General features: G+C 74.9%; 49 protein-coding genes (2 of these 49 only partly in view). 26 read left to right on the top strand and 23 right to left on the bottom strand.

Annotated features, from left to right (window positions below):
* Positions 1–162 carry the 3' portion of a DUF4031 domain-containing protein gene (locus AB0469_RS13700; RefSeq protein ID WP_366451530.1) on the top strand. It extends 114 nt beyond the left edge of the window, so only the last 162 of its 276 coding nucleotides appear in the window; the start codon falls outside the window, past its left edge; the stop codon is at positions 160–162.
* Positions 163–175: 13 nt separating this feature from the next.
* Here the strand turns inward: AB0469_RS13700 and AB0469_RS13705 are convergent, their stop codons facing one another.
* Both AB0469_RS13705 and AB0469_RS13710 read right to left on the bottom strand, forming a co-directional pair.
* On the bottom strand, positions 176–1,393 hold the full coding sequence (locus AB0469_RS13705; RefSeq protein WP_366451531.1) for a Cmx/CmrA family chloramphenicol efflux MFS transporter: 1,218 nt from the start codon (positions 1,391–1,393) through the stop codon (positions 176–178).
* An 88-nt stretch (positions 1,394–1,481) separates the two neighbouring features.
* Positions 1,482–2,198, bottom strand: a complete 717-nt coding sequence (locus AB0469_RS13710; RefSeq protein WP_366451532.1) for a hypothetical protein — start codon at positions 2,196–2,198, stop codon at positions 1,482–1,484.
* A 108-nt stretch (positions 2,199–2,306) separates the two neighbouring features.
* Here AB0469_RS13710 and AB0469_RS13715 point away from each other — a divergent pair, with 108 nt between their 5' ends.
* Positions 2,307–2,993, top strand: coding sequence for a copper homeostasis protein CutC (locus AB0469_RS13715; protein WP_366451533.1), 687 nt, complete (start codon positions 2,307–2,309; stop codon positions 2,991–2,993).
* Positions 2,994–3,158: 165 nt separating this feature from the next.
* Here AB0469_RS13715 and AB0469_RS13720 read toward each other — a convergent pair whose 3' ends face one another.
* Positions 3,159–5,267: an AAA family ATPase gene (locus tag AB0469_RS13720; RefSeq protein WP_366451534.1), complete on the bottom strand. Its 2,109-nt coding sequence runs from the start codon at positions 5,265–5,267 to the stop codon at positions 3,159–3,161.
* 311 nt (positions 5,268–5,578) lie between these two features.
* On the opposite strand from AB0469_RS13720, the gene AB0469_RS13725 reads away from it, so the two are divergent.
* Positions 5,579–5,764: a hypothetical protein gene (locus AB0469_RS13725; RefSeq protein ID WP_366451535.1), complete on the top strand. Its 186-nt coding sequence runs from the start codon at positions 5,579–5,581 to the stop codon at positions 5,762–5,764.
* 137 nt (positions 5,765–5,901) lie between these two features.
* Positions 5,902–6,762 carry a glycosyltransferase family 87 protein gene (locus tag AB0469_RS13730; RefSeq protein ID WP_366451536.1) on the top strand — a complete coding sequence of 287 codons (861 nt, stop codon included), beginning with the start codon at positions 5,902–5,904 and terminating at the stop codon, positions 6,760–6,762.
* Here the strand turns inward: AB0469_RS13730 and AB0469_RS13735 are convergent.
* From AB0469_RS13735 to AB0469_RS13745, 3 genes are all read right to left on the bottom strand, one after another.
* Positions 6,728–8,371 carry a DNA repair helicase XPB gene (locus AB0469_RS13735; protein ID WP_366451537.1) on the bottom strand — a complete coding sequence of 548 codons (1,644 nt, stop codon included), beginning with the start codon at positions 8,369–8,371 and terminating at the stop codon, positions 6,728–6,730. The genes AB0469_RS13730 and AB0469_RS13735 overlap by 35 nt on opposite strands.
* Positions 8,372–8,470: 99 nt before the next feature.
* Entirely contained in the window at positions 8,471–9,088 is a 618-nt protein-coding gene (locus AB0469_RS13740) for a DUF4291 domain-containing protein (RefSeq protein WP_366451538.1), read from the bottom strand.
* 72 nt (positions 9,089–9,160) lie between these two features.
* Positions 9,161–11,539, bottom strand: a complete 2,379-nt coding sequence (locus tag AB0469_RS13745; RefSeq protein ID WP_366451660.1) for a helicase C-terminal domain-containing protein — start codon at positions 11,537–11,539, stop codon at positions 9,161–9,163.
* A gap of 242 nt (positions 11,540–11,781) precedes the next feature.
* On the opposite strand from AB0469_RS13745, the gene AB0469_RS13750 reads away from it, so the two are divergent.
* Both AB0469_RS13750 and AB0469_RS13755 read left to right on the top strand, forming a co-directional pair.
* The gene (locus AB0469_RS13750; RefSeq protein ID WP_366451539.1) at positions 11,782–12,744 is read left to right on the top strand and encodes a hypothetical protein; all 963 of its coding nucleotides are present in this window, start codon (positions 11,782–11,784) and stop codon (positions 12,742–12,744) included.
* A gap of 208 nt (positions 12,745–12,952) precedes the next feature.
* Positions 12,953–13,585 (top strand): HAD family hydrolase, encoded by a 633-nt coding sequence (locus AB0469_RS13755; RefSeq protein WP_366451540.1) that lies wholly within the window; start codon positions 12,953–12,955, stop codon positions 13,583–13,585.
* A 34-nt stretch (positions 13,586–13,619) separates the two neighbouring features.
* On the opposite strand, the gene AB0469_RS13760 is transcribed toward AB0469_RS13755, so the two are convergent.
* Positions 13,620–13,889, bottom strand: a complete 270-nt coding sequence (locus tag AB0469_RS13760) for a hypothetical protein (RefSeq protein WP_366451541.1) — start codon at positions 13,887–13,889, stop codon at positions 13,620–13,622.
* Positions 13,890–14,066: 177 nt separating this feature from the next.
* Here AB0469_RS13760 and AB0469_RS13765 point away from each other — a divergent pair, with 177 nt between their 5' ends.
* Positions 14,067–14,450 (top strand): cold-shock protein, encoded by a 384-nt coding sequence (locus tag AB0469_RS13765; RefSeq protein ID WP_042811480.1) that lies wholly within the window; start codon positions 14,067–14,069, stop codon positions 14,448–14,450.
* Between the two features lie 73 nt (positions 14,451–14,523).
* Here AB0469_RS13765 and AB0469_RS13770 read toward each other — a convergent pair whose 3' ends face one another.
* From AB0469_RS13770 to AB0469_RS13785, 4 genes are all read right to left on the bottom strand, one after another.
* Complete coding sequence (locus AB0469_RS13770) at positions 14,524–15,393, bottom strand: 1,4-dihydroxy-6-naphthoate synthase (RefSeq protein WP_366451542.1); 870 nt, start codon at positions 15,391–15,393, stop codon at positions 14,524–14,526.
* Positions 15,377–16,105: a futalosine hydrolase gene (locus tag AB0469_RS13775; protein ID WP_366451543.1), complete on the bottom strand. Its 729-nt coding sequence runs from the start codon at positions 16,103–16,105 to the stop codon at positions 15,377–15,379. Before AB0469_RS13775 ends, AB0469_RS13770 begins: the two co-directional genes overlap by 17 nt.
* 13 nt (positions 16,106–16,118) lie before the next feature.
* Complete coding sequence (locus AB0469_RS13780) at positions 16,119–16,625, bottom strand: DUF2771 domain-containing protein (RefSeq protein WP_366451544.1); 507 nt, start codon at positions 16,623–16,625, stop codon at positions 16,119–16,121.
* 80 nt (positions 16,626–16,705) lie between these two features.
* Positions 16,706–18,085 (bottom strand): MFS transporter, encoded by a 1,380-nt coding sequence (locus AB0469_RS13785; RefSeq protein ID WP_366451662.1) that lies wholly within the window; start codon positions 18,083–18,085, stop codon positions 16,706–16,708.
* 336 nt (positions 18,086–18,421) lie between these two features.
* Between AB0469_RS13785 and AB0469_RS13790 the strand changes: the two genes are divergently transcribed.
* The 3 genes from AB0469_RS13790 to AB0469_RS13800 all read left to right on the top strand — a co-directional run bounded on the left by AB0469_RS13790 (position 18,422) and on the right by AB0469_RS13800 (position 21,289).
* Entirely contained in the window at positions 18,422–19,345 is a 924-nt protein-coding gene (locus AB0469_RS13790; RefSeq protein ID WP_366451545.1) for a DUF3027 domain-containing protein, read from the top strand.
* 85 nt (positions 19,346–19,430) lie between these two features.
* Entirely contained in the window at positions 19,431–19,643 is a 213-nt protein-coding gene (locus AB0469_RS13795; RefSeq protein WP_366451547.1) for a hypothetical protein, read from the top strand.
* 119 nt (positions 19,644–19,762) lie between these two features.
* Entirely contained in the window at positions 19,763–21,289 is a 1,527-nt protein-coding gene (locus AB0469_RS13800) for an SPFH domain-containing protein (RefSeq protein ID WP_366451548.1), read from the top strand.
* A 37-nt stretch (positions 21,290–21,326) separates the two neighbouring features.
* On the opposite strand, the gene AB0469_RS13805 is transcribed toward AB0469_RS13800, so the two are convergent.
* A complete protein-coding gene (locus tag AB0469_RS13805) occupies positions 21,327–22,121 on the bottom strand; it encodes a helix-turn-helix domain-containing protein (protein WP_366451549.1) in 795 nt (264 codons plus the stop codon).
* 108 nt (positions 22,122–22,229) lie between these two features.
* Positions 22,230–23,270: a WD40 repeat domain-containing protein gene (locus AB0469_RS13810; RefSeq protein WP_366451550.1), complete on the bottom strand. Its 1,041-nt coding sequence runs from the start codon at positions 23,268–23,270 to the stop codon at positions 22,230–22,232.
* 107 nt (positions 23,271–23,377) lie between these two features.
* On the opposite strand from AB0469_RS13810, the gene AB0469_RS13815 reads away from it, so the two are divergent.
* The 3 genes from AB0469_RS13815 (at position 23,378) to AB0469_RS13825 (ending at position 26,270) form a co-directional block, all read left to right on the top strand.
* Complete coding sequence (locus AB0469_RS13815; protein ID WP_366451551.1) at positions 23,378–24,073, top strand: GDSL-type esterase/lipase family protein; 696 nt, start codon at positions 23,378–23,380, stop codon at positions 24,071–24,073.
* Between the two features lie 59 nt (positions 24,074–24,132).
* Positions 24,133–25,131 carry an aldo/keto reductase gene (locus tag AB0469_RS13820; RefSeq protein WP_366451552.1) on the top strand — a complete coding sequence of 333 codons (999 nt, stop codon included), beginning with the start codon at positions 24,133–24,135 and terminating at the stop codon, positions 25,129–25,131.
* Between the two features lie 167 nt (positions 25,132–25,298).
* The gene (locus AB0469_RS13825; RefSeq protein WP_366451553.1) at positions 25,299–26,270 is read left to right on the top strand and encodes an MmcQ/YjbR family DNA-binding protein; all 972 of its coding nucleotides are present in this window, start codon (positions 25,299–25,301) and stop codon (positions 26,268–26,270) included.
* Positions 26,271–26,323: 53 nt separating this feature from the next.
* On the opposite strand, the gene AB0469_RS13830 is transcribed toward AB0469_RS13825, so the two are convergent.
* The 4 genes from AB0469_RS13830 to AB0469_RS13845 form a co-directional block, all read right to left on the bottom strand.
* Entirely contained in the window at positions 26,324–27,076 is a 753-nt protein-coding gene (locus AB0469_RS13830) for a hypothetical protein (RefSeq protein WP_366451555.1), read from the bottom strand.
* Positions 27,077–27,294: 218 nt separating this feature from the next.
* Positions 27,295–27,855 (bottom strand): RNA 2',3'-cyclic phosphodiesterase, encoded by a 561-nt coding sequence (gene thpR, locus AB0469_RS13835; protein WP_366451556.1) that lies wholly within the window; start codon positions 27,853–27,855, stop codon positions 27,295–27,297.
* A 40-nt stretch (positions 27,856–27,895) separates the two neighbouring features.
* Positions 27,896–30,349, bottom strand: coding sequence for an HAD-IC family P-type ATPase (locus AB0469_RS13840; RefSeq protein WP_366451557.1), 2,454 nt, complete (start codon positions 30,347–30,349; stop codon positions 27,896–27,898).
* A gap of 194 nt (positions 30,350–30,543) precedes the next feature.
* Entirely contained in the window at positions 30,544–30,828 is a 285-nt protein-coding gene (locus AB0469_RS13845) for a DUF2530 domain-containing protein (protein WP_366451558.1), read from the bottom strand.
* A gap of 139 nt (positions 30,829–30,967) precedes the next feature.
* On the opposite strand from AB0469_RS13845, the gene AB0469_RS13850 reads away from it, so the two are divergent.
* Positions 30,968–32,395, top strand: a complete 1,428-nt coding sequence (locus AB0469_RS13850; RefSeq protein WP_366451559.1) for an NCS2 family permease — start codon at positions 30,968–30,970, stop codon at positions 32,393–32,395.
* Here AB0469_RS13850 and AB0469_RS13855 read toward each other — a convergent pair.
* Positions 32,388–32,570: a hypothetical protein gene (locus AB0469_RS13855; protein ID WP_007265601.1), complete on the bottom strand. Its 183-nt coding sequence runs from the start codon at positions 32,568–32,570 to the stop codon at positions 32,388–32,390. The genes AB0469_RS13850 and AB0469_RS13855 overlap by 8 nt on opposite strands.
* 158 nt (positions 32,571–32,728) lie before the next feature.
* On the opposite strand from AB0469_RS13855, the gene AB0469_RS13860 reads away from it, so the two are divergent.
* Both AB0469_RS13860 and AB0469_RS13865 read left to right on the top strand, forming a co-directional pair.
* Positions 32,729–33,166, top strand: a complete 438-nt coding sequence (locus AB0469_RS13860) for a MarR family transcriptional regulator (RefSeq protein WP_042820695.1) — start codon at positions 32,729–32,731, stop codon at positions 33,164–33,166.
* Between the two features lie 64 nt (positions 33,167–33,230).
* A complete protein-coding gene (locus AB0469_RS13865) occupies positions 33,231–34,550 on the top strand; it encodes an MFS transporter (protein ID WP_366451663.1) in 1,320 nt (439 codons plus the stop codon).
* Positions 34,551–34,656: 106 nt separating this feature from the next.
* Here the strand turns inward: AB0469_RS13865 and AB0469_RS13870 are convergent, their stop codons facing one another.
* The 3 genes from AB0469_RS13870 to serC form a co-directional block, all read right to left on the bottom strand.
* Positions 34,657–37,752: a molecular chaperone Hsp90 gene (locus AB0469_RS13870; RefSeq protein ID WP_366451664.1), complete on the bottom strand. Its 3,096-nt coding sequence runs from the start codon at positions 37,750–37,752 to the stop codon at positions 34,657–34,659.
* 186 nt (positions 37,753–37,938) lie between these two features.
* Positions 37,939–38,370 carry a hypothetical protein gene (locus AB0469_RS13875; protein ID WP_366451560.1) on the bottom strand — a complete coding sequence of 144 codons (432 nt, stop codon included), beginning with the start codon at positions 38,368–38,370 and terminating at the stop codon, positions 37,939–37,941.
* A 299-nt stretch (positions 38,371–38,669) separates the two neighbouring features.
* Entirely contained in the window at positions 38,670–39,788 is a 1,119-nt protein-coding gene (serC, locus tag AB0469_RS13880) for a phosphoserine transaminase (protein WP_366451561.1), read from the bottom strand.
* A gap of 95 nt (positions 39,789–39,883) precedes the next feature.
* Between serC and AB0469_RS13885 the strand changes: the two genes are divergently transcribed.
* Both AB0469_RS13885 and AB0469_RS13890 read left to right on the top strand, forming a co-directional pair.
* Positions 39,884–42,847: an FAD-binding and (Fe-S)-binding domain-containing protein gene (locus AB0469_RS13885; protein WP_366451562.1), complete on the top strand. Its 2,964-nt coding sequence runs from the start codon at positions 39,884–39,886 to the stop codon at positions 42,845–42,847.
* 47 nt (positions 42,848–42,894) lie between these two features.
* Complete coding sequence (locus AB0469_RS13890) at positions 42,895–43,830, top strand: EamA family transporter (RefSeq protein WP_366451563.1); 936 nt, start codon at positions 42,895–42,897, stop codon at positions 43,828–43,830.
* An 87-nt stretch (positions 43,831–43,917) separates the two neighbouring features.
* Here AB0469_RS13890 and AB0469_RS13895 read toward each other — a convergent pair whose 3' ends face one another.
* The gene (locus tag AB0469_RS13895) at positions 43,918–45,534 is read right to left on the bottom strand and encodes a CocE/NonD family hydrolase (protein ID WP_366451564.1); all 1,617 of its coding nucleotides are present in this window, start codon (positions 45,532–45,534) and stop codon (positions 43,918–43,920) included.
* A 349-nt stretch (positions 45,535–45,883) separates the two neighbouring features.
* Between AB0469_RS13895 and AB0469_RS13900 the strand changes: the two genes are divergently transcribed.
* The 7 genes from AB0469_RS13900 to AB0469_RS13930 all read left to right on the top strand — a co-directional run bounded on the left by AB0469_RS13900 (position 45,884) and on the right by AB0469_RS13930 (position 55,218).
* Complete coding sequence (locus tag AB0469_RS13900) at positions 45,884–46,684, top strand: TIGR03084 family metal-binding protein (RefSeq protein WP_366451565.1); 801 nt, start codon at positions 45,884–45,886, stop codon at positions 46,682–46,684.
* A complete protein-coding gene (locus AB0469_RS13905; RefSeq protein ID WP_366451566.1) occupies positions 46,681–48,963 on the top strand; it encodes an acyclic terpene utilization AtuA family protein in 2,283 nt (760 codons plus the stop codon). The genes AB0469_RS13900 and AB0469_RS13905 overlap by 4 nt, the downstream gene beginning before the upstream one ends.
* On the top strand, positions 48,960–50,558 hold the full coding sequence (locus tag AB0469_RS13910) for a carboxyl transferase domain-containing protein (RefSeq protein ID WP_366451567.1): 1,599 nt from the start codon (positions 48,960–48,962) through the stop codon (positions 50,556–50,558). The genes AB0469_RS13905 and AB0469_RS13910 overlap by 4 nt, the downstream gene beginning before the upstream one ends.
* Before the next feature lie 7 nt (positions 50,559–50,565).
* A complete protein-coding gene (locus tag AB0469_RS13915; protein ID WP_366451568.1) occupies positions 50,566–52,500 on the top strand; it encodes a biotin carboxylase N-terminal domain-containing protein in 1,935 nt (644 codons plus the stop codon).
* Complete coding sequence (locus AB0469_RS13920) at positions 52,497–53,657, top strand: acyl-CoA dehydrogenase (protein ID WP_366451569.1); 1,161 nt, start codon at positions 52,497–52,499, stop codon at positions 53,655–53,657. Before AB0469_RS13915 ends, AB0469_RS13920 begins: the two co-directional genes overlap by 4 nt.
* A 206-nt stretch (positions 53,658–53,863) precedes the next feature.
* Entirely contained in the window at positions 53,864–54,604 is a 741-nt protein-coding gene (locus AB0469_RS13925; RefSeq protein ID WP_366451570.1) for an enoyl-CoA hydratase family protein, read from the top strand.
* Positions 54,592–55,218 carry a TetR/AcrR family transcriptional regulator gene (locus tag AB0469_RS13930; RefSeq protein WP_366451571.1) on the top strand — a complete coding sequence of 209 codons (627 nt, stop codon included), beginning with the start codon at positions 54,592–54,594 and terminating at the stop codon, positions 55,216–55,218. The genes AB0469_RS13925 and AB0469_RS13930 overlap by 13 nt, the downstream gene beginning before the upstream one ends.
* 56 nt (positions 55,219–55,274) lie before the next feature.
* Here AB0469_RS13930 and AB0469_RS13935 read toward each other — a convergent pair whose 3' ends face one another.
* Positions 55,275–56,390, bottom strand: coding sequence for a citrate synthase 2 (locus tag AB0469_RS13935; RefSeq protein WP_042819553.1), 1,116 nt, complete (start codon positions 56,388–56,390; stop codon positions 55,275–55,277).
* A gap of 239 nt (positions 56,391–56,629) precedes the next feature.
* Here AB0469_RS13935 and pdxH point away from each other — a divergent pair, with 239 nt between their 5' ends.
* On the top strand, positions 56,630–57,117 hold the 5' portion of the coding sequence (gene pdxH / locus AB0469_RS13940; protein WP_366451665.1) for a pyridoxamine 5'-phosphate oxidase. 136 nt of this gene lie beyond the right edge of the window; 488 of the gene's 624 nt are visible here — the first part of the coding sequence; the start codon lies at positions 56,630–56,632; the stop codon falls past the right edge of the window.

Consider the following 57,117-nt stretch of genomic DNA (forward strand, 5'->3'; position numbering starts at 1 on the left):
CCGCCGCGGGCCTTCGAGCGGGACCACTATGACGTGCCGTCGCACCGGTACGCGGACGCGGTGGCGGCGGGGGCGGTGGAGATCGGCAGCAAGGAGCTGGTCCGCCGGCTGACGCAGGCGGGCCTGCGCCGGCCGAAGGGCCGCCCGGCCCCGGCGGCATAGGCCCGGCGGCCTCCTACGCGGGGGCGGGGGTCCGCTGCGCCGGGGTGTCCGCCGACGCGGCGACCACGCGGGTCGCGCCCGCTCCCGTGCGGCGGTCGATGCGCAGGGCCAGGAGGGTCAGGGCGATCGCGGTGACGGTCATGGCGGCGCCGGCCCAGGCGGTGGCGGCGTAGCCGTGGCCGGCGTCGATGACGGCGCCGCCGAGCCAGGGGCCCCCGGTGTTGCCGAGGTTGAAGGCGGCGGTGGTCGTGGCTCCGGCGAGGGTGGGGGCGGCGCCGGCGACGTTGAAGGCGCGGGCGTTGAGGGCCGGGGCGGTGAAGAACGCGGAGACGCCGAGCAGGAAGGCGAGCGCGACGGCCGCCGCCTGGACGGAGGCCAGCAGGGCCAGGGCGGCGAGGAAGGCGGTGGAGGCGGTGATGCCGCCGGTCATCACCGCGAAGAGGCGGCCGTCGGCGATCCGGCCGCCCACGGTGGTGCCGACGAGCGCGCCGACGCCGAAGAGGGCGAGGACCCACGGGACCCAGGCCGAGTCCAGTCCGGCCACGTCCGTGAGCAGCGGTGACAGGTAGCTGAAGGCGCAGAACACGCCGCCCGCGGCGAGGGCGGTGACGGCGACGGCGAGCCACACCTGGCGGTCGCCGTAGATGGAGAGCTCACGGCGCAGGCGGGGCTTCTCGGCGGGCAGCGGGATCTTCGGGATGAGCGCCAGGATGCCGGCGAGGGCGACGGCCGAGGCCGCGCCGACCGACCAGAACGCCGAGCGCCAGCCGAACTGTTCGCCGAGGAAGGCGCCGGCGGGCACGCCGAGGACGTTGGCGATGGAGAGGCCGCCGATCATGACGGACATGGCGCGGGCGCGCTGGTCCTTGCCGACCATGGCGATGGCGACGGCCGCGCCGACGGCCCAGAAGCCGGCGCAGGCGAAGGCGGAGACCACGCGGGAGGCGAAGAGGAACCCGTACGAGGGCGCCAGCGCGCCCGCGACCTGGCCGAGCCCGAAGAGGCTGATGAGGGTGACGAGGGTGGTGCGGCGGGGCAGGCGCAGGGTGGCGACGGCCAGCAGCGGTGCTCCGACGACCATGCCGATCGCGAAGGCGGATATCAGCAGGCCCGCCCGCGGGATGGAGACGCCCATGTCCTCGGCGATGGGCGGCAGGAGCCCGGACAGCATGAATTCGCTGGTGCCGAGCGCGAAGACGGACAGGCCGAGGACGTAGACGGCGACGGGCATGCGGGAACGGGTGTTCGCTGAGGCTGGGGGCATGCCTCTCACGAACCGGACCGGAGGCGGCCGCATTCCCGGTGGTGCCGCGCGTGTGTCAGGTCAGGGCGGCCAGCTCGGCGGCGAGGTTGCGGCGGGCGGGGGCCTCCCAGTGGGCGGTGCCGTACGGGGTGCGGAAGAGGCGGGGCAGGCCGAGGAGCTGGCGCAGGACGGCGGCGCGGCCGGTGCGGAAGGCCTCGTCGGGGACGAAGGCGTACTCGGCGCGGACGGCTGCGGCGTAGGCGGCGTACGCGCCGGGGTCGTCGGGGTCGTCGGGGTGGCCGGCGAGGACGGCGAGGTCGGCGTCGCAGAGGGCCTCGCCGTTGGTGTCGCCGGGGGCGGGGTCGTGGGTGACGGTCAGCCGGACGAGGCGGGCGACCTCGGCGGTGCGGGCGGCGTCGATGCCGAGCTCGGGGAGGGCGCGCTCGGCGAGGGCGGCGCTGCGCTCCTCGTTCTCGGAGCGGTCGGGGCGGTAGACGGCGTCGTGGAACCAGGCGGCGAGCTCGACGGCGGCGGGGTCGGCGGCGTGCGCGGCGAGGACGTCGATGCGGGCGAGGACGTCGGCCAGGTGGGCGGTGGTGTGGTACCGGCGCTGGGGCTCGGCCCAGGCGGTGAGGAGGCGGTCGGCGTAGGGGGCGGGGTCGCGGCCGGCGCCCGCGGCCGCGGCGGTGGCCGCCCAGCGGCGGCGCAGCGCGGCGGCCGTGGCGGGGTCGGTGCCGGTGTCCGTGCGTGTTCCCGCGTCCGCGCCCGCGTCCGTGCCCTTGTCGGTGTCCATGCGGACATTGTGCGGGTGGCGTGATGGTGCTGGTGGAGCGCGGGCCGGGGCCCGTACCCTGATATTGGACTAGACCTATTTTCCCTATGTTCCGAAGGATGGGATCACATGAGCAACCGTGCGCTCCTGGAGGTGATCGCCCTCGACGTGGAGGACGCGGTCGCCGCCCAGGCGGGTGGGGCGGACCGACTCGAACTGGTCACCGACATGGCCGCCGACGGGCTCACCCCCTCGCGCGAGACCTTCGCGGCGATCCGGTCCTCGGTCGACATCCCGCTGCGCGTGATGCTCCGCGGGACGGACGGGTTCGCGGCGGGCGACGTCGCCGCGCTGGCCGGGGCGGCGCGGGAGCTTCGGGCGGAGGGGGCGCAGGAGTTCGTCCTCGGGTTCCTGCACCCGGACGGCAGCCCCGACCTGGCGGCCGTCGAGGCGGTCCTGGCGGAGCTGGACGGCTGCCGCTGGACCTTCCACCGCGCGATCGACCGCGCGGCCGACCGGGACGGGCTGCGCAAGGCGCTGGCCGACCTGCCCGGGCTGGACACGTACCTCACGGCGGGCTCCGCGGCCGGGGTCGCCGAGGGGCTCCCGGTCCTGCTGGCGGAGGCCGCGCGGACCGGCGAGCCGGGGTACGGGCCGCGGATCCTGGTCGGCGGCGGGCTCACGCTGACGCACGTGCCGGTGCTGAGGGAGGCCGGCATCGACGGCTTCCACATCGGCGGCGCGGCCCGACCCTCCGGGTGGGACCGCCCGGTGTCCGCGGCCGCGGTCGCGGAGTGGCGGGCGGCGCTGGGCTGACGGGGCCGGGTGCCGCTGCGCGGAGCCTCTCCCCGCCCGGCCTTCGTCCGTTTCCCCGGTCAAGCCCCGGACCCCGTACCGTGCGCTCCGCGCCCGGTGCGCCCACACGCCGCGCGGGCTGGACGTGCGCAGCACGTTCCAGCCCCGCGCAGCGGGCGGGCTCCGCTACGCCAGGGCCGCCGGCAGGGGCGCGGCGTGGTGGGCCGTGAGGCCCGAGACGGCCCGGGTGAGGCAGACGTACAGGCGGCGCAGCCCCGTCCGCTCGTCCGGCTCGCCGTCCACGATCGCGGCCGGTTCGTCCAGCACCACGTAGTCGTACTCCAGGCCCTTCGCGAGGGACGCCGGGACCAGCGTCAGCCGGGACTCGGCGGTCGTCTCCTCACCCGGCGACAGGTACGGCAGGCCCTGCGCCAGCAGCGCCTCCGCCAGCACCGGGATACGGGCGTCGGCGGCGATCAGCCCGACCGACCCCTCGTGCGCGAGGAAGGCGCGGCACGCGCCGACCACGTCCGCCACCAGCCCGTCCGGGGACGAGGGGGACACCGTCAGCGAGCCCGGCGTCTCACGCACCGACGACACCGCGGCCAGCCCCGGCGAGATCTCCGGCAGCAGCCGCGACGCGTACGCGATCACCTCGCGCGGCACGCGGAAGCCCGCCGTCAGCTCCTCCAGCACCGCCTCAGGCTTCCCCAGGTGCGCCAGCGCCTCGGCCCAGCTGCGCGTCGCCCACGGCGTGGTGCCCTGCGCGAGGTCGCCCAGGACCGTCGCCGAGCCCGTCGTGCAGCGCCGCCCCACCGCCCGGTACTGCATCGGGGACAGGTCCTGCGCCTCGTCGACGACGACGTGCCCGAGCGAGTGCGTCCGCTCCACCAGGTCCGCGGCCTCGTCGATCAGCACCAGGTCCGCCGCCGACCACTTCGCCGACTTCACGCTCCGGAACGGCTTCGGCCACAGCAGCAGCTTCTGCTCCTCCTCCGTGAGCACCCCCTCGGCGTGCAGCGCCAGGAACTCCGGGTCCGACAGCAGCCGCAGCACCAGCTTCGCCGGCTCCACCTGCGGCCAGATCGCCTTGACCGCCGCCTTCACCGCCGCGTTGCGGGCCACCGCGTCCTGCACCCGGTCGTCCGGCGCCTCGCCCGCCTGCTCCATGCGGACGAGGACGGCGTGGGCGATGCGCTGCGGCAGCGCGTCGCGCGCGGCGCCGTAGCGGATGTCGCGGTTCTGGAGCTCGCCGACGATCTCCTCCAGCTCGTACGCCGGAACCCGCCAGCGGCGCGAGCCGCGGACCACCATCAGCGGCTCGGCGGGCGCGGTGACGTGCGAGCGGACCGCGCGGCGCAGCACCTCCGCCATCCGGGCGTCGCCCTTGACCACGGCGGTCGCGGCGGCGTCGGCGCCGCGGACCTCCAGGCCCGGGCGGGCGACGAGGTCGTCGACGGTGGCCTGCTGGACCTCCAGCTCGCCCAGGGCCGGCAGGACCTGCTCGATGTAGTGGAGGAAGGAACGGTTCGGCCCGATGACGAGCGTGCCGGTGCGGGCGAGCCGCTCGCGGTGCGCGTACAGCAGGTACGCGACCCGGTGCAGGCCGACGGCCGTCTTCCCGGTGCCGGGGCCGCCCTGTACGCAGACCGAGCCGGACAGGCCGGAGCGGACGATCTCGTCCTGCTCGGGCTGGATCGTGGCGACGATGTCGCGCATCGGGCCGACGCGGGGGCGCTCGATCTCCTGCTGGAGCAGCTTGCTGACGGCCGCCGCCTCGGCGGGGTCGGAGAGGTGCTCGTCCTCGTACGCGGTGAGGTCGCCGCCGGTGTACCCGAAGCGGCGGCGCAGTCCGACGTCCTGCGGATCGGCCTTGGAGGCGCGGTAGAACGGCTGGGAGACGGGCGCGCGCCAGTCGATCACCATCGGGTCGCCGTCGGCGTCGTGGACGTGGCGGCGGCCGATGTAGAACTGCTCGCCGCCGGCACCCTCGGCGAGGTCGGCGCCCGGGGCGTGGAGGTAGTCGAGGCGGCCGAAGAACAGCGGGGTGTGGGCGAGGTCGGCCAGGGCCTTGATGCGGTCGTCGATCTGCGCCTGGAGGACGGCGGCGTTGACCCAGTTCGCGGTGACGTCGCGGATGTCGAGCGCCTCCACGTCCTCGCGCATCGCGCGCAGCGCGGCCCGGGAGGCGGCCAGGTGGGCCCGCTCGCGGCCGAGGAGGCCGGCGGAGTCGGATGCGGCGGCCGTGCCGGACGCGGTGTCTTCGGGCGTGGTGTCGGGGGCGTGCGCGGGCACGGGACTGCCTCCAGCGGCTCGGTGCGGAACAGAAACCCACCGGTTTCCGTCCGGCAGGAGGCTCTCCCCGGTACGGCGGCGGGAGGCGGCAAGAGCGGAGATTTTAGTCAGCGGAAGGGAGTTGCGCGAATGGATTTGCGGGACGCCGGTTCCCGGCGGCCCCTGCCTCCGGACGGGTGTCATACCAGGGAGTGTCAGACCTTCGGCAGAGCCCTGGGGGGAAGCCATGGGACGTGAGGAGGAGCCGCAGGCCCCTGAGGTTGGCTCTCCGGACCGATGTGCGGAGCGCGCGGGGCGCGCACCATGGAGACATGAGCACCGCAACCTTCACCCCGTCCCGGGGCGGCCGCCCCAGCGGCGCCACCGCCACCTCCTCCCACCACTCCCGCCACCGCGTCGGCGACGCCCTGCGCGCCGTCAAGGTCTACGTGACGGCCGCCGTACGGGTCGTCGTCCTCGGCGAGTACTCCTCGGACGCGGGCGTCATACGCCGCTGAGCGGCTCCCTTGCGCCGGCCCCGGCCCGCCGGGGACGGGTACCGCCGATCGGCGGACGCGCACCGCGCTGACCTGCGGACGCGGCAGGTGGCCTGATCCCGGCGGAGGCCCCCCGACGATCCACTAGGGTCACGCGCGTGACCCGCAGCCCCGATCCCGACCGCTCGCCGTCGCCCCTCGCCGGCCTGCTGGTCACCGGGGCGCTCCTCACCCTCGGCGTCCTCTGCGTCGCCCTGCGCGTCCCGACCGCCGACGCCCTGCTCAGCGGCTTCTGCGCCGCCGACTGGCACCCGCCCGCCGGCTACCCGCCGTTCGCCGCGATCCTGCTCACCCCCGCCGCCTGGCTGCCCGCCGGCGTGCTCAAGGCCGTCCTCGTCCTCGGCAACGGCGGCCTGCTCGCCCTGCTGGTCCTGCTCTCCTGCCGCCTCGCGGGCGTACGGGCCCGGCCGGGCCCCGTCCTGGCCGCCACCATCGCCGGGCTGTGGCTGGAACCGCTGTTCCAGAGCCCGCTGCCCGGACAGATCAACCTCGCCCTGGCCTGCCTGACCCTGTGGGACCTGGGCCGGCCGCGCGCCGCGCTCGGCCGGGGCTTCGCCCTGGGCACGGCCGCCGGGATCACCCTGACCCCGGCGGTGTTCATCCCGTACCTGCTGCTCACCGGGCAGGTCCGGGCCGGTCTGACCGCCCTGGCCGGCTTCGCCGGTACCGCCCTGCTCGGCGCCCTCGTCCTCCCCGAGGCCTCCGCCGACTTCTGGACCCACCACCCGCCGGCGGCCGGCGGGGCCCCGCTGCTGCACTGGCAGCACCTGTGGGTGTGGGCCGTCCCCCCGCTCACCCTCCTGGCGGCGAGAGCGGCGAGAGCGGCGAGCGCGGCGAGCGCGCTCCGCCGCCGCCCCCGCCGCCCGGCGGCGGCCCGCATCCCCGCCCCGAGGCCGCCCCTGGGACGGGAGGACGCCGCCCGGGTCAGTCGCCCGCCAGCAGCTCGTCGGCGTCCATGATCCGGTACGCGTAGCCCTGCTCCGCCAGGAAGCGCTGGCGGTGGGCTGCGAAGTCCTGGTCGATCGTGTCGCGCGCCACGACCGAGTAGAACCGCGCCTCGTGCCCGTCCGCCTTCGGCCGCAGCACCCGGCCCAGGCGCTGCGCCTCCTCCTGCCGCGAGCCGAAGGTGCCCGACACCTGGATCGCGACCGTGGCCTCGGGCAGGTCGATGGAGAAGTTCGCGACCTTCGACACGACCAGCACGCTGATCTCGCCCTCGCGGAAGGCGTCGAAGAGCTTCTCGCGCTGCGCGTTGGAGGTCTCGCCCTTGATGACGGGCGCGTCCAGGTGCTCGCCCAGTTCGTCCAGCTGGTCGATGTACTGCCCGATGACCAGCGTCTGCTCGCCCTGGTGCTTGCGCACCAGCGCCTCGGTGACCTTCCGCTTCGTCGCGGTCGTGGCGCAGAAGCGGTACTTCTCCTCCGTCTCGGCCGTCGCGTACGCCAGCCGCTCCGACTCGGTGAGGTTGACCCGGACCTCGACGCAGTCCGCGGGCGCGATGTAGCCCTGCGCCTCGATCTCCTTCCACGGGGCGTCGAACCGCTTCGGCCCGATCAGGGAGAACACGTCCGACTCCCGGCCGTCCTCGCGCACCAGAGTCGCCGTCAGACCCAGGCGGCGGCGGGCCTGGAGGTCCGCGGTGAACTTGAAGACGGGCGCCGGCAGCAGGTGCACCTCGTCGTAGAGGATCAGCCCCCAGTCACGCGAGTCGAACAGTTCCAGGTGCGGATAGACACCCTTCCGCTTGGTGGTGAGGACCTGGTAGGTGGCGATCGTGACGGGCCGGATCTCCTTGCGCGTGCCCGAGTACTCGCCGATCTCCTCCTCCGTCAGCGAGGTCCGCTTCACCAGCTCGTGCTTCCACTGCCGCGCGGAGACCGTGTTCGTCACCAGGATCAGCGTGGTCGCCTTGGCCTTCGCCATCGCCCCGGCGCCGACCAGCGTCTTGCCCGCGCCGCAGGGCAGCACGACCACGCCCGACCCGCCGTGCCAGAACCCCTCGACGGCCTGCGCCTGGTACGGCCGCAGCGCCCAGCCGTTCTCCTCCAGCTCGATCGGGTGCGCCTCGCCGTCCACGTACCCGGCGAGGTCCTCGGCCGGCCAGCCCAGCTTGAGCAGCGTCTGCTTGATCTGCCCCCGCTCCGAGGGGTGCACGGCCACCGTGTCGGCGTCGATCCGGGCCCCGACCAGCGGGGTGATCCGCTTCGACCGCAGGATCTCCTCCAGCACGGGCCGGTCCGTGCTGGTCAGCACCAGCCCGTGGACGGGGTGCTTGGAGAGGGTGAGCCGCCCGTAGCGGGCCATCGTCTCGGCCACGTCGACGAGCAGCGCGTGCGGGACGGGATAGCGGGAGAACTCCACGAGGGCGTCGACGACCTGCTCGGCGTCGTGCCCGGCGGCCCGCGCGTTCCACAGGCCCAGCGGGGTGATCCGGTACGTGTGGATGTGCTCGGGCGCCCGCTCCAGCTCGGCGAAGGGGGCGATGGCCCGGCGCGCGGCTCCGGCGAGCTCGTGGTCGACCTCCAGGAGGAGGGTTTTGTCGCTCTGGACGATGAGGGGCCCGTTCACGCATGTCCCTTTCCGGCGGGGTGGCGGCCGCCCGGGCGCGGGCGGCCAAACCTCCAGTCTGCCGTACCGCCGGGGATCCGCGGGTCCCGCGCGGGGCGTCTACGCGCCGAGGTGGGGCAGCGGGCCGGCCGGGTACGGGGTCTCCACCGGCAGGAGGGCGCGGGCCGCGGCGGTGTCGCCGGCGCGGAGCAGGCCGTGGATCTCGCGGGCCAGCGGGGTGACGTCGCGGATGGAGACCGTCCACTCGTCGGCGTAGGCCCGCGACGCCGGGCCCGACAGGCCCAGCTGGAGGGACCGGTGGGGCAGCGGGTTCAGGTGCGGGTCGCGCTCGGGGTCCCACTGGACGCGGACCGGGGAGCGGGACAGGGTCGCCTTCCAGGCCTCGCGGTCCGCGTGCACGCCCGGCACGTAGTGGGACAGGCAGGCCTGGGCGAGGGCCCCGTCGAAGCCCTCGCGGCTGATCTCGACGGCCAGCACGGTCTCCTGGTCGGCCTTCGCGGCCCAGCCGCAGCGGTACATCATCCACAGGAACGACGGCTTGATCCACGTCATCCGCTCCCGCTTCCACGCCGCCGGGAAGCGGCCGTCGCGGGCCGCCGGCAGGCCGAGGGCGGGGGAGTACGCCTGGTACACCGTCACCGTGGTGGCGGTGTGGGCGGCGCGGACCTGGCGTTCGGGGATCCGGTGCCGGGGGCTCTGCGGGGGTGTTTCGGACATGGGATCAGGGTGCGACCCCCGCACCCCTTCCCGCCAGCGGTTTTCCCTCCCCGTGCGGCCCCGGACCGGCCCTCAGACCTGGTCCTCCTCCAGCTCCGCCACCCCCGTGATCCGGTGCAGGGCGTAGGTGCGCACCTCGTCCGCCGTGTGGTCGTAGCCGGTGACGAAGCCGCCCTCCACCCGGACCGGGGCGATCACCCGCTGGCTCGCAGCCCCCTCGGCGTTGACGTACCCGATCCACACCGCCGAGCCGGTCAGCGCCGCCGCCTGCACCGTGGCCAGGGTCTCCGCGGCGCTGGTGCGCGGCAGCTCGCCCGGCTCCGGTGCGGCCGACGGCCCGGCCGGCTCCTTGCGGACGGCCGTCGCCGCCAGGTCGCCCGCGCGCACCGCCCGTACCGCCGCGCCCAGCAGCGTCGCGTCCGGCACCGGCGGCCCGTCCGGGACCGGGACCGGCGCCGAACGCTCCGGGGTGCGGTACGCGGCGGCCCGCGCCACCAGCACGTCCCCCGTACGGGACTCCGCGGCCGGGGCGTACCCCATCGCCCGCAGCCCGTCGAGCAGCGCGCCCGGCTCCGCCTGCGCCGCCAGCACCGTCGGCGCCAGCCTGCGCAGCCCCAGGCCCGCCGAGCGCTTGTCGGCCAGGATCTCGCCCAGCATGGCGTCGTCGTCGCACCGCACGTACGAGGAGGCCGCCCCGACCCGCAGGTGCCCGTGCCGCCGCGCCACGTCGTCGATCAGGTACGCCAGCGGCTGCGGCACCGGGGTGCGGCTGTGCTCGGCGAGGAAGGCGTGCAGGTCGGAGGCGGTCTGCCCGGAGTCCAGCGCCCGGCGCACCGAGCCCGGCGTGAACCGGTACACCGTCGCCCCGCCCTTGGACTCCACGTCCGCGAGCACGGCCAGCACGTCACCGAGCGGACGCCGCAGCGGCCCGGGGGCCACCGCCGTCAGGTCGGCCTGGAGCAGCACGTGGTCCACCGGCTCCGGCAGCAGCGGGGCCAGCGGCGCCGCCGGGTCGCGGCCCTCCAGCAGGGCCCGCCCGAAGGCGCTGAGCGCGCCCCGGCCGGTGACGCCCAGCACTTCGGCGTCGTGCAGGGTCCAGTGCGCGAGGCGGGCGCGCAGGTCGCTCGTACCGCGCTCCGGGCGCTCCCACGCGAGCCGTTCGAGAAGGGCGTCCGGGTCGGGCGAGCCGCCCTCGGGCAGGGCGGCGAGGAGTTCGAGGACCCGGCGGCGCACCTCCGGCGCGGGCGAGCGGTCCAGGTCGGGGCCGAGCGCCGCGAGGGTGCGGCCCTTGGCGTCCTGCTCGCCCACCATCCCGGCGGTGCGGGTCGCCGCCAGCCAGGCCGAGGCAAGCGCCGACCACCGCTCGGCGGGCGGCCGTTCGCACCAGTCGTCGAAGGCGGGGGTGGGCGCGTACCGCTCGTCGGCCTCGCCGTCGCTGGCCAGCAGCCCGGCGGCGTAGGCGAGTTCGATCCAGAACGCGGCCGCCTGCTCGGTGGTGTCCAGGGTGGACGCGGTCCGCTTCAGGTCGCGTACGGCGAGCCCGCCCGCCCGCAGCACCAGCGGCCCGGTGTGCTCCCAGGACTTCACCAGCTCCTCGACGGTGGACAGCGCGGCCAGCGCCTGCCCGGCCGCGTTGGCGTCCACAAGCTGTGGACGGTGCTCGCGGTGCGCGCCCACCGGCGGCGCGACCGGCGCCGTCGCCCGGTGCGCGAGTCCGCCGCGCAGGTGCAGGGCCACCTCGCGGGGCAGCACGACGGTGCGCGCCGAGGCCGGCAGCAGCAGCCCCCGGTCGCGCAGCCAGCGCACCGGCGGCGTCGGATCCGGCGTCACCTCCCCGTACGGCGGCCCCCACACGAGCCGCCCCAGCACCTGGTGCGCCTCCGCCGGGGCCTGGTCCAGCAGCGCCGACATCCGCTCCGGGTCGGTGAACAGCCCCGTCAGGGCGGCCACCGCCGACACCGGGTCGTGGGTGGCGGGCAGCCCGGCGGCCGCGACGATCTCCTGGACCCGGGTCGGCGACATCCCGGACGTGGCCTCGGCGACGGTGGGGCCGAGCCCGGTCGGGGAGGGCCGCTGCGCGGAGGGGGCGAGCAGTTCCCGCGCGGTGCGGACCAGGCGCAGCCGGTCGTCGTCCCCCCACACCAGGGCCTGGTCGCGCAGCGTCCCCAGGGCCCGGGGGAGGGCGTCGCGGGCCGCGGCGTCCCTCGCGTCCTCGCCGCCGCTGCCGGTGAGCAGCTCCTCCAGCACGGCGTACGGGCAGGGGTCCGGGGCCACCGCGAGGGCTTCGGCCGTCTGGAGCGCGAACCGGTCCAGACGGTCCAGGGCGCGCACCACCGAGGCGCGGGTGCCGGCGCGGGTGGCCAGCTGGGTGATGTCGGCGGGCACCGGGTTCAGCAGGTCGGGGCGGGCGTGCAGCAGTGCGGCGAGCGCCGCGTCGTCGCGGGCGCGCAGGGCTTCGGCGAGGGAGCGCGGGGCGGGTGCGCCGGCGCCCGCGGCGCTGCTCGCGGAGCCGCTCCCGCTGCCCCCGGCCGTAGGTCCTGCTGCGCTTCCCGGAGTGCTTCCCTTCGGACTTCCCTCGGGCACGGTGGTCGCCTCCTGGTCACGTCGGCCGGTCGTCGGCCGGTCCCCATCCGGGCAACGGTATCCGTTGCGCCGACGGCCGCCGCACGCCCGCACGCGCTACCTTCTGGGGCGTGGGGATCGAGAGCGACCATCTGGTCTACGAATACCTGAGCCGGGTCGGGGACTTGGCGCAGCAGCGGCAGTTGTCGTCGGGGGACCGGATGCGGCTCGTGTCGGGGCTGCGCGACGAGATCGACCGGCGGCGCGCGCGGTTCGAGCCGGAGACGCCGGAGGCGGTACGGGCCGTCCTGGAGCGGCTCGGCACGCCGGAGGAGGTCCTGGACGCGGTGGGGCGGCCGACGGCCGCGGACGCCGCGGCCGTGCCGCCGGTCTCGGTGCCGGAGCAGCGCGGCAACCGGCGCCGCGCGGGCGCGAAGCGGGCCCCGGCCCCGGAGCCGCGGAACGTGCCGCCGCACCTGGCCGGGCTGGACGAGCTCGGCGCGTCGTCCGCGGACGGCGGCGAGCCGGACTGGTGGCGGCTGCCCGCCGCCGGGCGCGGGCCGCAGGTCGAGGGGTTCGCGGGCGGCATCGAGATCCCCGAGCTGTTCGGGCCGCCGCAGGAGGAGCCCGCGGCCGCCGCGCCGGCCGCGCCGCCGCCGGCCGGCGGCGGGCTGCGGCGCTACCTCCGCAAGCGCCGCGAGCGGCGGGAGGAGGCGTCGGCGCAGGCCCCCGGGGAGGCGGGGGCCGCCAAGGCGCCGCGCCCCCGCCCGCACGGCTTCCTCCTGCTGGCGGCGGTGCTGCTGGCCGTCGGGGCCCTCACCGGGTACTGGCTGCTGCTCGGCGCGGGCGCGCTGGTGGCGTACGCCTCCCGGGTGCTGGGGCCGCTGGAGCGCAAGTGGGTGGTCCTGGGCGTGCCCGCCGGGGTGTTCACGGTGGCGGTGCTGTGGCTGTGGGGCCGGACCACGGGACGGTGGGGCGAGCCGCTGCCCGACGCGCAGCTGGGGCCGGCCTTCCAGTCGATGTGGCCCACCCTGGCCCGCGCGGCGGGCGCCGTCCTGGCGGCATACCTGGCCTGGCGCAGCCGCCGGAGGTAGGCGCGGCGGAGCGTCCCGGAGCCGGATTCCCGCCCCGCCCCCGCCCCGTCCCCCTCACCCGCCCGGAGTGAAATGGACATAAGGATAAAAAGGCATGGAGGTGCCCTGAATTGACTGAATCGCTGACATCTCGCCAAATACCGCTATCCGATAAGCCAACGTCCGCTTAGCTTCCCGCGGGCCGCTGGAGTCTCGGCACAATGGCGCTATGACCTCCACCCCCCCACAGCTCACCGTCGGATTCGACCTCGACATGACGCTCATCGACTCCCGCCCCGGCATCAGGGCCGCCTGGCAGGCGCTCTCGGCGAAGACCGGGGCCCACATCGACGCCGACCTGGCCGTCACCCGCCTCGGACCCCCACTCGAGGAGGAGCTCGCCTACTGGTTCCCGGAGGAGCAGATCCCCGCGATGCGGGACCTCTACCGGGAGATGTACCCGACCTACGCCATCGAGCCGACGCCGGCCATGCCCGGTGCACGCGAGGCCGTCAAGGCCGTCCAGGCGCTCGGCGGCCGGGCGATCGTGGTCACGGCGAAGAACGAGCCCAACGCCCGCCAGCACCTCGACCACCTCGGGATAGAGGCCGACGCCGTCATCGGCTGGCTCTGGGCCGAGGGCAAGGCCGAGGCGCTGCGCGAGTACGGGGCGCAGGTGTACGTCGGCGACCACATCGGCGACGTGCGCGGCGCCCGGAAGGCCGGCGCCCTGTCGGTGGCGGTGACGACCGGCCCGTGCGCCGCGTCCGAGCTGCGCGAGGCCGGCGCCGACGTGGTGCTGGACGACCTCACCGCCCTGCCGGCATGGCTGGAGGCCTTCGCCCGCACCCGCGCGGCCTGAGGAAGGGGCCGGCCGGAACGAACCGCTGCGCGCGTCAGGCGGCCTGGGACTCCCGGGCCGCCCTGCGCTGCGCGGCGGCCGAGCGGAACACGCCCGCCGCGGAGATCGCGAAGCCCACGCCCATCAGCATGCACACCGCCCACGCGTACGACGGGAACGGGTCGGTGCCCAGGAACAGCGGCGCCATCGTCACCAGCGTCGCCACCGCGCCGACGATGAACACGATGCCGCCGGCCTTGACCAGTCCGTCGCCGGGCCGTGCCTCGTCGGGCCGTGCTTCGTCGGGGTGAGGAGTAACAGTCACCCCACCAGGGTAGTTCCCTGGCCGAAGCGGTGGAGCGGGAAGGACCGGGGAACGTCTTGTCACCCGTATCAGGACCATTAGCCTGGAGGAGGCGGGTCGCTGGACCCGCTGTACTGCTATCCGGAGCCGTTCACCTCGGCAAACCGGACCCGACGAGCACAAGGACAGAGGACGGACGTGCCTACCGGCAAGGTCAAGTGGTTCAACAGCGAGAAGGGCTTCGGCTTTCTCTCCCGTGACGACGGCGGAGACGTCTTCGTGCACTCGTCGGTGCTCCCCGATGGGGTCGACGCGCTCAAGCCCGGGCAGCGCGTCGAGTTCGGCGTCGTCGCGGGGCAGCGCGGTGACCAGGCGCTTTCGGTAGTCGTGCTGGAGCCGACGCCGTCGGTGGCCGCCGCCCAGCGGCGCAAGCCCGACGAGCTCGCCTCGATCGTGCAGGACCTGACGACCCTGCTGGAGAACATCACCCCCATGCTCGAACGCGGCCGCTACCCCGACAAGGCGCACGGCGCGAAGATCGCCGGTCTGCTGCGCGCGGTGGCCGACCAGCTCGACGTCTGAGCGTTCCCCCGCGCGTACGCCGGTGCCCCGCCGCTCCTCCGAGCGGCGGGGCACCGGCGCGTGCGGGGTGCGGCTACGGGAAGGCCAGCGCGTCCGGCCCGATGGCCGGAACCAGGCCCTCGGCGGCGGCCCGCGTCAGCAGTCCGCGGACGGCCGCGTAGCCGGCGTCGCCCAGGTCGGCGGTGAACTCGTTGACGTACAGCCCGATGTGCTGGTCGGCGACCTTCGGGTCCAGCTCCTGCGCGTGCGCACGGACGTAGGGACGGGAGGCCTCGGGGTCGTCCCAGGCCATCCGCACCGACGTGCGGGCCGCCTCGGCCAGCGCGCGCAGCGTGTCCGTGCCCAGCGACCGCTTGGCGATGATCGCGCCGAGCGGGATCGGCAGGCCGGTGGTGGACTCCCAGTGCTCGCCCATGTCGGCCAGGCAGTGGAGCCCGTACTCCTGATAGGTGAACCGGGCCTCGTGGATGACCAGTCCGGCGTCCACGCGCCCGTCGCGCACCGCCGGCATGATCTCCTGGAACGGCAGGACGACGACCTCGCCGACCCCGCCGGGGAGCACGTCCGCCGCCCACAGCCGGAACAGCAGGTAGGCGGTGGAGCGTTCGCTCGGCACCGCGACCGTCCTGCCGGTCAGGTCCAGCCCCGGCGCGCGGGTGAGCACGAGCGGGCCGCAGCCGCGCCCCAGCGCCCCGCCGCAGGGCAGCAGCGCGTACTCCTCCAGCACCCACGGCAGCACGGCGTACGACACCTTCAGCACGTCCAGCTCGCCGCGCTCGGCCATGCCGTTGGTGACGTCGATGTCGGCGAAGGTCACGTCGAGCGCGGGCGCGCCCGGGACCCGGCCGTGCGCCCACGCGTCGAAGACGAAGGTGTCGTTCGGGCAGGGCGAGTAGGCGATGTCCAGGGTGATCGGCGGGGTGCGGTCAGCGGTCGCGGTCATGGCGTTCTCCCCAGGTGACGAGTACGGGGCCCAGCGCGCGGAACCCGTCCGCGAGGGCGGCCAGGGCGTCCCCGATCCGCCAGGCGTCCCGGTCGCGCGGCCCGACGGCGTTGGACACGGCGCGGATCTCCAGCACCGGCAGCCCGTGCGCGGCGGCCGCCTCGGCGACCCCGAAGCCCTCCATCGCCTCGGCCCCGGCGAGCGGGTGCCGGGCGGCGAGCTCGGCGGCGCGGGCGGCGCTGCCGGTGACGGTGGAGACGGTCAGGACGGGCGCGAGGAGCGCCCCGGTCGCCTCCGCGGCCAGGGCGGCCAGCTCGGCGGGCGGAAGGTGCACGCTGCGGCCGAAGCCGAGCTCCTGCACGGGGACGAAGCCCTCGGGGGTCTCCGCGCCCAGGTCGGCGGCGACGAGCGCGTCGGCGACCACGAGCGAGCCGAGCGGGGCGGCGGGGGCGAACCCGCCGCCGATGCCGGCGGAGATGACGAGGGAGTACTCGGCCAGCGCGAGCGCGGTGGCCGTCGCGGCCGCGGCGGAGGCCGGGCCGACACCGCCGACGAGCACGTCGGCGGCGAGACCGGGCAGGTCCCGGCGGGTGACGGAGTAGTTGCCGGGCAGGGTGCGCGGCTCGGGCGTGACCGGATCCTGATGAGGGGTGAGACCGGAGGCCGCGGAGTCTGCCTCCGCGGCCACGGCGGTCACGATCAGCACGCGCACGCCGCGCCGCCGCCTAGTTGTTCTTCAGCTTGAGCTTGAAGGACCAGACGGCGAGGGGCTTGCCGTCCTCGCCGACCTGGACGAAGCTCAGCATCTTCGACTGGGGCGCCTCGCCCTGGCCGCCGGTCGCGAAGACGTCGGCGCCGGCGAAGCTGCGGTAGGTGTTCGAGGACGGCTCGGTGATCGGCTGGCCGTCGAGGACCGCCTGCCACTTCTTGCCGTCCTCGACGACCGCCGGCTCGACGCCGAGGCGCAGCGTGTCGCCGCGGCCGTACTCGATGGTCTTGGCGTCCTTGCGGGCGGTGAGGCACTCCTGGACCTTGTCCATGGAGAGCTCCTTGCCGTTCTCGCCGTTGTCGGCGCGGCACTCGGACTCGGCGGACACCGACGAGCTGCCGACGGTCACGGTCGCGAGCGGCGTCGGCTTGTCGCAGGCGGACAGGAGGAGGAGGCCGGCGGACACGGCTCCGAGGGCCGCGACGCTGCGGCGGGCCCTACCCGGGAAAAGCGGTGCGGTCATGAGCCGAAGGCTATCGGGCCGCTGGGCTGCGCCGCCGCACGGGGGTCCCACGGCGGCGCGCCCCTCCACCGACGGGGGTCTCAGGCCACGCGGGGGTGGGGGGAGCTCCGGCGGCGGTGGGGGGCGGTGAGGAGGCCCCGGAGGGCCATCACGGTGCCCAGGGCCACCAGCCCGGCCGCCACCGCCATGCCCAGGACGCCGTTCAGCGGCAGGGCGATGCCTATGCCGCCGCCCAGGACCCACGCCATCTGCAGCAGGGTCTCCGAACGGGCGAAGGCCGAGGTGCGGACGGCCTCCCTGACGTCGCGCTGGATCATCGCGTCCAGCGACAGCTTCGCCAGGGCCTGGCAGAAGCCGGCCGTGCAGGCCAGGGCGGCCACGAGCGGGGGGCTGAAGAAGGCCGCGGCCAGGATCGCCACCACCAGGGTGGCGGACAGCACGGCGGCCACGATGGCCTCCGGGGCCCGCGCCCGCAGCCACGCCCCCACCGCCGTGCCGCACGCGTTGCCCAGGCCCGCCGCGACGCCCACGATGCCGAGGGACACCGCCGCGCTGCGGCCGTCCAGCGGGTGCTCGCGCAGCAGGAACGCCAGGAAGAAGATCAGGAACCCGGACAGCGCCCGCATCGACGCGTTCGCCAGCAGCCCGCACAGCACCGGTCGGCTGACCGTCCGCAGCCCGGGCCGCTTCGAGTGCGCCTCGTGCGTGGACAGGCGGGCCCGGCGCTCGCCCTTGGCCTCGTCCACCTCGTGCGGCAGCTGGAACGCCGCGACGGTCCCCCACACGAAGATCGCGCAGGCCCCGTACAGCGGCCACGGCGGCCCGATCGCGTGCAGGCCGGCCGCCACCGGCGCCGCCGCGCCCGTCGCGAGGAGGCCCGCCAGCGTGACCCGGGAGTTCGCCTTGACGAGCGAGAACGCCGGCGGCAGCAGCCGCGGGACCACGGCGCTGCGGACGACGCCGTACGCTTTGGAGGCGACCAGGACGCCCAGCGCCGCCGGGTAGAGCGCCAGCCCGCCCGTCGCGACCGTGCCCGACATCAGCACCGCGAGCAGCGCCCGCGCCAGCATCGCGCACGCCATCGCCGCCCGCCGTCCGTGCGGCAGCCGGTCCAGCAGGGGGCCGATCACGGGGGCCAGCAGGGTGAAGGGGGCCATGGTGATGGCGAGGTACAGGGCCACCCGTCCGCGTGCCTCGTCCGTGGGAACGGAGAAGAACACCGTCGACGCGAGCGCGACGGTGATCATGACGTCGCCGGCGCCGTTGATGGCGTGCAGCTCGATCAGCCGCCCGAGCCCCGATTCCCCCGCTCCGTGGGCGTGCGTGACGCGCCGGATCCCGCGCGCCGTACCGGTGAACGGGAGGTGCAGGGCGCGCCCGACCGCCCGGCCGGCCCGCCTGGCCGGTCCCGAGCCGTCTGCGGACGACCGTGCGGGAGCCACCGTGCCATAGTGCCCCAGACGGCCCGCCGGGACCCGTCCCGGCGCGTCGGGCCGCCGCCGGGGGGTGGTCCGGGTGCCTCCGATGTCCGCGAATCGGACCTCGCATGTGGGCCGAAGCCGTCGGAGGAGGTAGCGTGCGTAGCGCGCCACCGGCGGTTGCTCTTGGCCGCGCGCCTCTTCGCGATCCCGCAGAATGGATCACATGGGGTGCGCCCGAGGCCGATCGGGGCGCGGACGTCGACGCGGCCCTCTGGTCCGCTCCGCCCGCGCTACGTACGGACGAGACCGACGGGTCGTTGTGGACGACAGTACGGACGGCGCACTCGTGAGACGGCGTAGGAGAGAACGAGACCTGTGAGTGCTGCGACGACGCGAAGCCGTACCCCGCGTACCCCCGCCCCCGACCGCCTGTGCGTCGAGGCCGTGGAGCTCGCCCGCGAGGCGGCCGAGGAGGCCGCCTACCCCGGTGTGGTGGGCGAGCACGTCTCGGTCGTGGCGGAGGGCGACCGGGTCGTCACGCACTTCTTCGAGTGCAAGGAAGCGGGCTACCGCGGCTGGCGCTGGGCCGTCACCGTCACCCGCGCGTCGCGCGCCAAGAACGTCACCCTCGACGAAACGGTGCTGCTGCCGGGGGACGACGCGCTGCTCGCCCCGGAGTGGGTGCCGTGGAGCGAGCGGCTGCGGCCGGGCGACATGGGCCCGGGCGACCTGCTCCCCACGGACGCGGACGACCTGAGGCTGGAGCCCGGGTACAGCGGCGAGGACACGGCCCCGCCGAACTCGGTGGTCTCGGCGGAGATGGCCGAGCTGGTGGAGGCGGAGGACGCCGACGTCACCGACCGGGTGGTCGTGCCCGCGCGCGGCTCGATCACGGCCGTGGCGGAAGAGCTGGGCATGCGGCGTGCGCGGGTGCTGTCCCGGTACGGGCTGCACACGGCCGCCGACCGCTGGGACGAGTCCTTCGGGGCGAAGACCCCGATGGCGCAGGCCGCGCCCGCCTCGTGCGTGTCCTGCGGCTTCCTGGTGGCCATCGGGGGCTCGCTGGGGCAGGCCTTCGGGGTGTGCGCGAACGAGTTCGGCCCGGCCGACGGGCGGCTGGTGTCGCTGTCGTACGGGTGCGGCGGCCACTCGGAGGCCGCGGTCATGCCGAAGCCGCCGAGGCCGGCGGAGCCGGTGCTGGACTCCATGGCCCTGGACGAGTTCCCCCTGCGGCCGGCCGCGGAGGCGGGCTCGGTGCCGGTGTCCGACGTCCCCTCCGAGGACCTCGGGCACTCGTAGCGGCCGCGCCGTCGTCCGCCGGTGCGGGGTGCCTGCGCCGGCAGGGGCCTGCCCCGCTCGGCGGCGGCACCGTACGCTCGGCGGCATGGACATGGTGGGGATGACCGGGCGGGTGACCGGGACCGTGGGGCCGGGGCTGGTGGGCGAGGTCATCGTCCGCATCCGTGGTGGCGCCGAGCACTTCCTCGCGCATCCCGCCCCCGGCGAGACCGGGCGGCTCGGCGTCGGATCCGTGGTCACCGTCGTGGAGTACCAGCCGCCGCGCACCGTCTACGTGATGGGTGTCTACGACGCCTGAGACCCTCTGCGTATCAAGATGGCGACAAGAATGATCCCGCCACTTCTCCACTCCCCCCTCACAGGCGCAGACTCACCCCCGTCGGTGCCGAACGGCACCGTTCTAAGGGGGCGTTGCCGATGGCTGTCGGCGTCGTGGCGGGAGTCGTTCTCGCCGCAATCATTGCCTTGATCGGCCTGTTCAAGCTCATGTGGCGGGTGGCCGAACCGAACGAGGCGCTCGTCATCTCGGGCTCCACGCACAAGACCGAGGGCATCGGCGAGGGCATGGGCTTCCGGATCGTCACCGGCCGGGGCACGCTCGTCCTGCCCGGCGTGCAGGCGGTCCGCAAGCTCTCGCTGGACCTCAACGAGACGCAGCTGAACGTGGACTGCGTGACCCACCAGGGGATCCCGCTGCGGGTCAAGGGGGTCGTGATCTTCAAGATCGGCGATGACTACGTGTCCATCGCCAATGCCGCCCGCCGCTTCCTCGACCAGCAGAAGATGATGCCCGAGCGGGTGCACATCGTCTTCGCCGGCCATCTGCGGTCCATCGTCGGCGGTCTGACGGTCGAGGACATGATCCGCGACCGGGAGAAGCTGACCGGGCAGACCCGGGCGGCCTGCGGGACCGAGATGGAGAAGCTCGGGCTGATCGTGGACTCGCTGCAGATCCACGAGATCGAGGACCCGACCGGGTACATCAAGAACCTCGCCATGCCGCACGCCGCCGCCGTCCAGCGCGACGCCCGCATCGCGCAGGCCGAGGCGAACCGGCTCGCGACCGAGGCCGAGCAGACCGCCTTCGCCCGGATGGCCGAGGCCACCCGGGACAGCGAGATCCTCCAGGCCGGCTACCAGGCCGAACGGGACAAGGCCGCGGCCACCGCGCGGCAGGCGGGCCCGCTGTCCGAGGCGGCCGCCCGCCAGGAGGTCGTCGTCCAGGAGACCCGGGTCGCCGAGCTGGAGGCGCACCGCAGGGAGCAGCAGCTCCAGGCCGACGTGCGCAAGCCCGCGGACGCGGCCGCGTACCAGACGAGGACGCTCGCCGAGGCGGAGCGCGACGCGCGCATCTCGGCGGCGCAGGCCAAGGCGAAGGAGACCGAGCTGGCGGCGGCGGCCGAGGCGACGCGGGTCAAGACGGCCGCGGCGGCCGAGGCCCAGGCCACCGAGGCGCGCGGACACGCGGCGGCCACCGCGACCCGGGTCAGCGGTGAGGCCGAGGCGGCCGCGACCCAGGCCAAGGGCCTCGCGGCGGCCGAGTCGGCACGGGCGAACGGCCTCGCCGCGGCGGAGGCGGCGAAGGCCAAGGGCCTGGCCGAGGCCGAGGCGATCAAGGCGCGGGCCGCGGCCCTCGCCGAGAACCAGGAGGCCGTGGTCGCCCAGCAGCTCGCCGAGAACTGGCCGGCGATCGTCCAGGCGGGCGCGGGCGCCTTCGGCAGCGTCGAGCACATGGTGCTGCTCAACGGGGCCGAGGGGATGTCGGAGATGTTCGCCAAGGCCCTGACGATGGGCGGTACGGGACTCGGCGTGGCCCGTCAGCTGCTGGCGTCGATGGCCGCCCAGCAGAAGGGGGAGGGGGAGGGACCGGCCCCTGCCGTCACCCCCGTGAACGGCAGAGGCCCCGGCAGGACGCAGATCCCGATCGACGAGGACCGCGCCTGACCGGCGGCGGGCACCGTCGGGTGGCCGGAAGGCGATCCTAGGCCGGTGCCGCTCCGGTGCATGTGCGTTGCGCGCAAGGATCGTTGACCTTGCGCGCAACGCGTTTGCGGCGCAGTTCCGTCGGGCTCGTCCCGTACGCCTGGCGGAACGCCCGGCTGAAGACGGTGGCGCTGCTGAAGCCCCAGCGGGCGGCGATCGAGTGCACCGGACGGCGCTTCAGGTCCGGCCGGAGCAGGTCGGCGCGGGCGGCCGCCAGCCGGCGGCCGCGGATGGTGGCGGCGACGCCCGCGGGCCGGCCCTCGAAGAGGAGGTGCAGGCGGCGCAGGGAGATGTGGTGGCGGGCGGCCACCGCGCCCGGAGTCAGCTCCGGATCCGCGAGGTTGTGCTCGATGTAGGCGTCGATCTGCCGCAGCAGCGCCTCCTCGCGGGCCTCGGCGGGGAGGTCGTCGTACACGTCGAGGCGTTCGGCGAGGCAGGCGGTCGCCAGGCCCAGCGCGGCCGACCCCAGCCGGGCCAGCTCCCGCTCCCCGCAGCCGTCGGCGTGGGCGCCGACGCTGCCGAGGAACTGGGCCAGGGCCGCGCCCGTGCCCCGCGTGGCGGGGATCCGCTGGGAGAGCAGCCGGTCCACCCGCTCCGGCCGGAACGGGAGCGAGGTGCGCGGGAGTTGGAGCACCACCGTGCGGTCCGCCGCGGGGGTGGAGCCCGCCTCGTACGGGTGGGAGGTGTCGCAGAGCACCAGGTCGCCGGTGACCAGGGCCAGCTGGTAGCGCTCGGGGTCGGTGGTGCGGGGGGAGGTGGACACCCGGACGGGGCCCAGGTCGAGGTACTCCATGTCCCCCCGCCCCTCCGCGTCGCGCCCTGCATGGGCATGCCATGTCGCTGTTCGAGGGCTGGGACGCGTCCGCGCTCCCCGGCGGTTCCGGCCCGGGGACGGGGAGCGTCAGCCCTTCGGCCGGCGCCGCCGCAGCACCCGCTTGGCCGCCAGGACCAGGGCCGTGCCCGCCGCGAGGACCAGGGCACCCTTCGTGAAGCTGCCGCCCTGCGCACCGTCCGCGCCCTTCTCACCGGACGCCCCCGCCGCCGGAGCCGGGCGGGCCAGGCCGGAGGGGGCCGCGGAGGCGTCGGGCGCCACCGGGACCGCCACCACCCGGCTGTTGGCCCCCTCCGCCCCGAACAGCAGCGTCCGCCCGTCGGGGGAGTACGTCACCGACTCCGCCTGCCCCTGCCAGGGCGCCTCCACCCGCTCGCCCTCACCCTGCGGCCGCCCGTCCTTCCACGGGTACGTCCGCGCCGTGAAGTAGCCGCGCAGCGTCAGCCGGGTGCCGTCCGGGGAGAACGCCCCGTCCGTCACCCACGGCACCTCCGCCACCCGCCGGAAGACGTTGCGCCCGTCCGCCGACAGCTTCTCCGGGCCCTCGTACAGGCCGCCGCCCTGCTCGTTCTTGCTCGCGACGTATACCCGGCCCGTCACCGGATGCACCATCAGCGCCTCGGCGTTGCGCGGCCCGTCCGCGTACACGGCCGTGAACTGCTCGGCCTTCACGGTGGCGTCGGCCAGCTCCTTCGGTTCCGGGAAGCGGTAGATCCACACGTGCTCCCAGGTGCCGTCGCGGTTGTCGCCGATGTCCCCGACGTAGAGGTTCCCGTCCGGGCCGAGCGAGATGGCCTCCACGTCGCGCGGGGTGCCGATGCCGGCCATCGTGATCCGGGCCACCGTCCTGCCCGTCGCCGAGTCCACCGCGTACACGTACGGGCCGTCGTCGCTGTCGTTGTGCGTCCAGTACACGCCGGGATGGATCCGGCTGGCCGCCAGCCCGCTCGACTCCGTGATCCGCGGATCGGTGATCGTGAACCCGGACGCGGTGGGGGCCGGACTCCCGGTGGCCGGGGCGGCGCCGGAGGCCGCGGCGGCACCCGGCAGCAGCAGGCCCAGGACGAGAGCGGCGGGAACGGCGGTCGTCGGCACGGTCAGCAGGCGCATCCCCCCAGCCTGCCAGGACCGGCCCGGCCGGACGGCACGGCCCGTCCGGACCCCGGCGTGTCCGGCATCACAGGGGCTCCCGCCGCGTGATCCGCGATGATGACCGGATGCGTTTCATGTTCGTCGGCGACTCCATGACCATCGGACGCGCCGGCGACTACACCTGGCGCTACCGGATGTGGCAGCACCTCGGCGCCACCCTCGGCGACGGATCCTTCGAGATCGTCGGCCCGCGCAGCGCGCTCTACGACACCGCCTGCGACGCCCCCTCCAGCGACGCCTACGCCGACCCCGCCTTCCCCGGGCCCGCCCGCCGCCACCTGGCCGGCTGGGGCGAGGGCTGGCAGCACATGGCACCGCTCATCGGACCGGCCGTCCGCGAGGCCCGTGCCGACGTCCTGCTCGTCTCCCTCGGCCTGATCGACCTCGGCTTCTACACCAAGGCCGACCAGACCGCCGCCAACGCCCGCGCCTTCGTCGAGGCCGCCCGGGCGGCCCGCCCCGGCATCCGGATGGTCCTCCTGCCGGTCATACCCAACGTCCGCGCCGAGGAGGACGCCCCCTTCGCCGAGGAGGTCGTCCGCTTCAACGAGCTGCTCGCGAAGACGGTCGCCGACCTCGCCGACGCCGCCTCCCCGATCCTGCTGGCCGCGCGCCCGCACGCGTACGACATCCACCGCGACACCTACGACGGCACGCACCCCAACGCCTCCGGCGAACACCGCCTGGCCGGCGAGTTCGCGGCCGTCCTCCACCAGGCCTGGGGCATCGGCGGCCCCTACCACCGGCCGGCCGACGCGTAACGCGCCACGGCCACCGGGGTCTTGCTTCGAGCGCACTCCAGGCAGTTGGCTTGGGCCCCATGAAGTACACGCAGCTCGGACGCACCGGACTCAAGGTCAGCCGACTCGTACTCGGCACCATGAACTTCGGCCCCCAGACCGACGAACCCACCAGCCACGCCCTCATGGACGCGGCGCTCGACGCGGGCGTCAACTTCTTCGACACCGCCAATGTGTATGGGTGGGGTGAGAACAAGGGCCGTACCGAGGAGATCATCGGCACCTGGTTCGCCCAGGGCGGCGGCCGCCGCGAGAAGACGGTCCTCGCCACCAAGGTCTACGGCTCGATGTCCCGCGAGGGGGAGACCTGGCCCAACTTCGACCGGCTCTCCGCCCTCAACATCCGCAGGGCCGTCGACGCCAGCCTCAAGCGGCTGCAGACCGACCACATCGACGTCTACCAGTTCCACCACGTCGACCGCCGGACCCCCTTCGAGGAGATCTGGCAGGCCGTCGAGGTCCTGGTCCAGCAGGGCAAGATCCTCTACGCCGGCTCCTCCAACTTCCCCGGCTGGAAGATCGCCCAGGCCAACGAGGCCGCCGCGCGCAGCGGCCGGCTCGGGCTCGTCAGCGAGCAGTGCCTCTACAACCTCGCCGAGCGGCGCGCCGAGATGGAGGTCATCCCGGCCGCGCAGGAGTACGGGCTCGGCGTCATCCCCTGGTCCCCGCTCCACGGGGGCCTGCTCGGCGGGGCGATCCGCAAGCAGGCTGCCGGCGGGGGGACGGGGCGCAGCTCCTCCGGGCGCACGGCGGACGCGCTCGCCGACACCTCGGTGCGGGCGCAGGTGCAGGCGTACGAGGACCTGCTCGACAAGCACGGCCTGGAGCCCGGCGACACGGCCCTGGCCTGGCTGCTGACCCGGCCCGGGGTCACCGGACCGATCGTCGGCCCGCGTACGCAGGAGCAGCTCGCGTCCGCGCTGAGGGCGGTGGAGCTGGAGCTTTCGCAGGAGGTGCTGGCCGGGCTGGACGGGATCTTCCCCGGGCCGGGTCCGTCGCCGGAGGCCTTCGCCTGGTAGGGGAGGGGCGGCCCCGGGCTACTGGCCCACCGCGGCCGCCACGGCGACGACGACGAACATCAGCACGAGCACACCGGCCATGACACGGTTTCTGGTCTTCGGATCCACCCGTCGAGACTAACGCGGCAGCCCCCGGCCCCCGTGCCGGGGGCTGCGAGACTTCCGTCATGGTCACAGTCGACGACGTACGGCGGCTGGCGCTCGCGCTGCCGCGCACCGAGGAGCACCTCGTCCGCGACCGGGTGAAGTTCCGGATAGGCCGGATCGTCTACCTCGCCCTCTCGCGGGACGAGACCGAGCTCGGCTTCGCCTTCCCCAAGGAGGAGCGGGCCGCGCTCGTCGCCGCCGAGCCGGAGAAGTTCTTCCTGCCGGGCCCCGGTGACATGCGCTACCACTGGGCCGGGGCGCGGATGGCCGCGCTCGGCACGGCGGAGCTGGAGGAGCTGGTCACCGACGCCTGGCGGATGTGCGTGCCGGCCAAGGTGGCCCGCGCGCACCTGGAGGGCGACCTGCCGCCCGCGCCCGGGCTGGCCCGGCTGCGGGCGGCGGCCGAGGTGTTCGGGGCGTTCCCCGGGGTCGACCGGAGCTGGCTGGCGCTGCGCGCGGACACCGCGCCGGGGCTCGACCTGTCGGGCGCCGCGCACCGCGCCGCCCTGCACCGCTGGCTGAACGCCTGGGGCTGCCGGATCCGCTACCCGCGGGAGGGCGAGCCCGACGTGTTCGGGGAGGGGCTGGCCCGCTGGTGGTCCCGGCACGGGGACCTGCCCGGGACCCGGCTGGCGGCCCTGGGCGACCGGGAGGTCGCCCGCCTCGCCGCCGCGTACGGGGAGCTGGCCGCGCTGCCCGTCGGGCGCCGGACCCTCGGTCCGACGGCCGCGGCGAAGGCGCTGTTCGCGCTGCGGCCCGACACGGTGATGCCCTGGGACGCGGCGATCGCGCAGCGGCTGTGGGGCGCCCGGGACGAGGCGGCCTTCGCCCGGCACCTGGCGGCGGGCCGGGCCTGGGCGCGTGCCGCGCTCGCGGAGAGCGGCGGCCTGGACGAGGCGGCGCTGGCCGCGGAGCTGGGCCGGCCGGGGCTGCCGCTGGCCAAGCTGCTGGACGAGTACCTGTACGTGACCATCACCCACCAGGGGTCCTGAGGGCGTGCGCGGCGGTGCCGCCCCCGCGGGGGCGGCACCGGGGCGTCCGTGGGTCAGGCCTTGCCCTTGAGGTTGCCGACCAGCTGGTTCGTCAGCTTGGTCGCGCCCGCCAGGCCCTTGTCGGTGCTGCTGCTGACGAGGACGGTCACCACGGAGTGGCCGACCCGGGCGGCGACGAGGGTGGTGCCGCCCTGCCAGGCGGGGCTGGTCTCGGTGATGGCCCAGGCGCCGTCGCCGACGCCGGCCAGGGGCTTCTCGGTGACGGTCACCGTGCTGTGGGTCGGCTCGTCGGGGTAGCTCGGGCAGGCCTTGGAGAGCATGCCGAGCGCGCCGAGGACGGTCGTGGCGGTGGTGCCCTGGTAGACGTCGACCTCCTGGGCGAACTCCTCGGAGGTGTTCTTGTTGACGTAGGCGTTCTGCGCGAACGAGACGCCGGTGATGCCGGTGATCTCCGTCCACGCGGTCCCGCCGAGCTTGGTGCAGTCGGGGGTGGGGACCTCGGCGGTGGCCGGCGCCCGGTAGGCGGGGCCGGTGTCGCGCGCGTCGGCGGGGTCGGCGGTGAAGCCGGCGGTGAAGAAAGAGGCGGGGGCCAGCGCGGCCTTGAGCTGCGTACCCGTCAGGAGCCCCTTGTTGGGGCCGTCGACGGCGGGGGCCGCGGCGGAGGGGGCCGCGGCGGCGGGTGCCTTCGACGTGGCGGTGGTCGGGGCGGCCTTCGGGGCGGCGGCGGGGGTGGCGGAGCAGGCCGTGAGCGCGAGCGGAAGGGCCGCGACGGCGAAGAGGGTGGCGACGGGAGATGTCTGACGCACGGTGTGGTTCGACCTCGTTGTTCGGATGCACTGCTGACTCCGGCCGTCCGAGCCCCCGGCCGTCCCCCGGCCCGCGCGGGGGAGCGCGGTGCGTCCGGTTCAGCGACAGGACTCGCGCATCACATCGGGCCGCCGCCGGTGGGGCAAGGATTCAGCGGATCCTTTGCTTCCGTATGTGAAATCCTTTTGGAAAACCCTGCACGAGTGCCCGAATAGTGCTAATGGCCGGTCAGGGGCCATTCCTCGACGACCTCGTAGCGCGGCTGCTCGCCGGGGACCCCGGAGACGGGCAGGTTGCTGCGGACGAGGCTGAGGGCGCCGACCTGCCAGGGCGTGCCCTCGAAGCCGGCCAGGGCGTCGAGGCAGGGCCGCAGGTCGGCGTGGTCGTGGCGGGCCCGGGCGAGGGTGAGGTGCGGGGTGTAGCTGCGGTGCTGCTCCATGGGGACCCCGGCCCGGCGGGCGGCGGCGTCGGCCCGCTCCGCGAGCAGGCGCAGCGCGTCGAGCCCGCCGGCCGCGCCGATCCACAGCGCGCGGCGGCCGAAGTGGCCGGCGCCGTGGAGGCGGAGGGGGAAGGGGGCGCTGCGGGCGGCCGCCCGGGCGAGGCGGGTGTGCAGCTCGGGGAGGAGGGGGTCCGCCACCTCGCCCATGAAGGCGAGGGTGAAGTGCCAGCCGGCTTCGCCGGTCCAGCGGAGGTCTCCGGCGGCGGGCACCGCCCGGACCGCGTCCCGCAGTTCGGCGACGGCGTCGGTGCTCGGCAGTACGGCGGCGAAGAGCCTCACGCTCCGACGATAGCCGCCGGGCGGGCCCGTGCCACCGTTCCTACGCCGGGAAGCGGCGGTCCACCCAGCGGAAGGCGACCTCGATCAGGGCCGCCGCCGCTGCCGCGATCGCGACCGCGATCCACGGCATCGTCACCCCTTCCAGCTTCAGCTGGAAGAAGTGCTGGAGCCAGGGCACCACCAGGACGAGCAGGAACGCCGCCCCCATCGCCGCCACGAGCGCCAGCCGCCACCAGGTGTACGGCCGGGCGATGATCGCCAGCACCCACAGCGAGGTCAGGAACAGCGTCAGCGTCGCCGCGCTGGTCTCGGACGTCAGGGCGTCCGGGCCGGTGTAGTAGGCGCGGGCGATCAGGTACGAGACGAAGGTGGCCACCGCCGCGACGGCCCCGCCGGGGATGGCGTAGCGCATGACCCGCCGCACGAAGTGCGGCTTCGCCCGCTCCGTGTTCGGGGCCAGTGCCAGGAAGAACGCCGGGACGCCGATGGTGAGGGTGGACAGGAGGGTGAGGTGGCGGGGGAGGAAGGGGTACTCGACCTGGGAGCAGACCACCAGGATCGCCAGCAGCACCGAGTACACCGTCTTGACGAGGAAGAGGGTCGCCACGCGGGTGATGTTGCCGATGACCCGCCGGCCCTCGGCGACCACCGACGGCAGGGTGGAGAAGCTGTTGTCGAGGAGGACGATCTGGGCGACGGCGCGGGTGGCCTCGGAGCCCGAGCCCATGGAGACGCCGATGTCGGCGTCCTTGAGGGCGAGCACGTCGTTGACGCCGTCGCCGGTCATGGCGACCGTGTGGCCGCGTGACTGGAGGGCGGCGACCATGTCGCGCTTCTGCTGCGGGGTGACCCGGCCGAAGACGGTGTTGCCGTCGAGGACCTCGGCCATCGCGTCCCGTTCGGCGGGCAGGTGCCGGGCGTCCACGGTGGCGGCGGCGCCGGGCAGGCCCAGCTTGCCGGCGACCGCGCCGACGGACACGGCGTTGTCGCCGGAGATGACCTTGGCCTTGACCTCCTGGTCGCCGAAGTAGCGCAGGGTGTCGGCGGCGTCGGGCCGCAGCCGCTGTTCGAGGACGACGAGGGCGGTGGGCCGGACCCCGCTGGCCACGGCCGGGTCGTCGAGCTCGCGGGCCGAGCGGGCCAGCAGCAGCACGCGCAGCCCCTCCTCGTTGAGGCTGCCGACCTCGTCCAGCGCGGGGTCCCCGCTGGGCAGGAGCACGTCGGGGGCGCCGAGCAGCCAGGTGTTGTTCTCGCCGTCGCCCTCGCTGAAGCTGGCGCCGCTGTACTTGCGGGCGGAGGAGAAGGGCAGCGACTCGGTGCAGCGCCACTCGGCGCTGTCGGGGTAGGCGTCGACGATCGCCTGGAGGCTGGCGTTGGGGCGGGGGTCGGACTCGCCGAGGGCGCCGAGGACCTTCTCGACGTACGCGGGGTCCGCGCCGCCGAGCGGGCGCAGCTCCGTGACGTCCATGCCGCCCTCGGTGAGGGTGCCGGTCTTGTCGAGGCAGACGACGTCGACGCGGGCGAGGCCCTCGATGGCCGGCAGCTCCTGGACGAGGCACTGCTTGCGGCCGAGCCGGATGACACCGACGGCGAAGGCCACGGAGGTGAGGAGGACGAGGCCCTCGGGGATCATCGGGACGATGCCGCCGACGGTGCGGGCGATGGCGTCCTTGAGGTTGTCCTCCTTGACGACGAGCTGGCTGATGATCAGGCCGATGGAGGTCGGGATCATCATCCAGGTGACGTACTTGAGGATGGTGGAGATGCCGGTGCGCAGCTCGGAGTGGACCAGGGTGAAGCGGGAGGCCTCTTCGGCGAGCTGCGCGGCGTAGGCCTCGCGGCCCACCTTGGTGGCGGTGAAGGCGCCCCCGCCGGCGACGACGAAGGAGCCGGACATGACCGGGTCGCCGGGCTTCTTCAGGACGGGGTCGGCCTCGCCGGTCAGGAGGGACTCGTCGATCTCCAGCCCGTCGGCCTCGCCGACGATCCCGTCGACGACGACCTTGTCGCCGGGGCCGAGCTCGATGACGTCGGAGAGGACGATCTCGGAGGTGGAGATCTCGGCGGTGGCGCCGTCGCGGCGGACGCTCGGTTTGACCTCGCCGATGACGGCGAGCCCGTCGAGGGTCTTCTTGGCGCGCATCTCCTGGATGATGCCGATGCCGGTGTTGGCGACGATCACGAAGCCGAAGAGGCTGTCCTGGATGGGCGCGACGATCAGCATGATCACCCAGAGGACGCCGATGATGGCGTTGAAGCGGGTGAAGACGTTGGCGCGGACGATCTCGGCGGTGGAGCGCGAGGAGCGCAGCGGCACGTCGTTGACGTCGCCGCGCGCGACCCGCTCGGCGACCTCGGGAGTGGTCAGACCGCCCGGCTTGAAGCGGGGGGCGGGGGGCTTCACGGGGTGTACGGGGTCCAGCTCGGCCCCCGCGTCGATGGCGGCTGCGGGCCGTTCGGGCCCGTCCTGGTCGATCCTCGCCCACTGGGTCATGTTTTCGACGGTAAAGGGCGTTCCCGCGCTCCACCCGCCGAGCGGCGGGAAGATCCGACTTCAGGATGAGCGGAATCGTCCCCTGGTCGCCCCGCCCTCCGTGCCCCGTCCTCCGTCCGGCGTCGTCCCGTCCGGCGTCCGGCGTCCGGCGCCCGGCGTCCTCCGTCCGGCGCCCCGGCGTCCGGCCGGGGCCGCTACCGCGGCTGCTCGCCCCGCGCGGCCCGCTCCGCCTGCTCCGCGGCGTGGCGCTTGAGGGCGGCGTCGCGGCCGCGGACGTACCAGATGCCGATGAGTCCGAGCCCGCCGCCGGCCGCGCAGGTCCACACCCACCACAGCAGGTCCCGGTCCGCGAACCAGCCGTAGAAGGGCAGCTGGACGAGGAACATGGCGAACCAGAGGATCGTGCCGCCGGTGATGGTGGCGACAACCGGCCCCTCCAGGGGCTCGGGCGCCTCGTGCGTAGGAGTCCACTTCGCCATGGGAACCAGTCTAGGTGGCCGATTTCGGGGTCTACGCGCGGAGATGGACTGGCCGCGGCTGGTGTGTTCATACTGAAACGGTTTGCCTACGGCCGGATTCCTTCGTAGGAACCACTAATTCGACCAGTTTGAGGACCGCATGAGCACCTCGGCACCCGCCGCGGCCCCCACCAGCGGCCTGGACCGCTTCTTCAAGATCTCGGAACGCGGCTCGACCGTGGGCCGCGAGGTCCGGGGCGGCCTGGCGACCTTCTTCGCGATGGCCTACATCATCGTGCTGAACCCGATCATCCTCGGCAGCGCGAAGGACATGTACGGGCACCAGCTCGACGGCGGCCAGCTCGTCACCGCCACCGTCCTGACCGCGGCCTTCACCACCCTCCTCATGGGTGTCATCGGCAACGTCCCGATCGCGCTGGCCGCCGGCCTCGGCGTCAACACCGTCGTCGCCCTCCAGCTGGCCCCGCGCATGAGCTGGCCCGACGCCATGGGCATGGTGGTCCTGGCCGGCTTCGTCGTGATGCTGCTGGTCGCCACCGGTCTGCGCGAGCGGGTCATGAACGCCGTCCCGCTGAGCCTGCGCAAGGGCATCGCGATCGGCATCGGCCTGTTCATCATGCTGATCGGCCTGGTGGACTCCGGCTTCGTCACCCGCATCCCGGACCTCGCGCACACCACGGTCCCGCTCCAGCTGGGCGGCAACGGCCACCTGCACGGCTGGCCCGTCCTGATCTTCATCGCGGGCGTGCTCCTCACCTTCGCGCTGCTGATCCGCAAGGTGCCCGGTGCGATCCTGATCTCCATCGTGGCCATGACCGTCGTCGCGGTCGCGGTGCAGCTCGCCACGGACCTGCCGGACACCGCCTGGGGCCTGACCGTGCCGGCCTGGCCGGGCAACCCGGTGGCCGCCCCCGACTTCGGGCTCGTCGGTCAGGTCAGCCTCTTCGGCGGCTTCGGCAAGGTCGGGGTGCTCACCGGCGTCCTGTTCGTCTTCACCGTGCTGCTGTCCTGCTTCTTCGACGCGATGGGCACGATCCTCGGCGTCGGCGACGAGGCCAAGCTGACGAAGCCGGACGGCACCTTCCCCGGCATCAACCGGGTCCTGCTCGTCGACGGCCTCGCCGTCGCCGCGGGCGGCGCCACCTCGTCCTCCGCCACCACCTGCTTCGTCGAGTCCACGGCGGGCGTCGGCGAGGGCGCCCGGACGGGCCTGGCCAACATCGTCACCGGCGGCCTCTTCGCGGTCTCGCTCTTCCTGACCCCGCTCGCCACCATGGTCCCCTCGCAGGCGGCCACCCCGGCGCTCGTGGTGGTCGGCTTCCTGATCCTGGCCGGCTCGATCAGGGACATCGACTGGAGCGACTTCACCGTCGCCGTCCCGGCCTTCATGGCCATGGTGATGATGCCGTTCACCTACTCGATCACCAACGGCATCGGCATCGGCTTCATCAGCTTCTGCGTGCTGCGCCTGGCGACGGGCCGGGGCCGCGAGGTGCCGGCGGCCATGTACGCCGTCTCGGCGGTCTTCGTCTTCTACTACGCGATGCCGGCCCTGGGCCTCACGTAAGCCCGTAGAACTTCTCCGTCTCGTCGACGGCGGCCTTGAACCGCTCGTCGAAGTCATCGCGAATGAGCGTCCGGACGACATAGTCCTGGACGCTCATTCCGCGTTTGGCGGCGTGGTGCCTCAGCCGCTCCAGCAGCTCCCCGTCTATGCGCATGCTCAGCACATGAGTCCCCATGCCGAAAGGGTCGGGCCACAGGGTGCGCGCGTGCGCCCCTTTCCCCGCCGGACTCACCCGTACGAGTGATCCGGCCGGATCGGTTCTCCCGGCCCCTCCGCCGCCCCGTCCGTCACCCCCTGCGTTCGTTAGCCAGAGTAATGAGTTATTCTAAGTACATGCCAGACCTCTCCCATGGCGACGACGCTGCCGCCGTGAACGACCTCCGCTCCGCCGTGATGCGGCTGGGCCGGCGCCTGAAGCACCAGCGCGTCGACGAATCGCTGAGCCCGACCGAGATGTCGGTGCTCGGCACCCTCGCCCGCTGCGGCCAGGCCACGCCCGGTGAGCTCGCCCGCAAGGAGCACGTCCAGCCGCCGTCGATGACCCGCATCGTCGCGTTGCTGGAGGCCAAGGGACTGGTCAGGCTGGAACCGCACCCCGACGACCGCCGCCAGAAGGTGGTCAGCCAGACGGAGGAGGCCGAGGCGATGCTCGAAGAGAGCCGCCGCAAGCGCAACGCCTTCCTGGCCGGGCTCGCCGCCGAGCTCACCGAGGACGAATGGGCCAAGCTCCGCGCGGCCGCTCCCGTCCTGGAGAAGCTCGCGCACCTCTAGGAACGACGCCAGGAGGCGAACGCTTTTGAGTACGGGAACCGGAGGGAACTCCGCACCCGGCCACATACCCACCCCCCAGACCCCGAGCGGGAACAGAGGACCGGGCACCCGCTCGAACTCGATGTTCAGCTCGCTGAAGATCCGGAACTACCGGCTCTTCGCCTCAGGCCAGGTCGTCTCGAACACGGGCACCTGGATGCAGCGCATCGCGCAGGACTGGCTGGTTCTCTCCCTGACCGGCTCGGCCTCCGCCGTCGGCGTGACCATCGCCCTGCAGTTCCTGCCGATGCTGCTGTTCGGCCTCTACGGAGGCGTCCTCGCGGACCGGCTGCCCAAGCGGCCGCTGCTGATCGCCACACAGACCGCGATGGGCCTCACCGGCGTCGCGCTCGCCGCCCTCACCCTGGCCGGCGACGTCCGGGTCTGGCACGTCTACGTCGCCGCCCTGCTGCTCGGCCTGGTCACCGTCGTGGACAACCCGGCCCGGCAGACCTTCGTCTCCGAGATGGTCGGCCCCGCGCAGGTCGCCAACGCCGTCAGCCTGAACTCCGCGAACTTCCAGTCCGCGCGGCTGGTCGGCCCGGCGATCGCCGGCGTGCTGATCACCGCCGTCGGCTCCGGCTGGGCCTTCCTGCTGAACGGGCTGTCCTTCGCGGCGCCGATCGCCGCGCTGCTGATGATGCGCACCCGCGAGCTGTACCGGGTCGAGCCGCAGCCGCGCGCCAAGGGACAGCTGCGCGAGGGCCTGCGCTACGTCGCGGGCCGGCCCGAGCTGGTCTGGCCGATCGTCCTGGTCGGCTTCATCGGCACCTTCGGCTTCAACTTCCCGATCTGGCTGTCGGCCTTCGTCGACGACGTCTTCCACGGGGACGCGGGCACCTACGGCGTGTTCAACACCCTCATCGCGGCCGGCTCCCTGGCGGGCGCCCTGCTCGCCGCCCGCCGCGGCAACACCCGCCTGCGGCTGCTGGTGACGGCGGCGGTCCTCTTCTCCGTGCTCCTGCTGGTGACGGCGTTCGCGCCCGGCTACTGGCTGTTCGCGGCCCTCCTGGTGCCGGTCGGCATGTTCGGGCTGACCGTCAACGTCGTGGCCAACTCCAGCGTGCAGATGGCCACCGACCCCGAGATGCGGGGCCGGGTGATGGCCCTCTACATGATGGTCTTCACCGGCGGCACCCCCGTGGGCGCCCCGCTGGTCGGCTGGATCACCGACACCTACGGAGCCCGCCTCGGCATGGCCGCGGGCGGCGCCGTCTCCCTGGCCGCGGCGGTGGCCGTGGGCCTGATCCTGCGCCGCGTGGGCAACCTCCGCCTGCGCCTCGGCCGCCACGGCCTCACCTTCGTCCCGGCGACCCCGCCGCGCGAACTGGCCCCGGCGGCGTAACCCGCGCGACCGCGCCCCGTCGAGCCGGCCGGACCCTACCGCCCGGCCGGCGCGACGGGGCGCGCCCCCAGGGGGCTGCCCCCGGAGGCCGCCCCCAGGGGGCTCCCTAGTCGAACCACCGGTCCCGTGCGAGCTCCGCCGTGCGGGACGGGTCCTCCAGGAGGGCCGCGACCTCGAAACGGCGCGGCCACTGGGACGCCGCCCAGGCCAGGCCCGCCGCCACGCCCTCCAGCGTCGCCGCGTGCAGGACGCCGTCCGGGGTCAGCCGCCAGTCCAGCTCCGTGCCGCCCGCCACCAGCTCCTCGTGCTCCACGTACGTCTCCGGGGTGGCGGCGCCCAGCAGCACCCGTACGGACTCCGGCACCTCGTGGACCTCGCCCGGCGTGGTCACCTCCGCCGGGACCGTCTCCGACAGCCGCCGCACCTGGAACAGCTCCGCCAGGTCCGCCGCCCGCGACGGAGCCACCGGCAGCAGCGGCAGGCCCTCCGTCAGCGGCAGCAGGTCCGGGGCGTCGCAGACGACCGCGTCGGCCGCGTCCACCACGACGACCTCCCCGTCCACCACCGCCCGCAGCTCGTCCGGGAGCGTCACCTGCTCCGGGTCCAGGTCGGCCAGCGCCCCGTACAGCCCGTGCAGCTGCCGGCCCGACACCTCGCGGTCCGGGTCCGCCAGGCGGCCCAGCAGCTCGGCCGCACCGCCCGGCTCCTCCAGCAGGGCGCGCACCGACGTGCGCACGCCCAGCGCCCGCAGGACCTGCTCGTCCTCGAAGCCGGTCGCGTCCGCCGGGGTGTACAGGCCCGCCAGCAGCGGGTCGCCGCCCGCCGCGCGCAGCCCCGCCGGGCGGCGGCCGTCGAGCACCGGGTGGTCGCGCAGCCACCACGCGGTGTACGGGCGCACCGACCGGGTGGTGCCGTCCGGGAGCAGCACCCGCACCGGCTGGGTCAGCGCGTCCCGCAGCGGGGGCTGCGCGAGCATCGCCAGGGCCTGGGGCCAGTGGTCGTCGTCGACGAGGTCGAGGTCCCGCACGGCGATCAGCTCGGTGGCCACCGGCGGCACGGGGGAGTCGGGGAACTGGTCGAGGATGTCCTCGGCCCACACGTCGACGGCGTCCAGCAGCCCGGCGTCGTCGGGCTCGGCGTAGTCGCCCTCGCGGGGCTCCAGCTCGTCCGGGTCGAGGACCACGTCGGTGGCGCGGACCAGCTGGAAGGTGGTCAGCACCCCGCAGGCGGCCAGCGTGTCCGCGTCCCAGCGGGCGGCCAGTTCGGCGTCCAGGCAGGCGATCTCGTCCTCGCGGACCACGGACGCGAGGGGGCTCCCGGCGAGGAGCAGCTCCCCGGCCGGGGCCGGTTCGCCGTCCTCGTCGGGCAGGGCCAGCGCACCCAGCCAGGGCTCGTCGCCCGGGGCCAGGCCGGCGTCGCGGACCAGGGTCAGCACGATCTCGGCGAGCTCCTCGGCGTCGGGGGCGTCGGAGTCCTCGTCCCAGACCTCGCCCGCGTCCAGCGAGCCGGCCACCGCGGCCCGGATCTGCGGGGTCGTCAGGACGGCGCGGGCGGTGGCGGGCAGGGCGCCCAGCTTCTCCAGCAGCGGGTGTGCGGCGTCGGGGTGGGCCACCTTCAGCCCCAGCCGGGCCAGGTCGGCCGGGGTGTCCGGGCCCGGCAGCAGGATGTGGCGCGGGCCGATCGCGGTCCGGCCGTCGGCGAGGGGCACGGGCAGCCCCGACAGCCGGTCCGGGTCCACCCCGGCGAGGGTGTCGTAGAGGCTGTGCCACCACTGCGGGGTGCGCTCGATGCCCGCGATCCGCTCGATGGCCTCTCCCAGGGGGAGCCGGCCCACGCCGAGGGTGCGCAGTTCGGGCCGCCGTTCCAGCCCGGCGGGCAGCAGGGTCGGGAGGACCTCGGCGAGGACCCGTACGGTGTCGGCTCCGGCGCCCTCGACGACCTCGGCCTCGAAGGGGCGCAGCCGGGCCAGCTCCTCGGAGGGGACGGCCGGGGCGAGGAAGCCGGTGCGGGGGAGCCGCTGCAGGACGGCGGCGCGCAGGGCGCCGTCGAGCTCGCCCTTGCCGAGCGGGCCGGGGACGAGGTCCACCAGGGCGGGGGTCACCGGGTCCCAGGCGGCGAGGAGTTCGGCGTAGGCGTCGGCGGCGCGCTCCACGAGGAAGTCGGCCAGCGGGCCGGGCGCGTGGTGGCGGCGCGAGGTGTCCATCGGCAGGGAGGCGATGAGCAGGGCCGGGATGCCGAGGGGCTCGTCGGTGGGGGTCGGCGCGTGGACGACGGGCGCGGTGCGGGGACGCCGGGGGGCGCCGTCGGCGTCGACGGGGGCGGCCCAGGTGACGCTCCAGGTGGGCCGCAGCCGCTCCTCGACGGGCCGGTCGGCGAGGAGTTCGCGCGCGATGGGGCCGTTGCGGCGGACGGTGCGCCAGCGGTGGGTCCCGGAGGCGGAGTCCTCGATGACGGTGTACGGGCCGTCGGTGTGCCGGTAGAGGGTGCGGGTGCCACTGGACGGGGTGTCCACGACGACCTCGGTCAGCCCGGGGAGGGTGAGCAGGAGGGCGTCGTCCACGCCGTGCAGGAGTCGTTCGGCGAGGTCCTCGGCGGCGGCGTCGCGCAGCGGGAGGACGACGACGGTGTCGTAGCCGTCGGGGGCGGTGCCCTCGGCGGGCAGCGGCAGGCGCAGCAGCGGCACGTGGCCGTCGCGGCGGCGCAGTTCGTCGCCGAGTCCGGGACTGAAGTGGGCGGCCTCCCGGGCCATTTCGCGGGCCTCGGCGAGGGACCAGCGGACGCCGCCGTGCCGGCCGAGCACCGCGGGCTCGTCGGAGACGGCCAGGACGGCCGCGAAGCCGACGCCGAACCGGCCGACGGTGTCGGCGGAGGAGGCGCCCTCGCGCTTGGCGGAGGCGCGCAGGGTGCTGAGCGACTCCACGCCCGTCGCGTCCAGCGGGGCACCGGTGTTGGCGACGGCGAGGACGCCGTGGCCGCCCTCGCCGGGGGCGGCGGGGTGCAGCGTGAGCCGCAGCCGGCCGGGGACGCGGCCGCGGGCGGCGGCGTCGGAGGCGTTCTGCGCCAGCTCGACGACCAGCCGGTCGCGGTAGCCGCCGAGCGCCAGGTCCTCCTCGGCGTTGGCGTCCTCGCGGAACCGGGCCGGCCCGGCCGCCCACGCGTCGAGTACCGCGCGCCGCAGCCGGGCGGTACTGAAGGGGTCCATGCCGCTCTGGGCCGCCGTCACTCGCACGTTCACGCCGCTGCCTCCACGCTGTGCTGCCTCCACGTCCTGCTGTGAAGGTATCGCGTGGGCGGCGGTGCCCCGCCCGTGAGGTCGGCGAACACGAGGTCGCCGCAGTCCCGGTGGCGGTCGGCGGTGCCGGGGTCCGCCGGGGGTGACGGGGCGGACTCAGGCGCCGACGGTCAGCCGGGCGGTGGCCGCGAGCCCGGCCCCGTCGGGGCCGGAGCCGGTGAGGGCGACGCCGTGGCCGCCGTCCTTGACGTTCACGACGGTGGCGGTGCCGGTCCAGGTGGTTCCGTCCGCGCCGGGGGTGAGCTTCACGGCGCCGAGGGCCGCCGAGGAGACGGTCAGGCTCTTCGCGCCGGCGGGGGCGGTCACGGTGACGCTGATCGCGTCCCCGGGCTTCACGGGGGAGCTGGGCACCGTCACGGACGCCTTGGCGGCGGGGGTGCGCGCGGAGGCGGAGGGGGAGGCGGAGGGGGAGGCGGAGGGGGGCGCGGCCTCGGCGGCGAAGGCGGTGGTGGCGGCGCCGCCTGCGACGGCGAGCGCCGAGACGAGGGCTATCGACGAGAGGGTGCGTACGGTGCGTGCCTTGGGCATGGGGTCTCCTCCTGATCGGGCTGCCGGGGCTTTCCCGGCACACCGGACATGAGGGATATTCTGCCTGCTCGGTTGCGGCCGCCGCGGCTCCCCGGGAAGCCCCCTGCCGAAGGTCCCGAGCCGGGAACGCGCAGGCCGGGCGCCGTGCGGAGGCGGTCCGTTTCCATCCTCTTTGCCCCGATATTCAGGACCAAGGTCCCGGCGTCCGGGCCGCCGGACGGAAGTCGCCCAACGGAAGGAGCCCCCGGCGCCGGGACGGCACCGGGGGCTCCACGCGCGTCAGCGGGCGGGGACGGCGATCAGAGGCGCTCGATCACGTAGTCGACGCACGCGGTCAGCGCCTGCACGTCCGCCGGGTCGATCGCCGGGAACATCGCGATGCGCAGCTGGTTGCGGCCGAGCTTGCGGTACGGCTCGGTGTCCACGATGCCGTTGGCGCGCAGCACCTTCGCCACGGCCGCCGCGTCGATCGCGTCGTCGAAGTCGATCGTGCCGATGACCGCCGAGCGCTTGTCGGCGTCCTGCACGAACGGGCTGGCGTACTTCGACGCCTCCGCCCAGCCGTACAGGTTGCGCGCGCTGGCCGCCGTGCGGGAGGTCGTGAACTCCAGGCCGCCCTGGCCGTTCATCCACTCCAGCTGCTGGTCCAGCAGGAAGAGGGTGGCCAGCGCCGGGGTGTTGTACGTCTGGTTCTTCAGCGAGTTGTCGATCGCCGTCGGCAGCGAGAAGAACTCCGGGATGTGCCGGCCCGACGCGTGCACGCGGGCGGCGCGCTCCAGGGCGGCCGGGGAGAACGCGGCCAGCCACAGGCCGCCGTCCGAGGCGAAGGACTTCTGCGGGGCGAAGTAGTAGACGTCGGTCTCGGTGATGTCCACCGGCAGACCACCCGCGCCCGAGGTCGCGTCCACCAGCACCAGCGAACCGGCGTCGGCGCCGGCGACGCGCTTGATCGGCGCCGCGACACCCGTCGAGGTCTCGTTGTGCGTGTACGCGTACACGTCCACGCCCGCCTCCGCCACCGGCTCGGGGTGCGTGCCCGGCTCGGAGGAGATGACGGACGGCTCGTCCAGCCACGGCGCGAGCTTCGCGGCCTTGGCGAACTTGGACGAGAACTCGCCGAAGGTCAGGTGCTGGGACTTCCGCTCGATGAGACCGGCGGTCGCGACGTCCCAGAAGGCGGTGGAGCCGCCGTTGCCCAGGATCACCTCGTAGCCCTCGGGGAGGGAGAAGAGGTCCCGGAGGCCCTGGCGCACCGAGCCGACCAGGTTCTTGACCGGGGCCTGGCGGTGCGAGGTGCCGAGCAGGGAGTTACCGGTGGCGGCGAGGGCGTCCAGCGCCTCGGTCCGCACCTTGGAGGGGCCCGCGCCGAAGCGTCCGTCGGCGGGCTTGATGTCAGCGGGAATCTGGATCTCAGCCACGAGCGGAGCGTATCGGGTCCCGGACCGGCCGTTGGAGCCGCGTCCAGCCGGTGAGACACGGGCGGGTGATACGCGGGTGATGGGAGGGTGTGTCCGTGACGTCTCCAGGGGATCTCGAGCGGACATTGCGGGCCGAGGTGCGCGGGGAGGTGGATTTCGGGGCCGCCGCACGGGCCCTGGCGACCATGGACGCCTCCAACTACCGGCGCGTGCCGCTCGGCGTCGTCGCGCCGCGCGACGCCGACGACGTGGCGGCCGCGCTGCGCGTGTGCGCCGCCGCGGGCGTCCCCGTCGTCCCCCGCGGCGGCGGCACGTCCATCGCCGGGCAGGCCACCGGCACCGGCGTGGTCCTCGACCTCACCCGGCACATGGACGCCCTCGTCGCGGTGGACCCGGACGCCCGCACCGCCGTCGTCCAGCCCGGACTGGTCCTCGACCGGCTCCGCGAGGCCGTGCGCCCGTACGGGCTGGCCTTCGGCCCCGACCCGTCCACGCACTCCCGCTGCACCCTCGGCGGCATGATCGGCAACAACGCCTGCGGAGCCCACTCCGTCGCCTGGGGGACCACCGCCGACAACGTCGCGGAGCTGTCGGTGACCACGTACGCGGGCACCCGCCACCGGCTCGCCGAGGGCTGGACCGGCGCCCCGCCCGGACTGCGGGACCTGGTCGCGGGCAACCTCGCGGTCCTGCGCACGGGACTGGGAGGGGGGCCGGACGGGGGGTTCTCGCGCCGGATCTCGGGCTACGGCGGCCTCGACCGGCTGCTGCCCGAACGGGGTACGCGCGTCGCCCAGGCCTTCTGCGGCAGCGAGGGCACCCTCGGCGTGGTCACCGAGGCGGTGGTCCGCCTCGTGGAACTCCCGCCCGCACCCGCCCTCGCCGTGCTCGGCTACCCCGACGAGAGCGCCGCCGCCGACGCCGCGGCCGGGCTGCTCCCGTACGGGCCGCTGACCGTGGAGGGCATGACCCAGGACCTGGTGCGGGGTGCCACCGGGCTGCCCAGGGGCGGGGCCTGGCTGTTCGTCGAGACCCGGGACGAGGGGGCGGCGCGCGGCCTCGTACGGGCCGCCGACGCCCTCGACGCGGTGGTCGTCGCGGACCCGGCCGGGCAGCGGGCGCTGTGGCGGATCCGCGAGGACGCCGCCGGCACCGCGACCCGCCTGCCCGACGGCCGGATGGCCTGGCCCGGCTGGGAGGACTGCGCCGTGCCCCCGGCCCGGCTGGGCGCGTACCTGCGCGAGTTCCGCGCCCTGCTGGCCCGGCACGGGCTGAGCGGGACCCCGTACGGGCACTTCGGGGAGGGCTGCGTCCACGTCCGGATCGACTTCGACCTGGTGTCACGGCCCGGGATCGCCCGCTTCCGCTCCTTCTCCTCCGAACTGGCCGACCTGGTCGTCGCCCACGGGGGCTCCCTGTCGGGCGAGCACGGCGACGGCCAGGCCCGCGCCGAACTGCTGCCGCGCATGTACGCCCCCGAGGCGATCGCGCTCTTCGGTGCCGTCAAGGACGTCTGGGACCCGGCGGGCGGCATGAACCCCGGCGTCCTCGTCCGCCCGGCCCGCCTCGACGACAACCTCCGCTTCGCCGTCCTGCCGCCCTCCGCCCCGCTGGCGCAGGAGGTGGCCCGGTGTGTCGGCGTCGCCAAGTGCCGGTCGAAGGAGACCGGCGGGGCGGGGGTGATGTGCCCGTCGTACCGGGCCACGGGCGAGGAGCGGCACTCCACGCGGGGGCGGGCGCGGCTGCTGCACGAGATGCTCGCCGGCGAGGTCGTCCGCGACGGGTGGCGCTCCGCGGAGGTGGCCGAGGCGCTCGACCTCTGCCTGGGCTGCAAGGGCTGCCTCAGCGACTGCCCGGTGGGCGTGGACATGGCCGCGTACAAGTCCGAGTTCCTGCACCGCCACTGGAAGGGCCGCCCGCGCCCCCTGTCCCACTACCTCCTGGGCGGCCTCCCCACCTGGCTCCGGCTCATCGCCGCCCTGCGGTCCGCCCGGCTGGTCAACGCGGCGGGCCGGATCCTGCGGGTCCCGGGCCTGGCACGGGAGCGCCGGCTCCCGGAGGTGGCCCCGACCCCGTTCACCGGCCGACGGCGGCTCCGCCGGGGCCCGGGCCCGGGCGAGGCCGGGGGTGCGGCCGCGGCCCAGACCCCGCCCGCGGCGGGAGCCCCGGCCGTGTCTCCGGCTCCGGCCGTGCCTCCGGCTCCGGCCGCGGCCCAGACCCCGCCCGCGGCGGGAGCCCCGGCCGTGTCTCCGGCTCCGGCCGCACCCCCGGCTCCGGCCGCGCCGTCCGGCGACGGTCGGGCAGTGCCGGGGGCGGTGCGGTCCCGGGTGACCCTGTGGCCGGACACCTTCACGGACCACCTGTCCCCCGACACCGCCCGCGCGGCCCTCCGCGTGCTGGCGGCCGCCGGGCTTCCCGCCACCGTTCCCGCCGGCCGCGTGTGCTGCGCCCTGACCTACGTCTCCACCGGCCGCCTCACCCGCGCCCGCAAGGTCCTGCGCCGCACCCTGGACGTCCTGGGGGAGGCGGAGGGCCCCGTCCTCGTCCTGGAACCCAGCTGCGCCGCCGCCCTGCGCGGCGACCTGCCCGCCCTCCTCCCCGACGACCCCCGCGCCCACCGCCTGGCGGCGGCGGTCCGCACCCTCGCCGAGACCCTGGAGGAGTACGCCCCCCACTGGACCCCGCCCCGCCTGGACCGGCCGGTCACGGGCCAGACCCACTGCCACCAGCACGCCGTCCTCGGCGACGCCGCCGACCGCCGGCTCCGCGACCGCGCCGGCCTCACCGGCGAGCTCAGCGGCGGCTGCTGCGGCCTCGCGGGCAACTTCGGCTTCGAGCCCGGCCACCACGCCGTCTCCGTCGCCTGCGCGGAGGAACAGCTCCTGCCGTCCCTGCGCGCCGCCGCCCCCGGAACCGCCGTCCTGGCGGACGGCTTCTCCTGCCGCACCCAGATCGCCCAGCTCTCCGGCCACCGCGCCCGCCACCTGGCGGAACTCCTCGCCGAGGCCCTCCCCCCGGAGCAGGACCCGCATCCGGAGCCCGACCGGGACCCCGTGTAAGCCAGAACACGCGCGCACGACCCTTACCCACCCCTTAATCTGGATAAATGCCCGCACCCTCCCCGTCCCCCGCGACCACCCCCGCCCAGTCCCGGCCGGCCGCCCCCGGCCCCACCCCCGTCCCCAGGGGCGGCGGCCGATTCGGCCCGGTGGCACTCGTCGTCGCGGCCGGGGTCTCGGTGCAGTTCGGTGCCGCCCTCGCGGTCATGATCATGCCGAGGGCGGGTGCGGCCGGCGTGGTCACGCTGCGCCTCGCGGCCGCCGCGCTGGTCCTGCTGGCCGTCTGCCGGCCCAAGGTGCGGGGCTACACGCGCGCCGACTGGGGCACGGTCGTCGCCTTCGGCGTGGCCATGGCGGGCATGAACGGCCTCTTCTACCAGTCCATCGACCGGATCCCCCTCGGCCCGGCGGTCACCCTGGAGGTCCTGGGTCCCCTGGCCCTCTCGGTCCTGGTCTCCCGCCGCCTCGTGAACCTCCTGTGGGCCGGCCTGGCCCTGGGCGGCGTCGTTCTCCTCTCCGGCCACGGCGGCGGAGGCTTCGGCTTCGGCGCCCTGGACCCGCTCGGCGCGGCCTTCGCGGTCGGCGCGGGCGCCATGTGGGCGGCGTACATCGTCTTCAGCGCCCGTACCGGCCGCCGCTTCCCCCAGGCGGACGGCCTGGCCCTGGCGATGGCGGTGGCCGCGGTCATCTCGCTCCCCCTGGGCGTGGCGGAGGCGGGCTCCGACCTGCTGGTCCCGAGCACCCTGGCCCTGGGTCTCGGCGTGGCGGTCCTCTCGTCGGTGCTCCCCTACACCCTGGAACTCCTCGCCCTCCGCCGTCTCCCGGCCCCGACGTTCGCGATCCTGATGAGCCTGGAACCGGCGATCGCCGCCACAGCCGGCTTCCTGGTCCTCCACCAGTCCATGTCCCCGCTGGACGCCCTGGCGATAGCCCTGGTCATCGCGGCGAGCATGGGCGCGGTACGGGCCCAGAAGCAGCACTGACGCTCCGGGGGCCCGCCCGCGCCCCCACTCCCGCCCCCACTCCCGCCCCCGCTCCCGCCGCCCCGCACCGTGCCCCCTACGGGATCCTCACCCCAGCGGCAGCTCCACGTACGACGGCGTCGGCTCCGGGGAGGTGAAGGACAGGGTGGCGCGGGGGAGGTTGGCGTCCGCGTAGAAGGGGTCGCGGGCCGTCAGGGCCAGCATCGCGCGGTGGCCCGGCGGGAGGTCGTACGCCGTCGCCTGGAGGTCGATGTCCGCGGTGATCAGGCTGTCCGGCGGGGCGTCCAGATCGCTGGACGGGGCGTGGGTGATCAGGCGGGCCGAGCCGTCGGGGGCGAGGTCCAGCAGGTAGGCCACGAAGGTGGAGCCGGAGTTCGCCGCGCGGTACGTGACGCGCAGGCGCGGGGTGCCGCGCAGGCGGGTGGTCGCCGACGTCGGGGCCGCGGTCCACACGGCGGTGGCCGTGCGGTCCATGGCCGCGGCGTCCGGGTAGGGCCGGGGCCGGCCCGCCAGTTCCGCGTACCCGGAGCGGGCGATCGCGTCGGCGACGGTGACCGGTGTGCCGACCCCGCACAGCACGCCCGCCGCCCAGCCGGGGTCGGGGGCGTCGGCCAGTCCGCCGGTGCCCGTCAGGTGGAGGCGGCGGACGCGGCGGGTGGGGACGGGCCAGGCGGGGGAGGGTTCGAGGGCGCGGCTCCACATCACCTCGGACAGCACCTGCCCCTCCTCGCCGATGCCGTTGTCGGCACCGCAGAGGTGGTGGTCGAACCAGCGGTGGGCGTCCGTCCAGACCCGGTTCGGCAGTCCGGGCAGGCCGGTCATCTCGGGACCGCCGTGGTCGCCGATGGAGAGGTCGATGCGTTTGGGGCCGTCGAGCTCCCGGAACATGCGCAGCACCTGGTTGGCGGGGAAGAGGGTCTCGTGCCAGGCGTGGGCGTAGAACACCGGCACCCGGCGCCGGCCCAGTTCCTTGACGTGCGTGAACGGTGAGCGCTGCTCCGCCCAGGCCAGGGTCTCGTGGACGTCCCGGTGGGCGAGGACGTCCTCCAGGGCGCGCTGCGTCGTCCTGCTCAGCCGGGCCCTCGGGGAGGCGGTGAGCAGGGCGTGGGCGGCGGCGGTACGGCGGGTGGAGTTCTCCCGGAACACCTCTCCGAGGTCACCCCAGCCGCTGAGGGCGCCGACCGCGTCCACCCGGGCGTCGTGCGCGGCGACGAGCTGGGCGATGCCCGCGCCGTAGGAGACGCCGAGGAGTCCGATCCGGGTGACGGGCCCGGCGGCGCGCTCCAGGATGTGGTCCAGGGCGTGGCGGCCGTCGGTGACGTCGAGCGGTCCGGCGAAGTCGGCGTGGCCCTCGGAGGCGGCGAACCCGCGCGGGCTGTAGGCGAGGACGTCGTAGCCGCGCACCGCGAACCGGGCGGCCTGGACGGCGTACACGGGCCACCCCAGGTCCGTCCACGGCGCGGGCAGCACGACCACGGGCCGCGGCTCCGACCCGGTGTGCCGCCAGAGCGCGGCGTCGAGGAGGTCCCCGTCGGCGCCGGTCACCTTGCCGCGGCTGAAGACGGCGACGGCCCGTACGGCCTCGGCCTCGGCGGCGCGCGCGGGCGGGAGGCCGGCGGTCTCACCGCTTTCGAGGGCGGCGGCGAAGGCGCCGAGGGCGGTGGCGTCGAGTTCGGGGTAGAGGGAGTGGGCAGCTGGGTGCACGTCGGATCATCCTCGTCGTCTCGTCGTCGAGTGGCATGGACGGGTGCGGATGCGGGGGCGGGTGCGCTGCTTCTGCTCCGGCGGTGTGAGCGGAGCACTCAGTATCGGGGTGGTGCGCGGGGCGCGCCCGGGGGGCTTGCGGCGTACGGCCTGAATCGCCCGTGGGGGTGGGGGCCGCGGGCGGCCCCGTGGGCCCCGGCGGCGGGGCGGGTGGGCTCAAGTCGCCCTGGGGGCGGGTGGGTTGGCCGGTGGCGGGAACCCGTCGGTTCGGATGAAAATCATGCAAGCATGCTTGATTGTTTCTTGGCCTGCTGCCAGGCTTCCCCTCACGCCGAGAGGGGAGCACGCCGTGCCCGAGCCGTCCGTCGTCGCCGTCTTCGCCGATCTCCGCGAGGAGGGCCGTGAACTCGACTCCCTCGTCGGGGGGTTGGCCGGGCCCGAGTGGGCGCGGCCGACACCCGCCGAGGGGTGGGGCATCGCCCACCAGATCGCCCACCTGCACTGGACCGACCGGGCCGCGCTCCTCGCCCTCACCGACGCCGAGGGGTTCGCGCGGGAGGTGGAGGCGGCCCTCGCGGCGCCGGACTCCTTCGTCGACGAGGGCGCCGAGGAGGGCGCCCGGCTGGCCCCCGCCGAGCTGCTGGCGCGGTGGCGGGCCGGGCGGGAGGCCCTGGACCGGGCCCTCGCCGAGGCCTCGCCCGACGCCCGGTTCCCCTGGTACGGGCCCCCGATGAAGGCCGCCTCGATGGCCAGTGCGCGGCTGATGGAGACCTGGGCCCACGGCCAGGACGTCGCCGACGCGCTCGGCGTGCGCCGGGCCCCGACGGACCGGCTGCGGCACGTCGCGCGGATCGGGGTGCGGGCGCGCGACTACGCGTACGCGGTGCGCGGACTGGCGGTGCCGGACGGGGAGTTCCGGGTGGAGCTGACCGCCCCGGACGGGGCGCGGATGTGGGCGTACGGTCCCGAGGACGCCGGCCAGCGGGTCACCGGGGCCGCGCTGGACTTCTGCCTGCTGGTCACCCAGCGCGCCCACCGCGCCGACCTCGGCCTCACCGCCGAGGGCCCCGACGCCGACCGCTGGCTGGACATTGCCCAGGCCTTCGCCGGCCCGGCCGGCCCGGGCCGCGAGCCGCAGGGGCACCGGTGACGGCCCGCCGCCCGCTGCGCATCGGCAACGCCTCGGGCTTCTACGGAGACCGGCTGGGCGCGGTCCGCGAGATGCTGACCGGCGGCCCGCTCGACGTCCTCACCGGCGACTACCTCGCCGAGCTGACCATGCTGATCCTCGGCCGCGACCGGCTGAAGGACCCGGACCTCGGCTACGCCAAGACCTTCCTGCGGCAGCTGGAGGAGGGCCTCGGACTGGCGCACGAACGGGGCGTGCGGATCGTCGCCAACGCCGGCGGGCTGAACCCGGCCGGGCTGGCGGACGCGGTGCGCGCGCTGGCGGGCAAGGTCGGGGTGCCCGTCCGCGTCGCGCACGTCGAGGGCGACGACCTGATGGCGTACGGGAACGCGGCGGCGGGGGCGGCGGGGGCGTGGGAGGGGGCGCTGACCGCCAACGCCTACCTCGGCGGCGCCGGGATCACGGCCTGCCTGCGGGCGGGCGCGGACGTCGTCGTCACCGGCCGGGTCACCGACGCGGCGCTGGTGAGCGGGCCGGCCGCCTGGTGGTTCGACTGGGGGCCCGAGGAGTACGACCGGCTGGCCGGGGCGGTGGTCGCGGGCCACGTCCTGGAGTGCGGAACGCAGGCCACCGGCGGCAACTACGCCTTCTTCACCGCCCACGACGTGCGCCGGCCCGGCTTCCCGCTGGCGGAGGTCTCCGAGGACGGCTCGGCGGTCGTCACCAAGCACCCCGGCACCGGCGGGCTCGTCTCCCCGGGCACGGTCACCGCGCAACTCCTGTACGAGACCCAGGGCGCGCGCTACCTGGGCCCCGACGTGACGGCCCGTCTGGACACGGTCCGCCTGACCCCGGACGGCGAGGACCGGGTCCGGATCGGCGGCACCGTGGGGGAGCCGCCGCCGGACACCCTGAAGGTCGGGGTCACCCGGGTCGGGGGCTGGCGCAACGAGGTCGTGTTCGTCCTGACGGGCCTGGACGTCGAGGCGAAGGCGGCGCTGGTCCGCGAGCAGCTGGCGGAGGCGCTGGCGGGGGTGGCGGGGGTGAGCTGGACCCTGGCCCGCACCGACCACGCGGACGCCGACACGCAGGAGGCGGCGAGCGCCCTGCTGCGCCTGGTGGTCCGCGACCCGTCGCCGGACCGGGTGGGCCGGGGCCTGACCGGTGCGGCGGTCGAACTGGCCCTGGCGAGCTACCCGGGCTTCCACGTCACGGCCCCGCCGGGGCCGGCCCAGCCGTACGGGGTGTTCACGTCAGCCCTGGTCCCGGCGGACTCCGTCGCGCACGTGGCGGTCCTCCCGGACGGCACCCGGGTGGAGGTCGGCGGCGGGGCCGTCACCGGAGGTCCGGGCGCCGCAGTGCCGGTGCTGCCGCGGGATGGAACCGGGAGCCCGGATTCCCCCACCCCGCCCCTTCCCCTACTGGGCGGCCCCCCAGAACCCGGAACCCCGCCCGGGGCTTCGCCCGGGACCCCGCCAGGGACCTCGCCCGGGGCTTCGCCCGTGACCTCGCCCGGGGCTTCGCCTGGGGCTTCGCCCGTGACCTCGCCTGGGGCTTCGCCTGGGGCTTCGCCAGGGACCTCGCCTGGGGCTTCGCCCGGGGCTTCGCCAGGGACCTCGCCTGGGGCTTCGCCCGGGACCCCGCCCGGGACCCCGCCCGTGACCTCGCCCGAGGCTTCGCCCGGGACCTCGCCCGTGACCCCGCCCGGGGGCTCCGCCTCCAAGCCCCTGCGCGCGGCGGAGCCGCCCCGCGGGGTGGGGGACGGCCCGGCAGGGCCTCCCAGCACTACCCGCGCCCCCCTCGGGGTGCTGGCCGGGGCGCGGTCCGGGGACAAGGGGGGTGACGCCAACATCGGGGTCTGGGCCGAGACGGACGCGGCCTGGGAGTGGCTCCGCGACACGCTCACCGTCGAGGCCCTCCGGACCCTGCTCCCCGAGACCGCCCCCCTCGGGGTGACCCGCCACGAGCTGCCCGGCCTCCGGGCGCTGAACTTCACCGTCGCCGGGATCCTCGGCGACGGGGTCGCCTCGGGGCACCGGTTCGACCCCCAGGCCAAGGCCCTCGGCGAATGGCTTCGCTCCCGGCACATGGACATCCCGACCCACCTCCTGCCCCCGGCCCCGGAGGGCCCTTCCGCCGCCGGGGGTCTCCCGGCCTTCGAGGGGACTTCCGCCCCTGAGGGGCTGCCGGCCTCCGGGGGTCTCCCGGCCTCCGAGGGGACTTCCGCCCCCGAGGGCCCTTCCGCCCCCGTCGGGGCGGGCGACCGTACCTCACACGCCCCGGAGGGGAACCGCCCATGAGCCGTCTCGGTACCGCCGTCGACCCCCTCGCCCCCGAGCACGCGCAGGCCCGTGCCGCCGCCCTCGAACGGCTGGACGCCCTGCAGGCCGAGCACGCCAAGGCCCTCGCCGGTGGCGGTGAGAAGTACACCGCCCGGCACCGGAGCCGCGGCAAGCTGCTGCCGCGCGAGCGGGTCGAGCTGCTGCTCGACCCCGACACCCCGTTCCTCGAACTGTCCCCGCTCGCCGCCTGGGGCAGCGACCACCCCGTCGGCGCCTCGATGGTCACCGGCATCGGCACCGTCGAGGGCGTCGAGTGCCTGATCACCGCCAACGACCCCACCGTCCGCGGCGGTGCCAGCAACCCCTGGACCCTGAAGAAGGCCCTGCGGGCCAACGAGATCGCCCTCCGCAACCGGCTCCCCTGCATCAGCCTCGTCGAGTCCGGCGGCGCAGACCTGCCCTCCCAGAAGGAGATCTTCATCCCGGGCGGGGCGGTCTTCCGCGACCTCACCCGCCTCTCCGCCGCCGGCATCCCCACCGTCGCCGTCGTCTTCGGCAACTCCACCGCGGGCGGCGCGTACATCCCCGGGATGTCCGACCACACCGTCATGATCAAGGACCGTTCCAAGGTCTTCCTGGGCGGTCCGCCCCTCGTCAAGATGGCCACCGGCGAGGAGAGCGACGACGAGTCCCTCGGCGGCGCCGACATGCACGCCCGCGTCTCCGGCCTCGCCGACCACTACGCCGTCGACGAGTACGACGCCATCCGCCAGGCCCGCCGCATCGTGGCCCGGCTCAACCACCGCAAGCGGTACCCCGAACCGCCCCGCGCCGAGGAGCCGCTGTACGACGCGGAGGAGCTCCTCGGGATCGTCCCGCCGGACCTCAAGACCCCCTTCGACCCCCGCGAGGTCATCGCCCGCATCGTCGACGCGTCCGACTTCGACGAGTTCAAGCCCCTCTACGGCTCCAGCCTCGTCACCGGCTGGGCCTCCGTCCACGGCTACCCGGTCGGCATCCTCGCCAACGCCCAGGGCGTGCTGTTCAGCGCCGAGTCGCAGAAGGCCGCGCAGTTCATCCAGCTCGCCAACCAGCGGGACATCCCGCTCCTCTTCCTCCACAACACCACCGGCTACATGGTCGGCAAGGAGTACGAGCAGGGCGGCATCGTCAAACACGGCTCGATGATGATCAACGCGGTGTCCAACTCGCGGGTCCCGCACCTGTCGGTCCTCATCGGCGCCAGCTACGGCGCCGGCCACTACGGCATGTGCGGCCGCGCCTACGAGCCCCGGTTCCTCTTCGCCTGGCCCAGCGCCAAGTCCGCCGTCATGGGGCCGCAGCAGCTGGCCGGCGTGCTCTCGATCGTGGCGCGGCAGTCCGCCGCCGCCAAGGGGCAGCCGTACGACGAGGAGGCCGACGCCGGGATGCGCGCCTTCGTCGAGGCGCAGATCGAGTCCGAGTCCCTCCCCCTGTTCCTGTCCGGGCGGCTGTACGACGACGGCGTCATCGACCCGCGCGACACCCGTACCGTCCTCGGCCTGTGCCTGTCGGCCGTCCACAACGCCCCCGTCGAGGGCGCCCGTGGCGGCTTCGGCGTCTTCCGGATGTGAGCCCGCCATGACGAACCCGATCACCTCCCTGCTCGTCGCCAACCGGGGCGAGACCGCCGTACGGATCTTCCGGACGGCCCGCGCCCTGGGCCTGGCCACGGTCGCCGTCCACTCCGACCCCGACGCCGACGCCCTGCACGTCCGCTCCGCCGACACGGCCGTCCGGCTCCCGGGGGCCGCCCCCGCGGACACCTACCTGCGCGCCGACCTGCTGATCGGGGCGGCCCGCGCGGCGGGGGCGGACGCCGTCCACCCCGGGTACGGCTTCCTCTCCGAGAACGCCGACTTCGCCCGCCGGGTCGAGGCCGCCGGCCTGGCCTGGATCGGCCCGCCGCCCGCGGCGATCGAGGCCATGGCCTCCAAGACCCGGGCCAAGGACCTCATGCGGGCCGCCGGGGTGCCGCTGCTGGAGCCCGTCGACCCCGCCACCGCCACCCCCGCGGACCTGCCCCTGCTGCTGAAGGCCGCGGCGGGCGGCGGCGGCCGCGGGATGCGCGTCGTGCGCGACCTCGACTCCCTCAAGGAGTCCCTGGACGCGGCCGCGGCCGAGGCCCTGTCCGCGTTCGGCGACGGCGAGGTCTTCGCCGAGCCGTACGTGGAACGCGGCCGCCACGTCGAGGTGCAGGTCCTCGCCGACGCCCACGGCACCGTCTGGGCGCTGGGCACCCGCGACTGCTCCCTCCAGCGCCGCCACCAGAAGGTCATCGAGGAGGCCCCGGCCCCCGCCCTGCCCGAGGACCTCCGCACCCGCCTCCACGAGGCCGCCGTGGCCGCCGCCCGGGCCGTCTCCTACCGGGGCGCCGGCACGGTCGAGTTCCTCGTCGGGGACGACGGCCGCCCGTACTTCCTGGAGATGAACACCCGCCTCCAGGTGGAACACCCCGTCACCGAGGCCGTCTTCGGCCTCGACCTCGTGGCGCTCCAGCTGCGCATCGCCGAGGGCGCGGCCCTCCCGCCCGCCCCGCCGGAGCCGTCGGGCCATGCCGTCGAGGCCCGCCTCTACGCGGAGGACCCCGCCCAGGACTGGCGCCCGCAGACCGGCGTGCTGCACACCCTCGACGTCCCGGAGCACGTCCGCGTCGACACTGGGTTCACCGCGGGGGACAGCGTCTCCGTCCACTACGACGCGATGCTCGCCAAGGTCGTCGCCCACGCGCCGACGCGCGCCGAAGCCGTCCGCGTCCTCGCCGACGCCCTCGCCCGGGCCCGTATCCACGGCCCGGCCACCAACCGCGAGCTCCTCGTACGCTCCCTGCGCCACCCGGAGTTCACCGCCGCCCGGCTCGACACCGGCTTCTACGACCGCCACCTCGACGCCCTCACCGACGGCGCCCCGGACCCCGCCCTCGCCTGCCTCGCCGCCGCCCTCGCCGAAGCCGCCCCGGCCCCCGGCGCGCCGCTCGCGTCCCGCCTCGGCGGCTGGCGCAACCTCCGCTCCCAGCCGCAGACGCGCCGCTACACCGTCGACGGCACCGAGCACGAGGTCCAGTACCACCCGGTGGACCACCCGGGCGTCCGCGTCCTGGCCGTCGCGCCCGGCCTCGTCACCCTCGAAGTCGACGGCGTACGCCGCCCGTTCCACGTGAAACAAAAATCGAACACCGTCTTCGTGGACTCTCCCCCTGCCTTCGGCGGGGGGAGCCCCACCCACGGTTCCCACGTCCTGACCCCCGTCCCCCGGTTCCCCGATCCCCGGGACCGCACCGAACCGGGATCCCTGCTCGCCCCCATGCCCGGCACCGTCGTCCGCGTCACCGAGGGCCTCGCCCCCGGCTCCGCCGTCACCGCCGGGCAGCCCCTGCTCTGGCTGGAGGCCATGAAGATGGAGCACCGCATCCTCGCCCCCGCCTCCGGCACGCTCACCGCGCTCCACGCCGCCACCGGCCAACAGGTCGAGTTCGGCGCCCTGCTCGCCGTAGTCCAGGAGGAAACGCCGTCATGAGCCCCGCCACCGAAACCGAAGAGCACCAGGCCCTGCGCGCCGCCGTCGCCGCCCTCGGGCAGCGCTACGGCCACGACTACCTCGCCCGGCTCGCCCGCGAGGGCGGCCACCCCGACGAACTGTGGGCCGACGCCGCCAAGCTCGGCTACCTCGGGGTCAACCTCCCCGAGGAGTACGGGGGCGGGGGCGGCGGGATCGCCGAACTCTCCATCGTCCTGGAGGAACTGGGCGCGGCGGGCTGCCCGCTCCTGATGATGGTGGTCTCCCCGGCCATCTGCGGCACGGTCATCGCCCGCTTCGGCACCGAGGCCCAGAAGAGGGCCTGGCTCCCCGGCCTCGCGGACGGCAGCCGCACGATGGCCTTCGGGATCACCGAGCCCGACGCCGGATCCAACTCCCACCGCATCACCACCACCGCCCGGCGCGACGGCGGCGAGTGGGTCCTCACGGGCCGCAAGGTCTTCATCTCCGGTGTGGACATCGCCGACGCCACGCTGATCGTCGGCCGCACGGAGGACGCCCGCACGGGCCGGCTCAAGCCCTGCCTGTTCATCGTCCCCCGTGACGCCCCCGGCTTCTCCCGCACGGTGATCGACATGGAACTCCAGGCGGCCGAGAAACAGTTCGAGCTGGTCCTGGACGAGGTCCGGCTCCCCGCCGGGGCGCTGGTCGGGGACGAGGACGCGGGCCTGCTCCAGCTGTTCGCGGGCCTGAACCCCGAGCGGATCATGACGGCGGCCTTCGCCATCGGGATGGGGCGGTACGCGCTCGCCAAGGCGGTCGACTACGCCCGCACCCGGCAGGTCTGGAAGGAGCCGATCGGCGCCCACCAGGCCGTCGCCCACCCCCTCGCGGCGGCCCACATCGACCTGGAGCTGGCACGGCTGATGATGCAGAAGGCCGCGCGGCTGTACGACGCGGGCGACGACGCGGGGGCCGGTGAGGCGGCGAACATGGCGAAGTACGCGGCGGGGGAGGCGTGCGTGAAGGCGGTGGACCAGGCCGTCCACACCCTGGGCGGGAACGGTCTCACCCGTGAGTACGGGCTGGCCTCCCTGATCACGGCGGCCCGTGTCGCCCGGATCGCCCCGGTCAGCCGGGAGATGATCCTCAACTTCGTCTCCCACCAGACCCTGCGCCTGCCGAAGTCCTACTGACCGCCCTCGCCCCCCGCCGCCCCGTACCCCGCCCGGCCGGTGCGGCGGCGGTGGACCCGACCGGGTGAACGTCGGAGCGCCGACGGGCCCGCCCCGCAGGGGCGGGCCCCGGGCGGGGCCGAGCCCCCCGGGTCGTGCCGCGTACCCTCCCCGGTGGGGGCCGGCCGGGAGGATGGCGCCCCGTCAGCAGACCCTCCGGAGGAGACATGGCCCCACTCGTGCACGCCGCCCAGGCGGCCGGCATCACCACCCTCACCCTCGACTCCCCGGCCAACCGCAACGCGCTCTCCGCGCAGCTCGTCGGAGAGCTGCGGGCCGCGCTCGCCGCGGCCGGGGCGGACACCGGCACCCGCGCGGTGCTCCTCACCCACACCGGTAACACCTTCTGCGCCGGCGCCGACCTGAAGTCCCCCTGCGACCCGGCCGACTTCCTCGCCCTGCTGCGCGAGCTCACCACGCTCCCCAAGCCGGTCGTCGCCCGCGTCACCGGGCACGTCCGCGCCGGCGGCCTCGGCCTGCTCGGCGCCTGCGACATCGCCGCCGCCGGTCCGGAGTCCTCGTACGCCTTCACCGAGACCCACCTGGGCCTGGCTCCCGCCGTGATCTCGATGACCCTGCTGCCCCGCCTCGACCCCCGCGCGGCCTCCCGCTACTTCCTGACGGCCGAACCCTTCGACGCGGCCGAGGCCGCCCGCATAGGGCTGCTCACCCTCCACACGGACGGGGACCCGGACACCGCCCTGGCGCCCGTGCTCGACGGACTGCGCAAGGCCTCCCCGCAGGCCCTGGCGGAGACCAAGGCGATGGTGGCCGCCGGCGTACGGGAGGCCCTGGACCGTGACGGCGACCGCCTGACGGAACTCTCCGCGCGGCTCTTCGCCTCCGCCGAGGCCCGCGAGGGCATCACCGCCCGCTTCGAGCGCCGGGACCCGTCATGGGTCCGCTGACCGGTGCCACCGGCACGCGCCCCCGCCCCGGCGCGGGCGCCGTCCCCAAGCAGGCCCGCAGCCGGGTCACCCGCCGCCACCTGCTGGAGGCGGCCGTCTCCTGCCTCGCCGAGCACGGCTGGGCCGGTTCCACCGTCGCCGTCGTCGCCGAACGCGCCGGGGTCTCGCGCGGTGCGGCCCAGCACCACTTCCCGACCCGGGAGTCGCTCTTCACGGCCGCCGTCGAGTACGTCGCCGAGGAGCGCTCCACCGCGCTGCGGGAGCTCTTCCAGTCCGCTCCGGCCCCCCGGCCGGCGGTCGTCGAGGCCCTGGTCGACCTCTACACCGGAGCCCTGTTCCGGGCCGCGCTCCAGCTGTGGGTCGCCGCCTCCAACGAGGAGCAGCTGCGCCCCCAGGTGACGGAGCTGGAGGCCCGGGTCGGCCGGGAGACGCACCGCATCGCCGTCGAGCTGCTCGGCGCGGACGAGTCGGTGGCGGGGGTGCGGGAGACCGTGCAGGGCCTCCTCGACATGGCCCGGGGCCTGGGCCTGGCGAACGTCCTGACCGACGACACGGCCCGCCGGGACCGGGTCGTCGCCCAGTGGTCCCGGATCCTCGACGCCGCCCTGGGCTGAGACGCGCGGGGGCGCCGCGCCCCGCGAGGGGGTGCGGCGCCCGGGCGGCGGAGCGGTCAGGCCGTGGAGGCGATGTCCGTGATGGTGGAGTACCCCTCGATGTCGCGCGGGTCGCGCCGGCCCGGGCCGATGTAGCGGGCCGAGGGGCGGACCAGGCGGCCCGTGCGCTTCTGCTCCAGGATGTGCGCGGACCAGCCGGCGGTCCGGGCGCAGCTGAACATGGAGGTGAACATGTGTGCCGGGACCTCCGCGAAGTCCAGCATGATCGCGGCCCAGAACTCCACGTTCGTCGCGAGCACCCGGTCGGGGCGGCGCGCGTGCAGCTCCTCCAGTGCGGCCTTCTCCAGCGCGGCGGCCACCTCGTAGCGGGGGGCGTCCAGCTCCTTGGCGGTGCGCCGCAGGACGCGGGCGCGCGGGTCCTCGGCGCGGTAGACGCGGTGCCCGAAGCCCATGAGCCGCTCGCCCTTGTCCAGGGCCTTCTTCACGTACGCCACGGCGTCGCCGGTGCGCTCGATCTCCTCGATCATGCCGAGGACCCGCGAGGGCGCGCCGCCGTGCAGCGGACCGGACATGGCGCCGACGGCGCCCGACAGGGCCGCGGCGACGTCGGCGCCGGTGGAGGCGATGACGCGGGCGGTGAAGGTGGAGGCGTTCATGCCGTGCTCGGCGGCCGAGGTCCAGTAGGCGTCGACGGCCTTGACGTGCTTGGGGTCGGGCTCGCCGCGCCAGCGGATCATGAACCGCTCGACCACGGACTCGGCCTTGTCGATCTCCCGCTGCGGCACCATGGGCAGGCCCTGGCCGCGGGCGGACTGGGCGACGTACGAGAGCGCCATGACGGCGGCGCGCGCGAGGTCGTCGCGGGCGGTCCGCTCGTCGATGTCGAGGAGCGGTTTCAGGCCCCACACGGGCGCGAGCATGGCGAGCGCGGACTGCACGTCGACGCGGATGTCACCGGAGTGGACCGGGATCGGGAAGGGCTCGGCGGCCGGCAGGCCGGGGTTGAACGCACCGTCGACCAGCAGGCCCCAGACGTTCCCGAAGGAGACGTGGCCGACGAGGTCTTCGATGTCCACCCCCCGGTAGCGGAGCGCTCCGCCTTCCTTGTCGGGCTCGGCGATCTCCGTCTCGAACGCGACGACCCCTTCGAGTCCGGGTACGAAGTCGGACATCAGGCGGCTCCCTCAGATAGTGCGAACACGCGCGGCTCCCGGCGTGATTCGCGGTCCGGCGCGGTCATCACCGTTGATGCCCGGCACGGCCGATGGTCATCCGTGCGGGGACCCTCGGACCGGCCCCAAGATTTTGTCCGTTCCACCGGACCTTCGGAAGCGTGACATACGGCACACCCGCCGTCGGGTTGCTGCGGCAGGATGGCCGTGTGACCGATCAGGACATTGACCCCGCCGCCATGCGCACGCAGTACCGCTCCGAGATCGTCGAGGAGGCGGGTCTCGACGAGGATCCGATGGCGCAGTTCGCCCGGTGGTTCCAGCAGGCCGCCGACTCGGACCTCTTCGAGGCGAACGCGATGGTCGTCTCGACCGCCACCGCCGACGGCCGGCCCAGCTCCCGCACCGTGCTGCTGAAGCAGTTCGACACGCGGGGCTTCGTCTTCTTCACCAACTACGGCTCCCGCAAGGTGCGGGAGATCGACGAGAACCCGTACGTCTCGCTGCTCTTCCCCTGGCATCCGATCGCCCGCCAGGTGATCGTGACGGGCCGGGCGGTCCGGGTCGGCCGCGACGAGACGGCCGCCTACTTCCGGTCCCGGCCGCACGGCTCCCAGCTGGGCGCCTGGGCGAGCGAGCAGTCCCGGGTGATCGCCTCGCGGGCCGAGCTGGACCGCCGCTACGCGGAGCTGGCGGAGCGCTACCCGGAGGGCGAGCAGGTGCCGGT

It is taken from the genome of Streptomyces sp. NPDC093801 (assembly GCF_040701585.1).
In the GTDB taxonomy this organism is placed as follows: Bacteria; Actinomycetota; Actinomycetes; order Streptomycetales; family Streptomycetaceae; genus Streptomyces.

Coding starts and splice junctions, on each gene's coding strand:
- AB0469_RS13710 (WP_366451532.1), bottom strand. CDS start 2,198: ATGGACACCGACAAGGGCACGGACGCGGGCGCGGACGCGGGAACACGC.
- AB0469_RS13850 (WP_366451559.1), top strand. CDS start 30,968: ATGAGCACCTCGGCACCCGCCGCGGCCCCCACCAGCGGCCTGGACCGC.
- AB0469_RS13875 (WP_366451560.1), bottom strand. CDS start 38,370: ATGCCCAAGGCACGCACCGTACGCACCCTCTCGTCGATAGCCCTCGTC.
- AB0469_RS13805 (WP_366451549.1), bottom strand. CDS start 22,121: ATGGAGTACCTCGACCTGGGCCCCGTCCGGGTGTCCACCTCCCCCCGC.
- AB0469_RS13715 (WP_366451533.1), top strand. CDS start 2,307: ATGAGCAACCGTGCGCTCCTGGAGGTGATCGCCCTCGACGTGGAGGAC.
- AB0469_RS13740 (WP_366451538.1), bottom strand. CDS start 9,088: ATGTCCGAAACACCCCCGCAGAGCCCCCGGCACCGGATCCCCGAACGC.
- AB0469_RS13890 (WP_366451563.1), top strand. CDS start 42,895: ATGCCCGCACCCTCCCCGTCCCCCGCGACCACCCCCGCCCAGTCCCGG.
- AB0469_RS13915 (WP_366451568.1), top strand. CDS start 50,566: ATGACGAACCCGATCACCTCCCTGCTCGTCGCCAACCGGGGCGAGACC.
- AB0469_RS13755 (WP_366451540.1), top strand. CDS start 12,953: ATGACCTCCACCCCCCCACAGCTCACCGTCGGATTCGACCTCGACATG.
- AB0469_RS13930 (WP_366451571.1), top strand. CDS start 54,592: ATGGGTCCGCTGACCGGTGCCACCGGCACGCGCCCCCGCCCCGGCGCG.
- AB0469_RS13770 (WP_366451542.1), bottom strand. CDS start 15,393: ATGACCGCGACCGCTGACCGCACCCCGCCGATCACCCTGGACATCGCC.
- AB0469_RS13910 (WP_366451567.1), top strand. CDS start 48,960: ATGAGCCGTCTCGGTACCGCCGTCGACCCCCTCGCCCCCGAGCACGCG.
- AB0469_RS13870 (WP_366451664.1), bottom strand. CDS start 37,752: ATGGACCCCTTCAGTACCGCCCGGCTGCGGCGCGCGGTACTCGACGCG.
- AB0469_RS13705 (WP_366451531.1), bottom strand. CDS start 1,393: ATGCCCGTCGCCGTCTACGTCCTCGGCCTGTCCGTCTTCGCGCTCGGC.
- AB0469_RS13935 (WP_042819553.1), bottom strand. CDS start 56,390: ATGTCCGACTTCGTACCCGGACTCGAAGGGGTCGTCGCGTTCGAGACG.
- AB0469_RS13925 (WP_366451570.1), top strand. CDS start 53,864: ATGGCCCCACTCGTGCACGCCGCCCAGGCGGCCGGCATCACCACCCTC.
- AB0469_RS13855 (WP_007265601.1), bottom strand. CDS start 32,570: ATGGGGACTCATGTGCTGAGCATGCGCATAGACGGGGAGCTGCTGGAG.
- AB0469_RS13800 (WP_366451548.1), top strand. CDS start 19,763: ATGGCTGTCGGCGTCGTGGCGGGAGTCGTTCTCGCCGCAATCATTGCC.
- AB0469_RS13840 (WP_366451557.1), bottom strand. CDS start 30,349: ATGACCCAGTGGGCGAGGATCGACCAGGACGGGCCCGAACGGCCCGCA.
- AB0469_RS13815 (WP_366451551.1), top strand. CDS start 23,378: ATGCGTTTCATGTTCGTCGGCGACTCCATGACCATCGGACGCGCCGGC.
- AB0469_RS13725 (WP_366451535.1), top strand. CDS start 5,579: ATGAGCACCGCAACCTTCACCCCGTCCCGGGGCGGCCGCCCCAGCGGC.
- AB0469_RS13845 (WP_366451558.1), bottom strand. CDS start 30,828: ATGGCGAAGTGGACTCCTACGCACGAGGCGCCCGAGCCCCTGGAGGGG.
- AB0469_RS13780 (WP_366451544.1), bottom strand. CDS start 16,625: ATGACCGCACCGCTTTTCCCGGGTAGGGCCCGCCGCAGCGTCGCGGCC.
- AB0469_RS13825 (WP_366451553.1), top strand. CDS start 25,299: ATGGTCACAGTCGACGACGTACGGCGGCTGGCGCTCGCGCTGCCGCGC.
- AB0469_RS13795 (WP_366451547.1), top strand. CDS start 19,431: ATGGACATGGTGGGGATGACCGGGCGGGTGACCGGGACCGTGGGGCCG.
- AB0469_RS13920 (WP_366451569.1), top strand. CDS start 52,497: ATGAGCCCCGCCACCGAAACCGAAGAGCACCAGGCCCTGCGCGCCGCC.
- AB0469_RS13820 (WP_366451552.1), top strand. CDS start 24,133: ATGAAGTACACGCAGCTCGGACGCACCGGACTCAAGGTCAGCCGACTC.
- AB0469_RS13810 (WP_366451550.1), bottom strand. CDS start 23,270: ATGCGCCTGCTGACCGTGCCGACGACCGCCGTTCCCGCCGCTCTCGTC.
- AB0469_RS13860 (WP_042820695.1), top strand. CDS start 32,729: ATGCCAGACCTCTCCCATGGCGACGACGCTGCCGCCGTGAACGACCTC.